Genomic DNA, 57,671 nt, shown 5'->3' on the forward strand with positions numbered 1-57,671 from the left:
CGAGGGTGACCATGCGGTACATCGCGCCGGTGTCGAGGTAACCGGCGCCGAGCTTCGTCGCGAGCTTCCGCGAAACCGTGGATTTCCCGGTTCCGGACGGGCCGTCCATCGCGACCACACCACGCAGGGCTCCCGCCACCGAAACACTCCTCAGCTCATCCGTCGCTCATCTGATCGACGTCCATTCTGCCTGGTGGCGCGCGGCACGCCTCAGCCGCCCACGGCGAACCGGTCGACGAGCATGCCGATGCGTTCCGCGCGCGCGTCCGCCGGGAGCCGGCGGCTGCGTTCGAGGGTGACCAGGCCGTGGAGGGCGGCCCAGAAGGTCTCGGTGTAGAGGGCGGGGTCGTATCGGCCGGCGACCGGGCCCACGACTTCGAGCAGGGCGCCGAACGCGTCCTTCAACGGTGCCGGGCTGTCCGGGCTGGCGAAGCTCAGTTCACTGGCGAGGGTGAAGATCGCGTCGTAGAGCGCGGGTTTGCGGTCGGCGAAGTCGAAGTAGTTCCCGGCGAGCCGCAGCAGGGCGTCCCGCGCGTCCTCCGCCGCCACGGCTCCTTTCCGCATATGGGCGGCCATTTCGGTGCACCCTTCGAGCGCCGCGGCCGCCATGATCGCCCCCTTGCCGGAGAAATGGCTGTAGAGCACGGGCTGGCTGTACTCGATCTTCGCCGCCAGCCGCCGGGTCGTGACCGCGTCCCAGCCTTCCTCTTCGGCGATCTCGCGAGCGGTGGTGACGATCAGCTGTTCGCGTTGCGAGCGGTCCCGCTCGCGCCGGGGGTTCGTGACCATACGAATATGCTAGCACCGCTAGACAAGCTAGCAGCGCTAGCGCTAGCCTCGGTCTCGTTCCTAGCACTGCTAGCTTTTGGAGTCGGAGACCATGACCCGCATCAAGATCGCTTATGTCCTGTCCGCCGCCCTCGTGCTCTTCGTCCTCTACTTCGGGAGCGGTTACGTGTTCTTCCCGGCGACCCAGACGGGCGGCTTCGGGCTGCCGGTGATGCCGTCCGATGGCGACCCGATCCTCGCGGTCAAGGGTGTCCGGGACATCGGCACGGCGCTCGTGGTGCTCGCGCTGATCCTGTTCCGGAACGCCCGCGCGCTGGGCTGGGCGATGCTCGCGCTGGCGTTCATCCCGTTCGGCGACATGCTGATCGTGTTGACCCACAACGGATCCGTGGGCGCCGCGCTCGGCATTCACGGCGCGACGTGCGTCCTCATGGTCGTGATCTCGGCGTTGTTCCTGATCCGACCGGCGCGAAACGGACAGTGAGTTACTGTTGTTCACGTGAACGTCGAAGTGACCCCGCTCCCCGGAATAGGCGTCCGTAAGGACTTCGCCACCCGCAACGGCCGTCGTGTCGGTGTGGTGACCCATCGCGATGGACACGTCGAGCTGATCGTGTCCAAAACGGACGATCCCGACGCCTGCCTGGCGTCACTTCCGCTCACCACCGACGAGGCGGGCGCGCTGGCGAACCTGCTCGGCGCGCCCCAGCTGGTCGCCCAGCTCACCGAAGAGCACCGCGACCTGCCCGGCATCAACACCAAGCAGCTGCCGATCAAGGCGTCGTCGCCGTTCGACGGGCGGACGCTGGGCGACACCGCCATGCGCACGCGGACGAGCGTCTCGGTGGTCGCGGTGATGCGGGCCGGTCAGGTCCACCCCTCCCCCAACCCGGATTTCAACCTCACCGCGGGCGACGTGCTCGTCGCGGTCGGCACCTCCGAAGGTCTCGAGGCCGCCGTCAAGATCTTGAAGTACGGCTGATCGCGGATGGATCACACCGCACTGTCCTTGATCGAACTCGGGGCGGTCTTCTTCGGGCTGGGCGCGTTGGGACGCCTCGCCGGGAAGATCGGGATGTCCCCGATCCCGCTGTACCTGATCGGTGGCCTGTGCTTCGGGCAGGGCGGGTTCATCCCGCTCGGCGACATCGGCGACTTCACCCATCTCGCCAGCGAGATCGGTGTCGTCCTGCTGCTGCTCCTGCTGGGCCTGGAGTACTCCGCGGCCGAGCTGTTCACCGGACTGAAACGCTCGTGGGTGGCGGGTCTCGTGGACATCGTGCTCAACGCCGCGCCCGGCGCGATCGTCGCGCTCATCCTCGGCTGGGGACCGATCGGCGCGATCGTGATGGCGGGCGTCACCTACATCTCGTCGTCCGGGATCATCGCGAAGGTGCTCGGCGACCTCGGCCGGCTCGGTAACCGGGAAACCCCGGTGGTGCTGTCGATCCTGGTGTTCGAGGACCTGGTGATGGCGCTGTACCTGCCGATCCTCACCGCGGTGCTCGGCGGGGTGAGCTTCCTCGGCGGACTGAAGGCCGTCGGGATCTCGCTGATGGTCATCACCGTGGTCCTCGTGATCGCGCTGAAGTTCGGCCGGTACGTCTCCGCGGCGGTGGACAGCCCGGACCGCGAGGTGTTCCTCCTCAAGGTCCTCGGCGCGGCCCTGCTGGTCGCCGGCCTGGCTTCGGCGATGCAGGTTTCGGCCGCGGTCGGCGCGTTCCTGCTCGGCATCGCGATCTCGGGTTCGACGGCGGAGAACGCGACGCACATGCTCGAACCGCTGCGGGATCTCTTCGCGGCCGTGTTCTTCGTCGTGTTCGGGCTCAACACCAACCCCGCCTCGATCCCGCCCGTGCTCGGCTGGGCGGTCGTGCTGGCGGTCGCGACCACGCTCACGAAGGTCGGCACCGGATGGTGGGCCGCGCGGAGACAGGGCATCGGGAAGATGGGCCGGGCCCGTGCCGGGGCCGCCTTGGTCGCACGAGGCGAGTTCTCGATCGTCATCGCCGGGCTGGCGGTGGCGGCGGGCGCGGTGACCGGCGAACTCGCGGCACTCGCGACGGCGTACGTGCTCCTGATGGCGATCCTCGGCCCGACGGCCGCGCGGATCGTGGAACCGGTCGCCCGCGCTCTGCAGCGGAGGCCCTTCGGTTCCAAAAGCCCGGCCTCGCAGACCGGCTGACCCGCCCACCCGCGAGTTACGCCTCCAAGCACGCGAGTTACGCGTCTGATCACGCGAGTTCGCCGTTCCCGCACGCCGAGCTCGCGTGCTCGAAGGCGTAACTCGCGTGATTGGGGGCGTAACTCGCGTGATCAGACGGACGACACGAGGTTCAGCGCCAAGTCCTAGCCGCGCTCAAGCCCCGAAACGGTGGCGGGAGCGATCTGCGCCGGCGCCGCCGGAAGCGGAGCCGGAACCGCCGCCGGACCCGAGCCCGCGACGGGCAGCGCCAGCGAGGTCTTGCCCAGATCCACCGTGATCTTCGGGTACTGCGCCGGCCCCGAGATGAACGAGCCGTCCGTCCCGCCGATGATCAGCGCGAGCTGATGCCCCTGCGGGACGACGTGGTCCGTGCTCGCCAGCCGGAACGTCATCGTGTACGGCTGCCCCGGTGTCAGCGGCGATTCCTGGCTCAGCGAACCGTGGTTGGCCAGATCCGCCCAGCCGCGGCTGATGATGTTCAGCCCCACCGAGACCGCGTCGGTGCTCGTGTCCAGGTAGCAGGCGTCGTTGCCGGAAGCGCTCGAACCCCAGCAAGACTGGGTCAGCTCGTTCTTGATGCCTTCCTTCGGTCCCGTGTAGTTCCGGATGGTCGCCGGGCCGTAGTCCACCAGGATCGCCGAAAGACGGGCCGTGGACGTCGACGGCGTCGCGGTCACAGTCACCTTCGCCGTTCCGGACACGTGAAGGTCCTTCGCCAGCGCGCCGGTGCTGAACAGCACGCGCCCGCTCGAAGTCTCGGTCGGCTTCGCGGCCCAGCCGTTCGAGGACTGACCCGACGAGTCCGTGAACGACACGGTGCCCGTCCCCGCGGTCGTGCCGAGCGTGCCGACCCCCGGAGTGCTGCCGGCCGCGGGGCGCAGGGTGACGGCGCTGCCCGCGGGCCACGCCGGCTGGTCCACCCAGACGTCGGGCTCGCGTTCCACACTCGCGCCGGGGGTCTTCTCGATGCCGTTGTCGACGCCGAGCAGGTAGTGGTCGAACCACTTGTGCAGGGTGTCGACCCAAGCCGAGCGCCGGTAGTCGAACGGGTCGACGTGACCGGCCTGCGTCAGCCAGATCTTGCGCTCGACGTTCAGCGCTTCCCACCACTGCCCGAAGTTGATGGTCTTGACGTTGAGGTCGCCGAGGCCGTGCGAAGCGAGCACGCTGGCCTTCACCTTCGAAGCGCTCTGCACGTAGTCCCGGTCGAGCCAGAACGCGTTGTAGTCGCCGTTCGAGGTCGCACCAGCGGTGAGCTTCTGGTTCGCCGCACCGCAGTCCTGCCCGCCGTTGCGCCGCGAGACGGTCTGCGCGAGCCCCGCCGGGCTGCCCTGGCGCAGGTTCGCGCCGTCGGAGCGGTAGTAGTCGTACCAGGAGCTGATGGCGCCGATCGGCACGATGGTCTTGAGCCCGTCGACACCGGTCGCGGCGACGCCGTTGGCCACCGTGCCGTCGTAGGACTTCCCGATCATGCCGACCGCGCCCGTCGACCAGGTCGCGTTCGTCCTGGCCGGACCGGTCGCCGTCGTGTAGCCGTTGGCCCGGCCGTTCAGCCAGTCGACGACCTTGCGCGCCGAATTGACGTCCGAGGGGCCGCCGATGTCGGTGCAGCCGCGGGATTTGTTGGTACCGGCCAGATCCACCAGGACCACGGCGTATCCACGGGGCACGAAGAAGTTGTCGTAGTAGAGCGGGAACCCGACCGGCCTGCCCGCCGAATCGTAGGTCTTGAGCTCGCTCTCGTTGCCGCGACCGCAGCACGAGTAGTACGGGCTCGCGTCCATGATGACCGGGACCTTCTTGCCCCGCGCCGCCGGTTCCTTCGGCCGGATGATGTCGGCGGCGACCCGGTCCGAACGGCCGTCGCCGTCGCCGTCGAGCCCGATGTCCACCCAAGCCGTCTCGCGGACGGCCTGGGCGAAGTCGTAGACCGGTTCGCTGCCCCGCGGTTTCGCCGCGGACTGCGGTGCCGCGACCACGGCCGCGGCGACCGCCAAGATCCCTGCCAGCACGACTGTTTTCACGGTTGAGCCCTTCCCCGTCGGCTGAAAGCCCGTCAGGGAGAGCTAAACGCGGAGATCACCCGTGCAGTAGAGCGGAAAGTCTTGGTTACAGATCGACGGCGCGGTACAGCGAGCCGACCTCGCCGCGGTTCAGCCGCCGGATCGAACCCGACCGCTGGGCGCCGAGCTGGACGTCGCCCAGCGCGGTCCGGACCAGTTTGCGCACCGGGTGCCCGGTGGCCGCCATCAGCCGCCGCACGATGTGCTTGCGACCCTCGTGGATGACCAGCTCGATCTGGGTGCGCCCGGCCAGCATGTCCTTGACGCGGAACTGGTCGACCTTGACGATGCCGTCCGGCAGTTCGAAACCCGCCCGCAGTTCCTTGCCGAGCCCGCGCGGGACGATGCCCTCGACCTCGGCGAAGTAGGTCTTCAGCACGCGGAACGACGGGTGCATCAGCCGGTGGCCGAGGTCGCCGTCGTTGGTGAGGAGCAGGAGGCCTTCGGTGTTCTCGTCGAGCCTGCCGACGTGCACGATGCCGGGCGTCTCCTCGTACCGGCCGCGCAGGTAGTCGCCGACGCACGGACGGCCACGGTCGTCGTTCATCGTGCTGTGCACGCCCTTGGGCTTGTTCAGCAGGAGGTAGACGAGGTCCTCGCGGACCTGGACGCGGGTGCCGTCGACGTGGATAACGGAGTTGTCCGGATCGACCCGGCGGCCGAGTTCGGTGACCACCTTGCCGTCCACGCTCACGCGACCGCGCACGATCAGGTCCTCGGCCGCGCGCCGCGAGGCGACGCCCGCCTGGGAAAGGACCTTCTGCAGCCGAATGCCGTCGGGATGCGGGTCAGATGTCATCGATGGTGTCCACTTCGGGTAGCAACGGAGCGATGGGCGGAAGGTCGGCCAGGGACGACAGGCCCAGTCGCTCCAGGAACAGCTCGGTCGTCACGTACAGCGTGCCAGTGGTTTCGGGGTCGGTCCCCATCTCCTCGATCAGGCCGCGCGCCAGCAGCGTCCTGATCACCCCGTCCACGTTCACCCCTCGGACGGCGGCGACCCTGGCCCTGGTCACCGGCTGCCGATAGGCGATCACGGCGAGGCTCTCCAGTGCGGCTCGCGTCAGCTTGGAACGCTGGCCGTCGAGCAGAAGCTTCTCCACGAACGGGGCATAGACGTCCCTAGTGTAGAACCGCCACCCTTCGCCGACTCGGCGCAGGTCGATTCCGCTGGTCCGCTCGGTGAACTTCTGCGCCATCGTGCGCAGCGCCACGGTCACCCGCGACACCGGCTGCCCGACCGTCTCGGCGAGCGATTCCTCGCTGATCGGCGAGTCGACGACCAGGAGCAACGCCTCAAGCGCCGCTTCGAGCGCCTCGTCGGAGGTGACGTCGGGATAGTCGCCGTCGCCCGCCGCCACGAGCCCCTCGTCGGCGGGCGGCTCCGCTTCGGCCTCCGGCTCACCCGGCTCGTCGGCAGGCGGCTCCGAGGCCTCCGGCGGGCTGAAAGCGTCCTTCACCTCATCCGACGCGACGAAAGCGTCCTTCGCCTCATCGGACTCGGCGATGGGAGCCTTCGGCCCATCCCCGGTCCCGGGCGATTCGGTCTCTTCGGTGTTCTCCGGGGTCACCCGTACTCCTCGTCCTCGGCGGCGGCGCGATCGTGCTCGGCCGCCACCGACGCCTCCTCCACGGACCCGCCGGTCCAGCGCACGTGCAGTTCGGCGAGCGCCTCCAGCTGCTCGAACTGGACCGAGGACTCCCGGTACAGCTCCAGCAGCGCGAGGAACCTCGCCACGATCTCGACGGTGTGCTCGCAGTCCTCGACCAGTTCGCCGAAGGTCGCCTCGCCTCGTTCCGCGAGCTTGAGCCGCAGCAGCGCGGCGTGTTCGCGCACCGAGACCCGGCCCATGTGGATATGCGCGATCGACACCTGCGGTGGCGGCTTCGGTTTGAAGACCGCGACCGCGATCTCGGAGAACTTCCCCACGTCGACGCCGAGCATCACCTCGGGAAGCAGACCCATGAACCGGTCTTCGAGCGCGACCGAGCGCGGATAGCGCCGCAGCGCGCCGGCCTCCAGCTCCCCGAACAGCGCCGCGACCTGCTTGTACGCCCGGTACTGCAGCACGCGCGCGAACAGCAGGTCCCGTGCTTCGAGCAGGGCGAGGTCGTCTTCGCTCTCCACCTCGGCGGCGGGCAGCAGGCGCGCCGCCTTGAGGTCGAGCAGGGTCGCCGCGATGACCAGGAACTCGGTCGTCTCGTCGAGGTTCCACTCCGTGCCGAGCGCACGGGTGTAGGCGATGAAATCGTCCGTGACCCGGTGCAACGCGACTTCGGTGACGTCGAGCTGGTGCTGCGAGATCAGCTGGAGCAGCAGATCGAAGGGGCCCTCGAAGTTCTCCAGGTGCACCTTGAACTTGGACGTGCTCAGCTCTTCACTGGCCAGTCCTTCGGGGACCATCCCGCCGTGCACGGTCTCGTGCACGGCGGGGGTCTCGTCTGCCTCTGTCCGCTCGACCGGCTCTGAGCCGCTGGGAGCAGCCGCGGCCGGGTCGTCCATCAGTTCTCGGTCTCTTTCCCGTCCTCGCTGCCCGCCCGCAGGCGCTGGACGAGGACCGAGTCCTCGCCCGCCGCGTCGAAGTCGGCCAGCAGCACGGCCACCGCCTCGCGGACCAGCCTGCCGCGATCGAGTACGAGGCCGTGCTTCGCCCGGAGGTTCAGCCTGGCCTGCTCCATCGCCAGCAGTTCGTCGCCGGAGACGTAGACGGTGATCTTCGCGTCGTGCTTGGTCCGCCCGGACCCGCTGCGCGCGGCACGGGTCAGCTGTTCCTTGTGCGCGGGCCCCGTCTCGTTCCCGGAACCGTTCCCGTTGCCGTTCCCCTTCGCGGGGCGGGCTGTTCGGGCGCGGGCGGCAGATCGAGGGCGGGGCTGGAGGTGATCCTGAAAAGTTCGGACGCTCCGGGCAGGGAAGCTCGCCTGCTCACCGAGCGATCACCTCGCGTGCCAGCGCGCGATAAGCCGCCGCGCCCGCCGATTTGGGAGCCCAGGTCGTGATCGGCTCGCCCGCGACCGTCGTCTCGGGGAACCGCACGGTGCGGTTGATCACCGTGTCGAACACGGTGTCGCCGAATGCCTCCACCACTCTCGCCATGACCTCCTTCGAGTGCAGGGTTCTCGGGTCGTACATGGTGGCGAGAATCCCGGTGATGTCCAGTTTGGGGTTGAGGCGTTCCTGCACCTTCTCGATGGTGTCGATCAGGAGCGCTACGCCTCGCAGACTGAAGAACTCGCACTCCAGCGGGATGATCACACCGTCCGCGGCGGTCAGTGCGTTCACCGTCAGCAGGCCTAGCGAGGGCTGGCAGTCGACAAGAACATAGTCGTAGTCGTTCATGACCGGACGAAGGACCCGTAACAAAGTGTGTTCGCGTCCTACCTCTGCGACCAACTGGACCTCGGCCGCGGACAGGTCGATGTTGCTCGGCAGCAGGTCGACGCCGTCCACCCGGGTCTTCCGGATGACGTCGGTGATGCTGACCGAGCGCTCCATGATGACGTTGTAGACCGTCTGGTCCAGCTCGTGCGGCTGAATGCCGAGGCCGACCGAAAGCGCGCCCTGCGGATCGAAGTCGACCAGCAGCACCCGGCGGCCGCATTCGGCCAGCGCCGCGCCGAGGTTGATGGTCGAGGTGGTCTTGCCGACGCCGCCCTTCTGGTTGCACATGGCCATCACCAGTGCGGGGCCGTGCCGGTCCAGCGGCGGCGGGTCGGGGATCTCGCGATACGGACGGCCGGTGGGCCCGATGCCGTCGTTGTCGCGTTCTTGCTGCTTGGCGTCCTTGGCTTCTTTGGCGCGCTTGGCCTTGCGGCCGCGGGAAGAGATCGTGTCCTCCGACGGTTCGTCGCCGTCGTGTTCGGCGGGGGTTGCGATGGTCACCTGGCTGAGGCTCGCCGCGGCCGAACCGGCGGACGCGGACGGCTTCGCCGGCTCGTTCGGTGTCGACATGGCGCGAAAGCTCCTCTTCGGCAGGATCCTCGGCAGCCTATGCGCGATCCGGGAGCCGAGCCAACGAGGCACGCCGGGACCGACCGGGGTGATTAGCCGAGCGCGCGCGGATGTGCTGTCGCGTAAACCTCGCGGAGCGTGTTGACCGTGACCAGCGTGTACACCTGGGTGGTGGTCACCGAAGCGTGGCCGAGCAGTTCCTGCACGACGCGGACGTCGGCGCCGCCTTCGAGCAGATGCGTGGCGAAGGAGTGGCGCAACGTGTGCGGGGAAACGCCCGCCGTGATCCCGGCGGATTCCGCGGTGTCCTTGAGGACCTGCCACGCGCTCTGCCGGGAAAGCCTGGAGCCGCGGGCGTTCAGGAACATCGCGGGTGTCCCCCGGCCGTGGGTGGCGAGGGTGGGCCGCGCGCGGACGAGGTACGCGTGCACCGCTTCCAGCGCGGGACGGCCGATGGGCACGATGCGCTGTTTGCCGCCCTTGCCGTCGAGCAGCACGGTCCGTTCGGCGTCGTCGATGTCGTCGACGTCGAGCCCGACCGCCTCGGAGATCCGCGCGCCGGTGGAGTAGAGCAGTTCCAGCAGCGCCCTGTCCCGCAGCGGCCGTTCGCCCTCGGGTGGCGGGGTTTCGAGCAGTTTCAGCACGTCGCCCACCGGAAGCGCCTTGGGCAGCCGTTTGGCCGCGGCGGGCGGGCGGACCTCGCGGGCCGGATCGTGCTCGGTGATGCCGTCGGCGTGCGCGAACTTGTGCAACCCCCGCACCGCGACCAGTGCGCGGGCCGCCGAGGACGCGGCCAGCGGACGATGTTCTTCGTCGCCCTCGCGCAGGGCCGCGCCGAACGAGGTGATGTGCGCCGAGGTGACGTCGGCGAAGCGCTCGACGTCGACGTCGCCGAGGTACGCGGTGTACCGGCGCAGGTCACGCGAGTAGCTGTCGAGGGTGTTCCTCGCGGTTCCGCGCTCGACCACCAGATGGTCGAGGTAAGCGGCGACCACCTGGGCGACTCCGGTACCGCCGGCCCGTGACACACGGACACTCTAGGACCACCGCGACCCGATCGGGGGTTCGCCGCGCGTACCGCGCCGCGGGTGTGAAACGGGCTACCTTGGGAGCATGTCCCAGCAACCGGACCCGGAGGAGATGCGCGTCGGCACCGCCGAACGCGAAGAGGCCGCGCGGCTGCTCGGCGACCACTACAGCCAGGGCAGGCTCACCCCGGACGAGTACGAAGGCCGTGTTCTCGCCGCGTACGAGGCCGTGACGCTCGGCGAGCTCCGGCCGCTGTTCCAGGACCTCCCCGCGCCGCACCCGAAGTACCTGGCGCCGCGGTTCGACCCGCCGCCCTTCGTGCCTGTGTATCAGCAGCCGGCCCCGGTGCTGCCCTACTCGCCGAAGTCGAAGATCGCCGCCGGGGTGCTGCAGATCGTGCTGCCGTTCGGGATCGGGCGGTTCTACACCGGGCACGTCGGCCTCGCCCTCGGCCAGCTGGCGGTCGTGCTGGTCACCTGCGGCGTCGGGGTGGTCTGGCCGATGGTCGACGGGATCGTGCTGCTGGCGAACGGCGGCACCGACGCTCAGGGCCGCCGTCTCCGCGACTGAAGCCTCGTGAGTGGCAAGGACGGTTAGAACCGTCCTTACCACTCACGAGCGTCAGAGACCGCGCGAAGCGAACTTCGTCGGCCTGTCCTCCCAAGGCGCGTCCGAAGGCCGCGACGAAGCCGCGCCCGAAAGCACCGCGTGCGCGGCGAGCACGCCACCGACGGTCGCCCCGTTCACCAGCTCACCCGCCAGCGCCATCCGGACCGCCTCGGCGAGCGGGAACTTCCGCATGACGAGGTCGGCCTCCTCCTCGCCGAGCATCTCCCTGTCCACTTCGGACAGTTCGCGGGCGAGGTAGACGCGGACGACCTCGTCGGTGAAGCCGGGCGACGCCGCGACGTCGACCAGGGTCTCCCAGCGCTCGGCGCTGAGCCCGACCTCCTCGACCAGCTCGCGTTTGGCCGCGCCGACGGGGTCCTCCCCCGCCTTGTCGATCAGGCCGGCGGGCAGTTCCCACAGCCGCCGCCCGATCGGGTGGCGGTACTGGTGGATCAGCGTCACCGCCCCGTCGGCGTCCAGCGCGACGACGGCGACCGCGCCCAGGTGCTCGACGACCTCACGGCGGGCGGTGCCGCCGCCGGGCATCACGACCTCGTCGACCCGCAACCCCACGACGCGTCCGATGTGGACGTCCCTTGTGGACGCGACGGTGAACTCGTGCTTGCCGGGTTCGGTCACCGGGCCACCGTCTGCGGGGCCTCGGGCAGCTCGACCGGCAGCCGCTCGGCGACCTTGCGGTCCACGACGGCCTTCACGAACGCGCTGAACAGCGGGTGCGGCCGCGTCGGGCGGCTCTTGAGCTCCGGGTGCGCTTGGGTGCCGACGAAGAACGGGTGCTTGTCGGCGGGCAGCTCCACGAACTCGACCAGGTGGTCGTCGGGCGAGGTGCCCGAGAACACCAGACCGGCGTCGGAAAGGCGCTTGCGGTAGGCGTTGTTGACCTCGTAGCGGTGGCGGTGCCGCTCGGAGACCTCGGTGCTGCCGTACGCCTTCGCGACCTGCGAGCCCGGCTTCAGCTTCGCGACGTACGCGCCGAGCCGCATCGTGCCGCCCATGTCGCGCTCGCCCGCGACGACGTCACGCTGGTCGGCCATCGTGGAGATGACCGGGTTCGGGCCGTCCTCGAACTCGGCCGAGTTCGCGTCCTTGATCCCGGCCAGGTTCCGCGCCGCGTCGATCACCATGCACTGCAGGCCGAGGCACAGGCCCAGCAGCGGCAGCCCGTGGGTGCGGGCGTAGGCGATGGCGCCGACCTTGCCCTCGATACCGCGGATGCCGAAGCCGCCGGGGATCAGCACACCGTCCACATCGGACAGCGCGGCCGCGGCACCCGCCGGGGTCTCGCAGGAGTCCGAGGGAACCCAGGCGATCTGCACCTTGGCGCGGTGGGCGAACCCGCCCGCGCGCAGCGCCTCGGTCACCGACAGGTACGCGTCCGGCAGGTCGATGTACTTGCCGACGACCGCGACCCGCACCGTCTCCGACGGGTTGTGCACGCGGTCGAGCAGGTCGCCCCACACGGTCCAGTCGACGTCGCGGAACGGCAGCCCCAGGCGGCGCACCACGTAGGCGTCGAGCGCCTCACGGTGCAGCACCTTCGGGATGTCGTAGATCGACGGCGCGTCGGGGCAGGCGATGACGGCCTCGGTGTCGACGTCGCACATCAGGCCGATCTTGCGTTTGAGATCCTCCGGCAGCTCGCGGTCGGCGCGGCAGACGAGCGCGTCGGGCTGGATACCGATGTTGCGCAGCGCGGCGACCGAGTGCTGGGTCGGCTTGGTCTTGAGCTCGCCCGACGGGGCGAGGTACGGGACCAGCGAGACGTGGAGGAAGAAGCACTGGTCGCGGCCGACGTCGTGGCGGACCTGACGGCAGGCCTCCAGGAACGGCAGCGACTCGATGTCGCCGACGGTGCCGCCGACCTCGGTGATCACGACGTCCGGGCTGTTCCCGTCCTCGTCGGCGCCCGCCGCTGCGGTGATCCTCGCCTTGATCTCGTCGGTGATGTGCGGGATGACCTGCACGGTGTCGCCGAGGTACTCACCACGGCGCTCCTTGGCGATGACCTCGGAGTACACCTGCCCGGTGGTGACGTTCGCCTTGCCGTCGAGAGCCCGGTCGAGAAAACGCTCGTAGTGCCCGATGTCCAGATCGGTTTCGGCGCCGTCGTCGGTGACGAACACCTCACCGTGCTGGAACGGGTTCATCGTGCCCGGATCGACGTTGAGGTACGGATCCAGCTTCTGCATCGTGACCCGGAGCCCACGTGCGGTAAGGAGCTGACCCAGGCTGGAAGCCGTGAGTCCCTTACCCAGAGAGGAGGCAACGCCTCCGGTGACAAAGACATACTTGGTAGCCCGCGACTGAAGTCCCACGGGCTTCCACCTTATCGCACGCCCGCCGTAGCGCTCATCGGCCACGCCGCAAGCGTCCGATGGAGTGGAAAACCGCTACCCTCGCGGCGTGACAGACGCGCACGACACCTGGACCGCACCGGTCGCGGAAGGCCCGCTCGACGCGGACATCCGCGTCCCCGGTTCGAAGTCGATCACCAACCGGGCCTACGTCCTCGCCGCGCTCGCCAGCGCGCCGACGCGGGTGCGGACCCCGCTCGACTCCCGGGACGCGCGCCTGATGCTCGGCGCCATCTACGCCCTCGGCGCCCACTCGCAGGGCAGCATCGGCGGCTACCTCGTGCACCCGCTCGGCCCCGGCCGCGTCCATCCCGACGAAACCGTCCGAGTGGAACTCGGCAACGCGGGCACGGTCGCCCGGTTCACCCCCGCGCTCGCCGCGCTGGGTACCGGCCCGGCGCTGTTCGACGGCGACGAGGCCATCCGCCGCCGCCCCATCGGGCCGCTGCTGAAGGCGCTGCGCGACCTCGGCGCCCGCATCGACGACGACCGCCGCGAGGCGCCGCCCTTCACCGTCCACGGCGAAGGCGGATTGCGGGGCGGCAGAGTCGATCTGGACTCCTCGGCGTCGAGCCAGTTCCTGTCGGCGCTGCTGCTCGCCGGGCCGTCGTTCCAGCAGGGTGTCACCGTGCGCCTCGTAGGCGGCCAGGTGCCGAGCGAACCGCATATCGCGATGACGGTCGAGATGCTCCGCCGCTTCGGGGCCACTGTGGACCGTGAGGGCACCGAATTCCACGTCGCCCCCACGCGGCTTTCCTGCCCCGAGTACATCGTCGAGCCGGATCTTTCGACGGCTGCGCCGTTCGTCGCCGCGGCGATCGCGACCGGCGGCACGGTGCGGATCGCGGGCTGGCCGCAGCGGACGACCCAGCCCGGGGACTGGCTGCGCAGCCTGGCGCCCGTTCTGGGTGCCACCGCCGAACTCGACGCGGCGGGCCTGACGGTCACCGGCGGCGGCACGATCCCCGGCGTCGAACTGGATCTGCACGACGTCGGCGAGCTGACGCCGGTGATCGCGGCGCTGCTGTGTCTCGCCGAGGGGCCGTCGGTCATCTCCGGGGTGGCGCATCTGCGCGGCCACGAGACCGACCGGCTGACCGCGCTCGCCACCGAACTGTCGTCGCTCGGCGCCGACGTCCGCGAGACCGAGGACGGTCTGCGGATCACGCCGGCACCGTTGCACGGCGGGAAGTTCCACACCTACGACGATCACCGGCTGGTGATGGCGGCGGCCGTGCTCGGCCTGAAGGTCGAGGGCGTGGAGGTGGAGAACCCGGGGACGGTCGGGAAGACCTTCCCCGGATTCGCCGAGGCCTGGACCTCGATGCTCGGCTAAGCGAGCCCGCCCGCGAACGGGGTCGCCCGCCACTGGTCGATCATCGGTTTCATGCCGTCCACCAGCATCGGCAGGTCGGGCGCCATCGACAGGCACGCGACCACCTGGAGCAGGCCCAGCGCCTCGAAGGTGCGCAGCACGCCTTCGTCGACCTCGCGCAGGCCGAGTTCGACGGCTGCGGCGTTGTAGGCCTTGATGCCATCGGGTCCGTTGAAGGCGAGGTCGCGTTCGATCGGGCCGCGGTTGACCAGTTCGAAGTCGGAGTACAGCTCGCCTCCGGTGGTGACGATCAGGTTGTAGCCCGGAGCGTCGCCGTGGACCGGCTGGACGGTGGCGTCCGGGAACGCCTCGGCGAAGGCCTCCTCCGATGCCAGCAGCGGCCGGAAGACCTCCCATTCGCGGCGGGCGCGGTCGAGGTCGGCGGGGTCGAGCAGGTCGGGCCTGCCTTCGAGCTGAGCGAGGCCGTCCGGGATGAACGGGGCGAGCCCGTTCAGGAACGCCAGCTCGCCGGGATAGTCGCGGAGCGCGGCGTGCAGCTTCGCGACGAGCTTCGCCGAGTGCTCCACGGCGAGGTTCGCGTCTTCGACGAACTCGATCAGCTCCCAGAACGTCATCGAGAAACCGTCGCGCCGCACCGGTTCCGCCGGCACCAGCGGGCTCGGCTTGACGACCGGAAGCCCCTTCTCGCCGAGCCAGGTGGCGACGGCGAGTTCGCGCCGCTGATCGGCCAGCTGTGTCTCCGGTGTCGTCGTGCGCGGCAGCACGGTCGGCACGCGCACGACGACCGGCGAAGGCGCCAGCCGCACGATGACGGAGAAAACGTCGTACAGGACCTCGGGTTCGGTGACGGTGATACCCAGGTCGCGTCCCGCGGAGACCGCGGCGGCCACCGCCCGCGCGGTGCGGGCGGCCCGTTGTTCGTCGGTGATCATGCCGCGAGTCTGACATGTCCGGTTCACCCGGCGGAGCGTTCTCCGTCATCCTCGGGGAACAGCGTCTTCAAGGTCACTTCCCGGTTCACCCGCACATGCTCGACGGCATGGGCCCGCGCCTGGTCGGCGTCGCCCGAAGCGATCGCGTCGTAGAGGCGGCGGTGCTCGTCGAGCAGTTCGCCCCAGTGTTCGTTCTGGCTGGTCAGCCAGCGCAGCCTGCCCTCGAGCGGGCGGAGGATCTCGTGCAGCAGCCCGTTGCCCGCGAGCGCGACGATCTGGTCGTGGAAGCGGGTGTTGAGCAGGGTGATGCGGGCCGGGTCGCCGCTCTCGGTCGCGCGGGCGGCGTCGGTGAGCAGACGTTCGAGCGCGCGGAGTTCCGCTTTGCCCGCCCGCTCGGCGGCCAGCCCGGCGGCGAGTCCTTCGAGCGCCTCGCGGACGTCGAACAGCTCCTCGACGTCGGCCTTGGCCAGCTGGCGCACGACGATCCGGCGGGGCGACTGGACGGCGAGGAATCCTTCGGCCTCCAGGCTGCGGATGGCCTCGCGCACCGGCACGCGCGAGACACCGAGATCCTCGGCGAGTTCGCGTTCGACCAGCCTGTCCCCCGGCTTCAGCCGTCCGGCGAGGATACGTTCACGCAGCTCGTCGCGGACCCGCTGCCGGGTCGCGGCCAGCGGCTGACGCTGTCCTTCCTCCGCCACCTGACCCCCTCTTCAACACCGCCGTAACAGCTCGTAACCCGAGTTTATCGGCAGAAACCTTGACGACGGGCCACCGCGGGGTGATATTTGGGATGCCAAATTTTGGGATACCAAATCGACCGGACTCCCCGTCGATCGGAGGCCCGCATGACCGCCGCCCCAGCAACCCGGTCCGAAGCGCCTACCACCGAGAACGCCGATCCCCGGCTCTGGAACGAAGACCTCGCCCCGGCGAAAGAACGCCGATGGAAGGTCTACGACATCTTCGCGCTGTGGATGTCGGACGTGCACAACCTCGGCAACTACACCTTCGCGGCGGGCCTGTTCGTCCTCGGGCTCTCGGCGTGGCAGGTGTTCACCGCCCTGCTGACCGGGTTCGTGCTCATCTACTTCGGCATGAACCTGATGGGCCGGATCGGCCAGAAGACCGGCGTCCCCTTCCCCGTCGTCGCCCGCATCAGCTTCGGCACCTTCGGCGCGAACCTGCCGGCGCTGATCCGCGCCATCATCGCGATCTTCTGGTACGGCATCCAGACCTATCTCGCCTCGGTGGCCATCACGCTGCTCGTGCTCGCGATCGATCCAGGGCTGAAACCGTTGACGGAGGTGGGTTTCCTCGGCCTGCACGCCCTCGGCTGGATCTGTTTCATCGCGTTGTGGCTGGCACAGGCGCTCGTGCTCACCCGCGGCATGGAGGCCGTGCGCAAGTTCCAGGATTGGTGCGGTCCCGGCATCTGGGTCGTGATGATCGCGCTCGCCGTGTGGATCCTGGCCGCCGCCGACTGGAACATTTCCTTGACCAGCAACCCGAAGGCACTGTCCACAGGGGAGCAAGTACGGCAATGGTTCGGCGCCGTCGGGCTGATCCTGTCCATCTACGGCACCCTGATGCTCAACTTCTGCGACTTCTCCCGGTTCGCCCCGAACCAGAAAACGGTGCGGCGCGGGAACTTCTGGGGTCTGCCGATCAACTCGACGGCCTTCGCGCTGCTGTCGGTGCTGGTCACGGCGGGCAGCCTCCAGGTGTTCGGCGAGGCCATCACCGACCCCGCCGAACTGCTCGCCCGCATCGACAACACACCCGTGCTGATCATCGGCGCGCTGACCTTCGCGATCGCCACCATGGGCGTGAACATCGTCGCGAACTTCGTCTCCCCCGCCTACGACCTGGCCAACATCTGGCCGAAACGGATCACCTTCACCATCGGCGGGATGATCAGCGCGGTCGCGGCGTTGTGCGTGCTGCCGTGGAAGCTGTACTCCTCCCCCACGGTGGTCAACTACTTCCTCGGCGGTCTCGGGGCCTTCCTCGGCCCGCTGTTCGGCATCATGATCGTCGACTACTACCTGGTGAAACGCGGCCGGATCGATGTGGACAAGCTGTTCGTGGCCGGACCCGATTCGCCGTACCATTACAAACGCGGGTTCAACCCGCGGGCGATGGTCACCTTCCTGCCCACGGCGGCGTTGTCCGCGATCATCGCGCTGGTGCCGTTCTTCGCCCCCGCCGCGCCGTACTCGTGGTTCATCGGCACCGCTTCCGCCGCGGCCCTCTATTTCGTGGTGTCGCGCAAGCAGCGGGTCGCGTGATGCGGATCCTGGTCACCAACTGCAACACCACCGAGGCGATGACCAAGGAGATCGAGGCGGGAGCCCGCGCCGCAGCGAGCCCCGGCACCGAAATCCTGGCCAGGACACCGTTGTGGGGCCCGGAATCCGCGGAGGGCTGGCTGGACAGCTTCCTGAGCGCCGCGGCCGTCCTCGACCTTCTCGACGGGCTGGACGAACCCTTCGACGCGCTCGTGATGGCCGGTTTCGGCGAGCACGGCCGGGAAGGCGCCCGGGAACTGCTCGATGTCCCGGTCGTCGACATCACCGAGGCCGCCGCGCATCTGGCCTGTCTGCTGGGAAGACGCTACGGCGTCGTGACCACATTGGACCGGACGTGCGGGCTCATCGAGGACAGCCTGCACGCCGCGGGTGTCGCGCAGAACTGTGTCGGCGTCCTCGGCGCGGGGCTCGGCGTCCTCGAACTGACCGACGAACGCCGGACGGAATCGGCCTTGCTGACCGCCGGACGCCGGGCCAGGGACGCGGGTGCGGAAGTCCTCGTGCTCGGCTGCGCGGGGATGACCGGCCTCGATCACCGCATCTCGGCGATGCTGGACATCCCGGTGATCGACGGCGTCGCCGCCGCCGTCCGCCTGGCCGAATCCCTCGTCGCTCTCGATCTCAAGACCAGCCGAGCCGGCTCCTACGCCCGCCCGCTCCCGAAAACCCGCCTCTGGCCCCGCGTTGCCGAGGAGTAACGCGAGGTTGGCGTGCCACGCGGTCGCCGGACAACTCACGCCCGGCGGCAGCCAGGCCGACAGCGCCCGGGGTGAAGGGGCCTTTCCCCGCATCCAACGCGGCGAAAGGCCCCTTCACCACAGCGGACACTTCGCCTTACAGACCGACAAGACCTCTGACGGACCGCGTTTAGTCCTCTGGATGCGGTCCTTGCACACGCAAGTACCGCATCCAGAGGACTAAACGCGAAAGGGGCTAGTTGCCGGCGGCGGCGATCCCGGGGGCGGGAGCCTGGGCGTTACCCGCGATGCCGTACCGGCCGGCGCCGCCTTCGAGCTGCTCCCGCAGCGCCATGATCGTGGTGACCCGGCCCGCCGCGGTCTCCGCGTTGTCCACAGTGGACAGGATGGACGTCGACGAGGTGTCGGCCCGGACGACGCCGATCGCGCCGGTGCCGTCGGCGGATCCCGTGTCGCCGGCCAGGACGGTGCCCGCACCGGAGCGGTCGAGCTGCGCGGCGAACCGCGCGATGGTCGAGGCGCGGTCACCGGCGCCGTCACCGGTGTACTTGGAGCCGGTGAGCACGATCGCGAGCTGCGCGGGCTTCACATCCCCGCCGGTCTTGAGGAATCCACCGTCGGTGAGGCCGCCGAGCGCCGCCGCCAGCTCCACCGGCGTGGACTGCGGCTGCGCGTTGTCCTTGTTCAGCAACGCCACGGACCCGATCAGCGCGCCCGCGAGGGTGCCGGGGTCGCCCGCGGTCGGGAACTGGACACCGGCCGGCTGAAGGCGCGACACGACGTCACGCAGCTGATCCGACCGCATGGGGTCGGAGAACGCCTCGGTCAGCTGGATCTCACCGGTGACCGAGGCACCGGCCTGTCCGACGAGCTGCTTGAGCGCGTCGCGGTCCGCGGGCTTCGCGTCCTCGGTGGTCACCAGCACCACCGAACGCTTGTCGAGCTGCCCCGCGACGACTTTCGGCCCCATCGCGCCGGCGAACGCGTCCGCGTCGCCGAGCCTGGCGTTGAGCGAATTGCGCTGCGCCTCCAGATCCGCGACCTGGGAACCCAGATCCTCCTTCTGGCTGGCGAGACCCGAAAGCAGGGAACCGTTCAGCGCCGTCGACCCGAGCACCACCCCGATGGCGAGCGCCAGGAAGCAGGCGGCGATGGAAACGATGTGGTACCGCAGTGAAATCACGTGAAGAGTCCCTTGCCCCAGGCGATGAACGAGTTCCAGGTGTCGCGGATCCAGTCGAGGTACACCGAACCCACGTCGGACACCAGCAGCGCGGCGGCGACGGCCACCAAGGTCGCGACGACCAGCAGGACGATGGCGCCGATGGACACCCGGCTGCGGTGCAGGGTCGCGACCGCCTTGCCGTCGACCAGTTTCGTGCCGAGCTTGAGCCTGGTGAGGAATGTCGACGGATTCGATCCGGACCGGCCGTGGTCGAGGAATTCCCGCAGGGTCGCCTGGAAACCGACGGTGACCACCAGGCTCGCCTCGTGCGCGTCGGCCAGCAGCAGCGCCAGGTCCTCGGCGTTGCCCGTCGCGGGGAAGGTGACCGCGCCGATCCCGAGGTCCTGGATGCGCTCGACCCCGGGGGCGTGCCCGTCCGGCTGCGCCGGGACCACGACCTCGCCACCGCTGCGCAGGGTTTCGGCGCCGATCCCGTGCGGGTCGCCGACGATGACGTCCGGCTGATACCCCTGCGCGCGCAGGGTGTCGGCCCCGGCGTCGACCCCGATCAGCACCGGCCGGTGCTCGGAGATGTACTTCTTCAGCTTCTTGAGGTCTTCGGCGTGCCCGTTGCCGCCCGCGACCACCAGTGCGTGCCGATCCCGCAGCGGGACACGGATCTCCGGGACGCCGACGCCGTCGAGGATGAGGCTGCGTTCCCGGCGGAGGAATTCGATGGTGTTCGCGGAGAACGCCTCCAGCTGGGTGGACATCCCGGCCTTGGCCTCGATCATCTGGTCCGCGACGCTTTCCCGCGTCTGCTGGACACCCGAGCCGAGCTGGCGCTCTCCGATGTAGACGACGCCCTCGTGCAGGCGGAGTTTCGTGCCGTCCTTGACCTTGCGCAGCAGTTCGCCGCCGACCGAATCGACCAGCGGGATCCCGGCCTCGAGCAGGATCTCCGGGCCCAGGTTGGGGAAACGGCCGGAGATCGACGGCGAGGCGTTCACCACCGCCGCGACTTCGGCCTCCACCAAGGCATCGGCGGTCGAGCGGTCGAGGTCGAGCTGGTCGAGGACGACGATGTCGCCAGGGCTCAGCCGGCGAAGCAGCTCACGCGTACGCCTGTCGACCCTGGCGACGCCGGTGATCCCGGGGAGGGTCTCTTGGTTACGCGAGAGCAAGCCGGTGAGCTTCATGCGACCGATAGTGACAAATCCGCGCGGCCTTCTGCGTCCGCCACGCCGATGGAAACACGCCGATTAACCCACACCGGATCGGGCTACTCGGTCGTGACAGGCACTACTTCGCCTTCTTTCGCTTTCCGCCGCGGCGGGCTTTGGGCTTGTCCGGCGCGCTCTTGTCGGCCTCGGCGACGGCGAGCAATTCCTCCGCGTGCGCCCGGCCGGTCTCGGTGCTTTCCATTCCGGCGAGCATGCGGGCGAGCTCGACGACGCGCTCCGACTGTTCGAGCACGCGCACGCCACTGCGGGTCACCCCGCCGCTGGTGCCCTTGTCCACCACCAGATGCTGATCGGCGAACGCGGCTACCTGCGGCAGGTGGGTGACCACCAGGACCTGGTGGCTGCGCGCCAGCCGCGCGAGCCGCCTGCCGATCTCGACCGCCGCGCGGCCGCCGACCCCGGCGTCGACCTCGTCGAACACCAGCGTCTGCACCGTGTCGGCGTGGGCGAGGACGACCTCGATCGCCAGCATCACGCGGGAAAGCTCACCACCGGAAGCGGCCTTGTGCACCGGAAGCGGCGGGGCTCCGTTGTGCGCCCGCAGCAGGAGCTCGACGTCGTCGACGCCGTCGGGCCCCGCGTGCACGAGCCTGCCACCGACCTTCACCGCGTGCGCGTCGCTCTCGTCCACGGTGCGCCGCTCGACGGTGATCTCGATCTCGGCCTGCCCCATGGCGAGCCCGGACATCTCGGCGGTGATCGCCTCGGCGAGTTCGGCGGCGGCCTCGACACGCGCCTCCGACAGCGTGAGCGCGTGCTCGGCCAAGGTGACGGCGAGTTCGTCGCGGCGCTTGGCCAGCTCGGCCAGCGCCTCCTCGGAGGTGTCCATCGTGGACATCCGGCGACGGGCGTCGTCGGCCCAGGCGAGTACGCCGTCCACGTCCGCCGCGTATTTGCGGGTGAGCCGCTTCAGATCGGCCTGGCGCGCGAGCACCTTCTCCAGCAACGCGGGATCGGCGTCGAGCGTTTCGAGGTAGCTGCCCAGCTCAGTGCCCACTTCGGACAACAGCACCGAAGCCTCGTCCAGCCGGGGACCGAGCTCACGCAGCACGGCGTCCTCGGAACCGTTCAGGTGACGGGTCGCCTCCCCGATCAGCCCCAGCGCGCCGGGCACGTCCGGGTCGCCATCGGGTGAACCCGAGACGGCGGCCTGCGCGGCACTCGCGGCGGACCGCAGCTCGTCGACCGCGGCGAGCCGCTTGATCTGCTCGGTGAGCTCGGTGTCCTCGCCGGGTTCCGGCGCGACGGCGTCGATCTCGGTGAGACCGTGGCGCAGCAGGTCGGCCTGCTGGGCCATCTCGCGGGAGCGGGTGGAACGCTCGGTCAGTTCGGCGACGACGGCGAGCCATTCGTCCCGCACCGCGCGGTACTGCTCGAGCGGCTCGGTGACGGCCTCGCCGGCGAACCGGTCGATCACCGCGCGCTGCTCGGCGGGCCGCAGCAGGCGCAGCTGATCGTTCTGCCCGTGGACCGCGATCAGCTGCTCGGACAGATCGGCCAGCACCCCGACCGGCACCGAACGGCCGCCGAGGTGGGCACGGGACCGGCCGTCGACCGAGACCGCGCGCAGCGCGATGACGCTGCCGTCCTCGTCGACCTCCGCCCCGGCGTCGGTGACGATCCGGGTGGCGCCCTCGGCACCGCCCAGCTCGAAGCGGCCTTCCACGAAGGCCTTCAGCATTCCGGTCCGCACCTTGGACACTTCGGCTCGGCCGCCGGAGAGCAGGTGCAACCCGCTGACGACCATGGTCTTGCCCGCACCCGTCTCACCGGTGACGACGGTGAAGCCCGCGTGCAGTTCCAGCAGGGCGTCCTCGATGACTCCGAGGCCCTGGATGCGCATCTCGGCCAGCACGACGCCCACCGTAGCGGCCCACCCCGACCATTCCCGCACCCGGCACGTCATGAAAGGGGCCTTGACGACGAAAGTTGTCTTCAAAGGCCCTTTCACGACATCCGTCAGCGGGCGTGTCGCTCCCGCCAGCCCTTGATCGGCAGCGAGAACTTGTGCACCAGCCGGTCGGTGAACGGGCCTTCCCACAACCGGACCAGGCGCACCGGCACCCGGCCGCAGGTGACCCGCACGGCCGCGCCGGCGGGAAGATCGAAGGTCCGCGATCCGTCGCAGGTCAGGACGGCGGGCGAACCGTCCGGATCGATGGCGACGGTGATCTCCGAGTCCCGCGAGACGACCAGCGGCCGGGAGAACATCGCGTGCGCGTTGCTCGGGACCACGAGCAGGGCCTGGACATCGGGCCAGATGATCGGACCGCCCGCGGAGAACGCGTACGCCGTCGAGCCGGTCGGGGTGGCACACAGGACACCGTCGCAGCCGAAGGACGACACGGGCCTTCCGTCGACCTCGATGAGCGCGTCCAACACCCGCTCACGCGAGCTCTTCTCGACACTGGCCTCGTTGAGCGCCCAGGTGTTGACGGTCTCTTCGCCGTCGACGGTGACGACGACGTCGACGGTCATCCGCTCTTCGACCTGGTAGTCACCGTCCACGGCGCGCTGGACGGTGTCGGCGAGCTTGTCCGAATCGGCCTCCGCCAGGAAGCCGACGCGGCCGAGGTTCACGCCGAGGACCGGGACACCGTTCGGCCTGGCCAGTTCCGCGGCCCGCAGCAACGTGCCGTCGCCGCCGAGCACGAACACCAGCTCGGTGCCGGCGGCCGGATCCTGCTCCGGCGCCATGACCGTGCAGGGCGCGCCGATCCCGCCGTCCGCCTCCAGCATCTCCCGGACGTCCTCGTCGAGCACCCGCAGCCGCACCCCGGCCTTGGCGAACCGGGCGGACACCTCGCGTGCCGCGTCCCGGGTCGCGTCCCGGTCCGGGTGCACGACGAGCAGCACCTCGCGATCGCTCATTGGGGTCCCTCCAGGACTGCGGTCCGGACGAGCCGCTCGGCGTCGGTGCCGGCGGTCTCCCCCGCCCCGCGGGTAAGCCAGACGAAGTATTCGACGTTCCCGGACGGCCCGGGGAGCGGGCTGGCCACGACGCCGCGCAAGCTCAGATCCAGCTTCTCGGCCTCGGCGAGCACGCCGAGCACCGACTCGGCTCGCAACTCCGGGTCACGGACGACGCCGCCGCTGCCGAGCCGGTCCTTGCCGACCTCGAACTGCGGTTTCACCATCGGCACCAGATCCGCGCCGTCCCGCGCGCAGGCGGCCAGCGCGGGCAGCACGAGCTTGAGCGAGATGAACGAGAGGTCCCCGACCACGAGGTCGACCTGCCCGCCGAGGTCTTCCGGGGTCAGGTTTCGGACGTTCGTCTTGTCGAGGACGACTACGCGGTCGTCGGTGCGCAGGCGCCAGTCCAGCAGACCGCGGCCGACGTCGGCGGCGATCACGGTGGCGGCGCCGTTGCGCAGCAGGACGTCGGTGAAGCCACCGGTCGAGGCGCCCGCGTCGAGGCAGCGCTTTCCTTCGGTGGAAAGGCCTTGCGGGGTGAAGGCTTCGAGCGCGCCGAGGAGTTTGTGCGCGCCGCGGGAGGCCCAGCCGGGGTCGTCGTTGTCGCGCACCACGATCGGCGCGCCGGACTCGACGCCTGTCGCGGGTTTGGTGGCCACCATCCCGCGCACGGTGACCTTGCCCTCGGCGATCAGCGCCGAGGCCTGTTCCCGGGACCGGGCGAGACCCCGCCGGACGAGCTCCGCGTCCAGGCGGGCGCGTTTGGGCACGCGGTCAGACCTTGTCGATGGTGGAGAGCGCCACCGTCAGCTCGGTGTGCACGGCCTCGAACCGGTCGACGTGCTCCGAGAGCGGAAGCGCCGCGAGGTCGTCGAGACCCGCCACGGCTTCGTCGATCCCGGCTCGGGGATCCGTGTCCTGCTGCGCGAACTGGTCCGGCGGCGGTCCCGGCACCGGCGGCGGGCCGGGGACCGGGGGTCGCGGAACGGGATGGAAGTGGTCTTGCACCCCACCAAGTTAGCAGCGCTGGTCAGCCGAGGCGCAGCTCGCCGAGCGCGGCGCGGGCGGTGTCGCCCACACCACGGACCTCGGTGATCCCGGACTCCCACGCCACCGCGCACAACGCGCGCAGCAGGTCGAGAGGGTCGCCTTCACCGTCGGCTTCGAGCACGTCACCCTGTGCGGTGACGCGCCAGCCGTCCTTGGGCCCGATCTCGAGCAGCTCCGCCCGGCTGCTCAGCCCGGACAGGTCCGCCGCGAGGTAGCGCGGACGCTCCTCGGGCCTCGCCGCGATCAGGGACGCCGCGTCGGCGACACCGGTCAGGACGCAGAGCGCGTCGATCCCGGCCGCGACCGCGCCCTCGATGTCCGTGTCCAGCCGGTCGCCCACGACGAGGGCACGCTCCGCGCCCGCGTCCCGCGCCGCCGTCGTGAACAGGCCCGGCGCCGGCTTGCCCGCCACCAGCGGCTCGACGCCGGTGGCATGGCGCAACGCGGCCACCATCGACCCGTTGCCCGGCAGCAGGCCGCGTTCGCTCGGCAGGGTCGCGTCGACGTTGGTCGCCACCCAGAGCGCGCCCGCGCGGATGGCGAGGCACGCCTCCGCGAGAGCGGCCCAGGTGTTCTCCGGCGAATGCCCCTGGACCACCGCCGCCACGTCCGGTCCGGCTTCCCGGACCGTCTTGAGACCGACGGACTCGACCTCGACGGCCAGCGAGTCCGTGCCCACGACGAGGACCACCGCGCCCTGAGGCAGCCGCTCACCCAGCAGGGCGGCGGCGGCCTGAGAGCTCGTGTGGACCTCTTCGGGGGTGGCGGGCAGTCCGAGTGCCTCCAGGTGCGCGGAGACCTCCGCAGGCGCCTTGGAGGCGTTGTTGGTCACCCAACGGACCGCCGTGCCGTGGTCCCGAAGCGCCCGAAGCGCTTCCGGTGCGCCCGGGACCACCTTGCTGCCGTGATAGACCGTGCCGTCGAGGTCGAAAAGGACCGCGTCGTACCCGGCCGACAGGGCGTCAGCCATTCGTGAGCTCCGCGGCGCGCTCGGCGGCGTCGGTCTCGTCCTCCTCGTCGGCCTCTGCCGCGTTCAGGAACCAGCGGATCGCCTCGTCCTTGCGGTCGGCCGCGGCGAGGTTGTCGGCGTAGGCGTAGAACAGCCGGGCGCTCCACGGGTCGCGCTTCTCCGCCTTGAGGTCGTCGCCCTGCAGGGAGACGACGGCGGCGTCCAGCTGGCCGAGGTCGCGCCGGGCACCGGCGGCGACGATCGCGAGCTCGATCTGGGTCGCCTTGGCCAGGCGCTCCTTGTCGACCTCCTTCGCGAGGTCGAGCGCCCGCTCGGGACGACCGATGGCACGCTCCGCGTCGGCGATGATCGCGATGTGGTCGTCGGTGCGCGTCATCCGGCGGACGGCCCGCAGCTCGGACAGCGCCTCGGACCAGTTGCCCGCGTGGTAGGCGACCAGACCGAGCGCCTCACGGACGATCGGGACCCGCGACGCCTTGGCCTTCGCGTACTTGGCGTGCTCCATGGCGGCTTCGGGGTCTTCGTCGACAAGGCCGCCGGCCGCGACAAGGTGCTTGCCGACGGTTTCGGCGAGTGCCTTGGGCAGGGTGCGCAGCTCCCGGCGGACCTCCTCGTCGAGATCGGAGAACTCGATGCCTTCGGGCAGCTCCGGGGCCTCGAGCAGCTCACGCGCCAAGGTCTCGTCGTCGACCGGCCTGTCCTCGGTGCGCGGCGAGGAACGGAAGTCCTTCCGGCCCTCGGAACGGTCACGCTGGGGACGGTCGTCGCGCTTGCGCTCGAACCCGCCACGCTTTTCGGGGCGGTCTCCGCGGTTGTCACGGTCACCGTAGGACTTGCGCTCGTGGCCACCACCGCTGGGACGACGGTCGCCCGAGGACGAACCGCGCCGGTCGCCGTTGTACCCGCCGGAACGGGAGCCGCCGCGATCGTCACGGTCGCGATAGGACTTGTCGCCGCCACGGTTGTCGCGGTCGCCATAGGACGGACGCCGGTCGTCGCGGTCGCCGTAGGACTTGCCCTGAGGACGTCCTTCGTAGCGGTTGCCGGACGGACGGTCGTCGGACCGGCCGCGGTTGTCCGAGCCGTAGCCGGAACGGGCGGGGCGGCTGTCGGAGCGCTTCTCGTAGCGGCCCTCGGAACGGTTCTCCGAGCGGTTGTCGGAGCGACGCTCGGGACGGCTGTCGGACGAGCGGTACCCGCCGCGATCGCCACCCCGGTTGTCGGACCGGTAGCCGCCACGGTCGTCACTGCCCCGGCTGTCGGAGCGGTAACCGCCACGGTCACTTCCACCGCGGCTGTCCGAGCGGTAACCGCCGCGGTCGCTGCCGCCACGGTAGCCACCGCGATCGCCGCCGCGGTTGTCCCGGCTGTCCCGGTTGTCGGAGCGGTAACCACCCCGGCTGTCACCACCACGGCTGTCCGAGCGGTATCCGCCACGGTTGTCGCCACCACGGCTGTCCGAACGGCTGTCCGAGCGGTACCCGCCCCGGTTGTCGCCGCCGCGGTAACCACCCCGGCGGTCGTTGTCGCGGCCGCCGGACCGGTCGTCGTTGTTGTAGCGCGGGCGGTTCTCGTCGCGTCCCTGGCCGCCGAAACGACCGCCGGACCGCTGGTCGCGAGAGCCGTCGCCGCCACGGGCGGGATAGCTGCCGGAACCGCGGGCACCGCGGTCGTCACGACGAGGGCGGCCCTGGTAGCCACCGTCGCGGCCGCCCCGGTCCTGCCTGCCGCCGGCGGAACCGCGCCGGTCACCTCGCTGCGCGTCAGACCGGCCTCCGCGGGGACTGTCGTCCCGGCGACCCGACCGGCCGGACGCGCCATCATCTGAGTCACGTCGACCGAACTCGGACACCTGGCCTCCTGCCACTATGGAAAAGTTTCGATATCGGCCCGCCACGAGGCGAGCCAACGGACCATTCTAGTCCGTGCCTGGACATGAAAAGAGACAGGGCCCTGACCGGGGAGAACCTGTTGGGGTTCTCGACCCTGGTCAGGACCCTGTCCTGAAGTTAGTCCGGCGGTGTCCTACTCTCCCACAACCCTTCGGTTGCAGTACCATCGGCGCTGTCAGGCTTAGCTTCCGGGTTCGGAATGGGACCGGGCGTTTCCCTGACGCTATAACCACCGAAACACTATGAAACAACACTCCCACCGATCTTGCTGGTGGTTGTGTGGTGTTTCAGAGCTGTAGAGTGGATGCGTAACATCTTTGTGGGCAAGTCCTCGGCCTATTAGTACCAGTCAACTCGACAACACATTACTGTGCTTCCATTTCTGGCCTATCAACCCAATGGTCTGTTGGGGGCCTTAACCCACAAAGGGGTGGGATACCTCATCTTGGAACAGGCTTCCCGCTTAGATGCCTTCAGCGGTTATCCCTTCCGAACGTGGCCAACCAGCCATGCCACTGGCGTGACAACTGGCATACCAGAGGTTCGTCCGTCCCGGTCCTCTCGTACTAGGGACAGCCTTCCTCAAGTATCCTACGCGCGCGGCGGATAGGGACCGAACTGTCTCACGACGTTCTAAACCCAGCTCGCGTGCCGCTTTAATGGGCGAACAGCCCAACCCTTGGGACCTACTCCGGCCCCAGGATGCGACGAGCCGACATCGAGGTGCCAAACCATGCCGTCGATATGGACTCTTGGGCAAGATCAGCCTGTTATCCCCGGGGTACCTTTTATCCGTTGAGCGACACCCCTTCCACCAGGTGGTGCCGGATCACTAGTCCCGACTTTCGTCCCTGCTCGACATGTCTGTCTCACAGTCAAGCTCCCTTGTGCACTTGCACTCAACACCTGATTGCCAACCAGGCTGAGGGAACCTTTGGGCGCCTCCGTTACTCTTTAGGAGGCAACCGCCCCAGTTAAACTACCCATCAGGCACTGTCCCTGAACCAGATCATGGTCCGAGGTTCAGATTCCCAATCCGACCAGAGTGGTATTTCAACAACGACTCCACCAACACTAGCGTGCCAGCTTCACAGTCTCCCACCTATCCTACACAAGCCGAACCGAAAACCAATACCAAACTATAGTAAAGGTCCCGGGGTCTTTCCGTCCTGCCGCGCGTAACGAGCATCTTTACTCGTAGTGCAATTTCGCCGGGCCTGTGGTTGAGACAGCCGGAAAGTCGTTACGCCATTCGTGCAGGTCGGAACTTACCCGACAAGGAATTTCGCTACCTTAGGATGGTTATAGTTACCACCGCCGTTTACTGGCGCTTAAATTCTCAGCTTCACCCCGAAGGGTTAACCGGTCCTCTTAACGTTCCAGCACCGGGCAGGCGTCAGTCCATATACATCGTCTTGCGACTTCGCATGGACCTGTGTTTTTAGTAAACAGTCGCTTTCCGCTGGTCTCTGCGGCCACCCACCCCTAGTCCGCAAGGGACTTCAGAGTGTTTGGCCCCCCTTCTCCCGAAGTTACGGGGGCATTTTGCCGAGTTCCTTAACCACAGTTCACCCGATCGCCTTAGTATTCTCTACCTGACCACCTGTGTTGGTTTGGGGTACGGGCCGTGCACGCACTCGCTAGAGGCTTTTCTCGGCAGCATAGGATCACTCTACTTCACCTCAATCGGCTACGCATCACGTCTCAACCTATATGAATGGCGGATTTGCCTACCATTCGGTCTACACGCTTACACCAGTACTACCACTCACTGGCGGAGCTACCTTCCTGCGTCACCCCATCACTCGACTACTACGGAATCAGATCCCACGCTCCACACAGAAACCTCCATCCGAAGACTTCGGTAACTGGCTTTGGGTGGTTAGTATCAACCGCCTCATCCTGGGCGCACGTGCTCGGGTACGGGAATATCAACCCGTTATCCATCGACTACGCCTGTCGGCCTCGCCTTAGGTCCCGACTTACCCTGGGCGGATTAGCCTGGCCCAGGAACCCTTGGTCATCCGGCGGCAGAGTTTCTCACTCTGCATTCGCTACTCATGCCTGCATTCTCACTCCCACACCCTCCACGACTGGCTTCCGCCGCCGCTTCCCTGGATGCAGGACGCTCCCCTACCCATCAACACGACTAGACGTCCCCTCAAGGAGAACGCCGATCTATATGTGTCAATGACACAGCTTCGGCGGTGTGCTTAAGCCCCGCTACATTGTCGGCGCAGGACCACTTGACCAGTGAGCTATTACGCACTCTTTCAAGGGTGGCTGCTTCTAAGCCAACCTCCTGGTTGTCTGGGCAATCCCACATCCTTTCCCACTGAGCACACACTTAGGGGCCTTAGCTGGTGTTCTGGGCTGTTTCCCTCTCGACGACGAAGCTTATCCCCCGCCGTCTCACTGCCACACTCTCACACCACGGTATTCGGAGTTTGGTTGATTTCGGTAACCCGGTAAGGCCCCTAGACCATCCAGTAGCTCTACCCCCGTGGAGAAACATGTGACGCTGCACCTAAATGCATTTCGGGGAGAACCAGCTATCACGGAGTTTGATTGGCCTTTCACCCCTACCCACAGCTCATCCCCTCAGTTTTCAACCTAAGTGGGTTCGGCCCTCCACGTCGTCTTACCGACGCTTCAGCCTGGCCATGGGTAGATCACTCCGCTTCGGGTCTAGACCACGCGACTCAATCGCCCTATTCAGACTCGCTTTCGCTACGGCTACCCCACACGGGTTAACCTCGCCACGCAGCACTAACTCGCAGGCTCATTCTTCAAAAGGCACGCCATCACCTCAACATCACAAGGATGTGCTCGGGCTCTGACGGCTTGTAGGCACACGGTTTCAGGTACTCTTTCACTCCCCTCCCGGGGTACTTTTCATCTTTCCCTCACGGTACTAGTCCGCTATCGGTCTTCAGGAAGTATTTAGGCTTACCGGGTGGTCCCGGCAGATTCACAGCAAATTCCACGAGCTCGCTGCTACTCGGGAACACCACCAAGGTCTCAGAAACTGGTTTTCGCGTACGGGACTCTCACCCACTCCGGTCGCCCATCCCAAGGCGTTCCACTAACCAGCACATCAACCCGAAGAAATGTCAGTCTCTTCAAGGCGGGTCCCACAACACCACACACACAACGCCTGACAGCTTGACATGTGCATGGTTTAGCCTCTTCCGCTTTCGCTCGCCACTACTCACGGAATCACGGTTGTTTTCTCTTCCTACGGGTACTGAGATGTTTCACTTCCCCGCGTTCCCTCCACACACCCTATATATTCAGATGCGGGTAACACCACATAACTGGTGCTGGGTTTCCCCATTCGGAAATCCTCGGATCACAGCTCGGTTGACAGCTCCCCGAGGCATATCGCAGCCTCCCACGTCCTTCATCGGCTCCTGAAGCCAAGACATCCACCATGTGCCCTTAACAACTTGACCACAAAGATGCTCGCATCCACTCTACAGTTCTCAAACACCACACCAGAAACAAACAACCTGGAGCTCGTGTAAGCCCCTTGGCGTGTTGCCTCAGGACCCAACAGCATGCCAGCGAACAATCCCTCCGACTTCCCAGGAGCACCCGTTCCACGCTTCCCGAAGGAAGCAGTACTAGAGCGTCCCGGCAAAAACCGGCGACACCATAACCAGTAGTTCCACAATTCCTTGAGCAAGCCCGGCAACACCACATTCGGATGTTGAGCCGTGCCCACTCCACCAACCGTTGGTCCGGGTATCCCGGCGGGGTGGATGTGTTGCTCCTTAGAAAGGAGGTGATCCAGCCGCACCTTCCGGTACGGCTACCTTGTTACGACTTCGTCCCAATCGCCAGTCCCACCTTCGACCACTCCCCCCCTTACGGGTTGGGCCATGGGCTTCGGGTGTTACCGACTTTCATGACGTGACGGGCGGTGTGTACAAGGCCCGGGAACGTATTCACCGCAGCGTTGCTGATCTGCGATTACTAGCGACTCCGACTTCACGCAGTCGAGTTGCAGACTGCGATCCGAACTGAGACCGGCTTTAAGGGATTCGCTCCACCTCGCGGTATCGCAGCCCTCTGTACCAGCCATTGTAGCATGTGTGAAGCCCTGGACATAAGGGGCATGATGACTTGACGTCATCCCCACCTTCCTCCGAGTTGACCCCGGCAGTCTCCCACGAGTCCCCGCCATAACGCGCTGGCAACGTAGGATAAGGGTTGCGCTCGTTGCGGGACTTAACCCAACATCTCACGACACGAGCTGACGACAGCCATGCACCACCTGTACACCAACCACAAGGGAAGCCCTATCTCTAGGGATGTCTGGCGCATGTCAAGCCCAGGTAAGGTTCTTCGCGTTGCATCGAATTAATCCACATGCTCCGCCGCTTGTGCGGGCCCCCGTCAATTCCTTTGAGTTTTAGCCTTGCGGCCGTACTCCCCAGGCGGGGCGCTTAATGCGTTAGCTACGGCACGGACAACGTGGATGTCGCCCACACCTAGCGCCCAACGTTTACAGCGTGGACTACCAGGGTATCTAATCCTGTTCGCTCCCCACGCTTTCGCTCCTCAGCGTCAGTATCGGCCCAGAGACCCGCCTTCGCCACCGGTGTTCCTCCTGATATCTGCGCATTTCACCGCTACACCAGGAATTCCAGTCTCCCCTACCGAACTCAAGTCTGCCCGTATCGCCCGCACGCTCCACGTTAAGCGTGGAGTTTTCACGAACGACGCGACAAACCGCCTACGAGCTCTTTACGCCCAATAATTCCGGACAACGCTCGCACCCTACGTATTACCGCGGCTGCTGGCACGTAGTTAGCCGGTGCTTCTTATCCAGGTACCGTCACTTGCGCTTCGTCCCTGGCGAAAGAGGTTTACAACCCGAAGGCCGTCATCCCTCACGCGGCGTCGCTGCATCAGGCTTGCGCCCATTGTGCAATATTCCCCACTGCTGCCTCCCGTAGGAGTCTGGGCCGTGTCTCAGTCCCAGTGTGGCCGGTCACCCTCTCAGGCCGGCTACCCGTCGTCGCCTTGGTAGGCCATTACCCCACCAACAAGCTGATAGGCCGCGGGCTCATCCCGTACCGCCGGAGCTTTCCACCACCAACCATGCGATCAGTAGTCATATCCGGTATTAGACCCAGTTTCCCAGGCTTATCCCAAAGTACAGGGCAGATTGCCCACGTGTTACTCACCCGTTCGCCACTAATCCACCCCGAAAGGCTTCATCGTTCGACTTGCATGTGTTAAGCACGCCGCCAGCGTTCGTCCTGAGCCAGGATCAAACTCTCCAACAATGTCAAATTTGATCGAGGCAATTTAATGCTCTCAAAGGAACCTCACACGAGGTTCAAATACATAAGCTCTACTGGCTTAGTTCACTAGCACACTGTTGAGTTCTCAAGCAACACACCCCGAATCGCACCGTAGCTACACGGCCTTATCCGAAGCAGTCATTCCTAGCAGTTTTTGGTGAGACACCCACTCAATCGCCTGAGGCGAGAGCTTGGTTCGTGTCCCGGTCGGCCGCCCGGTTTCCCTGGCGACTTGGAGAACTTTACACGCCCCGGAAGGGCCCGAAACAGGGGGGTACCTTAACTGCGTTTCCGCAGGTCAGGGCCCCTGTTTCGGGCCCGGGCGGCGATCAGCCCCCGACGCGGACGCCGGCGACGTTGCGCTTGCCCTTGCGGACCACGAGCCAGCGGCCGTGCAGAGCGTCGTCCGCGGACGGCTTCCACTCCTCGTCGGCGATCTTCGTGTTGTTGACGTACGCGCCGCCTTCCTTGACGGTGCGGCGCGCGGCGCCCTTGCTGTCGACGAGCCCGGCGGCGATCAGCAGGTCGACGATCGTCGACTCGCCGTTCGGGTCGACCTTGCCGTTCGGCACTTCGGCCATCGCGGCGTCGAGGGTCGACGAGTCGAGCTCGCGCAGCTCTCCCCTGCCGAACAGCGCCTGGCTCGCGGCGATGACCTGACGGGTCGCCTCTTCACCATGCACCAGGGTCGTGAAGTCCTCGGCCAGCTTCCGCTGCGCGGATCGCAGGTGCGGGCGCTGTTCGGTGTCCTCCGCCAGCGCCGCGATCTCCTCCTGCCCGAGGAAGGAGAACATCCGCAGGTAGCGGATGACATCGGAGTCTGCGACGTTCACGAAGTACTGGAACCACGCGTACGGGGATGTCATCTCCGGGTCGAGCCAGACGCTGCCGCCACCGGTGGACTTCCCGAACTTGCGTCCCTCGGTGTCGGTGACCAGCGGCGCGGTCAGCGCGTGCGTGTGGCCACCGTCGGTCCGGCGGATCAGGTCGACGCCGCCGACCAGGTTGCCCCACTGGTCGGAGCCGCCGATCTGCAGCTTGCAGCCGTACTCGCGGTGCAGGTGCAGGTAGTCCTGTGACTGCAGCAGCAGGTAGCTGAACTCGGTGTACGACATGCCGTCGGCCTCGAGGCGGCGCTTCACCGTCTCCCGGTTCAGCATCATGTTGACCGGGAAGTGCTTGCCGACGTCGCGCAGGAACTCGACGACGGTCTGCTTGCCGGTCCAGTTCAGGTTGTTCTCGATGACCGCGCCGGTCGGCGAGTCGTCGAAGTCGACGAACCGCTCCAGCTGCCCACGGATCCGGTCCGCCCATTCGGCGACGGTGTCCAGCGTGTTGAGGGTGCGCTCACCGGTGTCGCGCGGGTCGCCGATCATCCCGGTGGCGACGCCCGCCAGCACGATCGGCCGGTGACCGGCGCGCTGGAAGCGGGAGAGCATCAGCAGCGGTACCAGGTTGCCGGCGTGCAGGCTGGGCGCGGTCGGGTCGAATCCGCAATAGAGCGTGAGAGGTCCTTGGTCGAGGTCTCGCCGCAGTGCTTCGAGGTCGGTGGATTGCGCGATCAGGCCGCGCCAGGTCAGCTCGTCAAGGATGTGCTCGCTCACGCCTGTAGATCCTCCCGCACCAGGTCAACCGACTATCGGCCGGGGGCGGCCGCCCGTCGCTTGCCGCCCCGTCGGTAGGTGGAGACCGCGGGCGATCCGTCGATCCAGAACCGCCACGGCGTGTCCATCGCCATCGCGACCCCGACGCGCGGCCCGGTGCGGATGTCCGCTTCGGAGACGCGTTCTCCGGTGAACAACCGGACGGGTGACGCGGGGTCGGTCAGGTCGACGCCGTTCTCGGTCCGGTCGATCCCGAGCACCGAGGTGAGGATGGCCGGGCCCTTGGCGAGCTCGCCGTTGCCGCGTGCCGACGGCCTGCGTGCCCTGGCGACATCCGCACCGGACACCACCTCCCCGGCACGCAGCAGCACGGCGCCCGGCTGCCCGTCTTCCGTGCCGACCACGTTCGCGCAGAAGTGCATGCCGTAGACGAAGTACACGTACAGATGCCCCGCGGGTCCCCACATGACCGCGTTGCGCGGGGTCTTGCCGCGATAGCAGTGCGACGCGGGGTCGTCGAGCCCCCGATACGCCTCGACCTCCACCAGGCGGACCGCGACCGTGCCGTCGGGGCCGCTCGCTTCGATCACCGCGCCGAGCAGGAGCGTGGACAGCTCCACCGGATCCACCGCCAGCTCGCGCCGGGTGAACTGCCTGCCGGTCACCAAGTTCCGCACTCCCCTTACGTCGCGTTCTCCCAGGTCGACCTTAACCGGACCAGGTATTGAGCGATCGCTCAAACATGGTCTACAGTCGTTTTGAGCGGTCGCTCAAAACTGGGAGGGGCTCCATGAGCCGAAGAGCGCTTTACGTCGAAACGGTGATCCGCACCGACCTCGACACGGTGTGGCGGTACACGCAGGACCCACGCCTGCACGAGCGCTGGGATCTCCGCTTCTCGCGGATCGAACCGGTCGCGGGTTCGCCAGGACGGTTCCGGTACACGACCGAATTCCTCGGGTTCGTCGTCAGCGGGACCGGAACCCACGCCGGGGAGAGCACGCGGCCGGACGGCGGGCGGACGTCCGCGCTGCGATTCGCCTCGGCGGATCCGCTGTCGCTCATCAAGTCCGGTTCGGGTTACTGGCGCTACACCCCCGTCGACGACGGCGTCCGGTTCGTCACCGGCTTCGACTACACCACTCGATGGGGTGTGGCCGGCAGAGTCGCCGATCTGCTGTTCCGGCCGCTCTTCGGCTGGATGACGGCCTGGTCGTTCGACAGGCTCCGCCTGTGGCTCGAAACCGGCGGGCCGCCGGAAGAACTCCCGTTGCTTTCGCCCTCGGCGGGGCGCTGCCGCCGAAGCCCGCGGCCGGGCAAGGACGGCGTCGCACCTCGCCTCCTCGACACCTTGGAGCAGGCATGATCTTCCGAGAAGCGCTAGGCGCCGACTTCGCGTCCTTGCACCCGCGGATGCAAGAACGACTGTCGCTGAGCACGGAGAACGGCGTCGGGATGATCGGCGTCGGTGTGATGGACGAGATCTGGCGAGGCGCCGCGTTCGCGACGCCGTTCCTGCGGCTCGGCGCGTCGAGGCACATCCTGTTCCCGGAGCGTGGCCGGAACGTCCCTTTCACCATCGAGAACTACCCGTACGTCGACTCGCTCGGCAGGGAGACGGTGTCGTTCGTCCGTACCTTCGAACTGCCGGAACGGCGACGCCGGTTCGACGCGCAGATGATCTACAGCGCCGAGCGCGGGAAGATCGTCGACTACCTGGGGACCCATCAGCACCTCGCCGTGGATCTCGGCATGACGGTGCGACCGGACGGCGGCTTCCGCATCCGCTCGGAAGAGTTCCGGATCCGCGAAGGCCCGCTTCGATGTGTGGTGCCGAAGTCCCTCGTCGGTGTGGCCGAGGTCGACGAGTGGTTCGACGACGAGAGCGGGCTCTTCCGCATCGAGATCCGGGTGACGAACCGGCGGTTCGGGCCGCTGTTCGGCTATCGGGGCGCTTTCGAGGCGCGGTTCGTCGATCTGCGGCCGGGGTGAGCGGCGCGGTGAAGCCCCTGCGTGAGAAGGTCCTGGACTGATGAACACGCCCAGCACGAAACAGCGGTTGATCGACGGAGCGCTGGAGACGATCCGCACCAGCGGGATCACCGCCGTTTCGGCCAGGACCGTCGCCGCCGCGGCGGGTACCAATCAGGCGCTGATCTTCTACCACTTCGGCAGTGTCGAGGAGCTGATCGCGCAGGCCTGCGTGACGGCGACCGAAGGCCGCGTCGCCCACTTCCGTGCGCGGTTCGCCGAAGTGACCACGCTCAGCGAGCTGCTGGACCTGGGCCGGGTCATCCACGCGGAGGAGCGCGCCGAGGGGAACATGACGGTCCTCGCCCAGGCGCTCGCCGGCGCGCAGGGCGGCGGACGGCTGGCCGAGGCGACGCGGCAGGCGCTGGACAACTGGGTTCGCGAAGTCCAGGTCGCCCTCGACCGCGTGCTGGCCGGTTCGCCGGTGCTCGAGTTCACGGAGACCGAGGGGCTCGCCCACGCGGTCTCCGCCGGCTTCCTCGGCTTGACGTTGTTCGAATCGGTCAATCCCGAGGGCAGCGAGCAGGCATTGGCGGCGTTGGAGCAGCTTGCCGTCCTGGTCGACGTCTTCGAAGGGCTCGGCCCGGTCGCCACCCGTGCCGTGCGCGCGAAGCTCCGGAAGACCGCGAAGCGATCTTGAAGTACATGAAGGCCCCCTTCCTTGCGCCAGGCGCGAGGAAGGGGGCCTTCATGTACTGCTCAGCCGAGCCAGGCGCGGTGTTCGGCGATCCGCGCGACCAGCCGGTCCCGCTGCTCGGCGACCCGCTCCGGAGCGGTACCGCCGCGGGCGTTGCGCGAGCTCACCGAACCCTCGACGGTCAGCACCTCGCGCACGGCCGGCGTCAGCGCCGGATTGATCTTCTCGAACTCTTCGTCGGTCAGTTCGTCCAGGCCGACGCCGCGGGCTTCGGCGACGCGGACGCTCTCCCCCGCCGCTTCATGCGCGACACGGAACGGGACGCCCTGGCGGACCAGCCATTCGGCGATGTCCGTGGCGAGGGTGAACCCGGCGGGCGCCAGTTCGGCGAGCCGGTCGGTGTGGAAGGTCAGCGTCTCGAGCATGCCCGCGATCGCCGGGAACAGCAGTTCCAGCTGCTCGACGGAGTCGAAGACCGGCTCCTTGTCCTCCTGCAGGTCACGGTTGTACGCGAGCGGCTGCGCCTTGAGGGTCGCGAGCAGCCCGGTCAGGTTGCCGATGAGCCGCCCGGCTTTGCCGCGGGTCAGCTCGGCGACGTCGGGGTTCTTCTTCTGCGGCATGATCGAACTGCCGGTCGCCCAGGCGTCGTCGAGGGTGACGTAGCCGAACTCGGCGGTGTTCCAGATGATCACCTCTTCGGCGATCCTGGACAGGTTGACCGCGAGCATCGCGACGTCGAAGGCGAACTCGGCGACGAAGTCCCGCGAGGCGGTGCCGTCGATCGAGTTCTCGACGCTGGTGTCGAAGCCCAGCTCCTCGGCGACGGCCTCTGGGTCGAGCCCGAGCGAAGACCCCGCCAGCGCACCGGAACCATAGGGCGACTCGGCGGTGCGAGCGTCCCAGTCACGCAGCCGGGTGACGTCGCGCAGCAGCGACTGGCCGTGTGCGAGCAGGTGGTGTGCCAGCAGGACGGGCTGGGCGTGCTGCAGGTGGGTGCGGCCCGGGAGGATCGCGTCCGGGTGCCGCTTCGCCTGCGAAACGAGTGCGTCGACGACGCCGAGGGTGCCCGCCACCACCCGGCGGGCGGCGTCGCGCAGCCACATCCGGAACAGCGTCGCGACCTGGTCGTTGCGTGACCGGCCCGCCCGGAGCTTGCCGCCGAGTTCGGTGCCCGCCCGCTCAAGCAGACCGCGTTCGAGCGCGGTGTGGACGTCCTCGTCGGCGACCGTCGGGGTGAACGCGCCCGACTCGACGTCCTGCGCGAGGGTGTCCAGCGCGGCGAGCATGCCGGTCAGCTCGTCTTCGGTGAGCAGCCCCGCCTTCCGCAGCACCCGCGCGTGGGCCCGCGACCCGGCGATGTCGTACGGCGCCAGCCGCCAGTCGAAATGGGTCGACGCGCTCAGCGCCGCCATCGCCTCGGCCGGTCCGCTGGCGAACCGGCCGCCCCACAGCTGCACCGGCTGCTCATTCCCGCTCACAACACTCCTCGAATTCCTTGGTTCTCTTCAGGCGACTGACCGGTCGAAGGTAGCGCCTGTGGTGAAGTCGTACAGCGCGCGCTCGTCGCGAGCGGAGTTCACGACCGCGTTCCCGCGGTGCAGGACCAGCCGGACCTCTCCGGACACCCTCCCGGCGCTGACCTTTTGCAGTTCCTCGTGCGCGGTGACCAGCGCGAGCGCGCCGGGCCCCTCGTAGATCTCGCGTCCTTTGAGCCCGAAAGCGCCGACACGCAGGTTCAGCTGCTGGAAGGCTTCCAGCAGCGTCACGGTCTCCCCGTCGATGGCCACCGGCACACCTTCGTCGAAGGTGATGACCAGCTTCTCCGGGTCATCCGGGAAGGCGAACCCGTCAGGCGTCACCTTCGGTCTCCTCACCGCCGTCCACTGTGGACGACCGTCGGGCCAGCGCCATGAAGCGCTCGGCCAGGTCCTTGCCGGACAACGGTTCTCTCGCGATCACCGCGACCGTGTCGTCGCCGGCGATCGAGCCGACGACCTCCTCCAGCGCCGCCCTGTCGATGGCGCTGGCGAGGAACTGCGCCGCCCCCGGCGGGGTGCGCAGGACCGTCAGGTTGCCCGACGAGTCCGCCGAGACGAGCAGTTCGGCGAGCAACCGCGAAAGCCGGGACGTGCCGCCCTGTACTCCGCGTACCGGGCTGCCGTCCTCCGGGATGACATACACCGGTGCGCCGGAATCGGCACCTCGGAGCTTCACCGCGCCCAGTTCGTCGAGGTCGCGGGAAAGCGTCGCCTGTGTGACGTCGATCCCCTCCGCGGCCAGGAGTTTCGCGAGCTCCGTCTGGCTGCGGATCGCCATCGAGGACACGAGCTCGGTGATCCGGGCCTGCCGGGTGACCCTGCTGCCGGTCATCGTCGCTTCTCGTCGAGCAGCCACACCAGCAGCGCCTTCTGCGCGTGCAGCCGGTTCTCCGCCTCGTCCCAGACCGCGCTGGACGGCCCGTCGATGACCTCGTCGGTGATCTCCCAGCCGCGGTGCGCGGGCAGGCAGTGCAGCACGATCGCCTCGTCCGCGGCGCGGCGCATCAGCGCGGCGTTGACCTGCAGCTCGCGGAACGGGCCGACACGGTCGAGACCGTCGTTCTCCTGCCCCATGGAGGTCCAGGTGTCGGTGACGACGACGTCCGCGCCTTCGACGGCGGCGTACGGATCGGTGAAGACCGTGGTGCTGCCGCCGGTCTCCGTCGAACGGTGCTTGGCGTCGAGCATGACCTGCTGATCCGGCTGGAAACCCTCCGGCGACACGACGCGGACGTGCATCCCGGCCGTGGTCCCGCCCAGCAGCAGCGAATGCGCCATGTTGTTGGCGCCGTCGCCGAGGTACACCAGGGTGAGCCCGGCGAGCTTGCCCTTGCGCTCGCGGATGGTCATCAGGTCGGTGAGCACCTGGCACGGGTGGAACTCGTCGGTGAGCGCGTTGATCACCGGGATGCTCGCCGCCGAGGCCATCGCGTCGATGCGCTTCTGGGCGAAGGTCCGCCAGACGATCGCGTCCAGATACCGCGAAAGCACCCGTGAGGTGTCCTCGATGGTCTCTTCGCGGCCGAGCTGCATGGAGCGGCCGTCGACGATGACCGGGTTGCCGCCGAGCTGGGCGATGCCCACCTCGAAGGAGAACCGGGTCCGGGTGGAGTTCTTCTCGAAGATCGCCGCGACGGACTTGCCCTCCAGCGCGCGCGAGCTCAAGGGCTCGGCCTTCAGCTGATCGGCGAGGTCCAGGATCTCGGCCTGTTCGGCGGGGCTGAGATCGTCGTCACGGAGGAAGTTGCGGAGCATGCGTTTCGTCTCTGTCCTAGGTGGTGGTGGAATCGAGCGCCCCGGGAAGGGCTTCGAGGAATCCCGCGGCCTCGTCGGCGCTCAGGATCAGCGGCGGTGCCAGCCGGATGGTGTCGGGTGCGATCGGGTTGACCAGGTATCCCGCGTCCTGCGCGGCCTTGGCGACCTTCGCCGAGACCGGTTCGCGCAGGGCGATGCCGAGCAGCAGCCCCGCACCGCGGACACCGGACACCAGCGGGTGGCCGAGCTCCTCCACGCGGGAGGCGATGTCCTTGCCCAGCGCGGAAACGTGGTCGTTCAGGTTGTCCTTGGCGATGGTCTTGAGCACGGCGAGCCCGGCGGCGCAGCAGACCGGGTTGCCGCCGAAGGTGGTGCCGTGCTGCCCCGGCTTGACCAGCTCCCCCGCCTCGCCGACGCCGATGACCGCGCCGATCGGCAGCCCGCCGCCGAGTCCCTTGGCCAGTGTGATGACGTCCGGGACGATGCCGGTGTGCTGGAAGGCGAACCACGCGCCGGTGCGGCCGATCCCGGTCTGCACCTCGTCGAGGACCAGCAGGGTCCCGGTCGCCTTCGTGATCTCCCGCGCGGCTTGGAGGTAGCCGTCCGGCGCCGGGACGACGCCCGCCTCCCCGAGGATCGGCTCAAGGAACACCGCCGCCGTTTCGGTGTCCACCGCGGCGCGCAACGCGTCGACGTCGCCGTAGGGAACGTGGGTGACGCCAGGAACCAGCGGCGCGAACGCGTCCCGCTTCGACGGCTGCCCGGTCAGCGTCAGCGCGCCCATGGTGCGGCCGTGGAAGGCGCCCTCGCACGCGACGATCTTGGTCCGCCCGGTCAGCCTGCTGATCTTCAGCGCGGCTTCGTTTGCCTCCGCGCCTGAGTTGACGAACAGTACTTTCGCGTTGCCGGACAGGCCGGCGACGTCCAGGAGGGTTTCGGCCAGTTCGACGGCGACCGGGTTCACGTAGAGGTTCGAGGTATGCCCGAGTTTCGCGATCTGTTCGGTGACGGCGGCGACCACGGCGGGGTGGGCGTGACCGAGCGCGTTGACCGCGATGCCGCCCAGGAGATCGACGTACGGTTTGCCGTCGGCGTCCCAGACCTTCGCGCCCTCACCGCGGACCAGGGTCAGCGCCGGGGTGCCGTAGTTGTCCATGAGGGACGACTTCCAGTGCTCCTGGCCGTCTACATTGGACTTGTACGTGGTCACGGGAGCTCCGTTTCGGGGAAGACCATGGTACCGATGCCGCGGGAGGTGAAGACCTCCAGCAACACCGAATGGGCGATGCGGCCGTCGATCACGTGCGCGCGGCGGACGCCGCCGCGGATGGCGCGCACACAGGCCTCCATCTTCGGGATCATGCCGCTGGCGAGGCCGGGAAGCAGGGTTTCGAGGCGATCCACGCGGATCCTGTCGACCAGCGAACCACGGTCCGGCCAGTTGGCGTACAGGCCTTCGACATCGGTGAGCACGACCAGCTTTTCCGCGCCCAGCGCCGCGGCCAGCGCACCCGCCGCGGTATCGGCGTTGATGTTGTGCACGACGCCGTCGACGTCCGGGGCCACGGTGGACACCACCGGGATCCGGCCCGCGTTGACGATGTCGAGCACGGCGTCCGGGTTGACCTCGGAGACCTCGCCGACGAGCCCGATGTCGACCGGCACACCGTCCACAGTGGCCTGTTTGCGCTCGGCGGTGAACAGCCGCGCGTCCTCGCCGGAGATGCCGACCGCGTACGGTCCGTGCGCGTTGATCAGGCCGACCAGCTCGCGGCTGACCTGACCGGTCAGCACCATGCGGACGATGTCCATCGTCTCGGGCGTGGTGACGCGGAGGCCGCCCTTGAACTCGCCTTCGACACCGAGCCGGTTGAGCATCGCGGTGATCTGCGGGCCGCCGCCGTGCACCACCACCGGACGCAGCCCGGCCATGCGCAGGAAGACCATGTCCTCGGCGAAGGCCTGCTTGAGGCTCTCGTCGATCATCGCGTTGCCGCCGTACTTCACCACGACGGTGGCGCCGTGGAAACGTTGCAGCCAGGGCAAGGCCTCGATGAGGATCGAGGCCTTCTCGGCGGCCGTCGCGAGCCGCTCGTCCGCGGGGACGGTGGATTCGGAAGGGCTCATGACGAGTACGCGCTGTTCTCTTCGACGTACGCGTGCGAGAGGTCGGTCGTGTAGATCGTCGCCCCGCCTTCGCCGAGACCGAGGTCGACGACGATCTGGATGTCACGGCCCGAGAGATCCGCCTCGGAACGGTCCGCCGCGGTGGTGCCCTTGGCGAACAGGGTGACACCGTTGATCGCGATGGCGACCTTCTCCGGGTCGATCTCCGCCGGCACCCGGCCGAGCGCCATGGCGATGCGGCCCCAGTTCGGGTCGGAACCGAAGAGGGCGGTCTTGACCAGATTGTCCTCGGCGATCGTCCGGCCGACGGCGATGGCGTCCGCCTCGCTCGCCGCGCCGGTGACCGTGACGTCGACGTACTTGGTCGCGCCCTCGGAGTCCGCGCGCAACTGCAGCACGAGGTCGAGGCTGACGGCGGTGAGGAGCTCGGTCAGCTCGGCCTCGGTCGGCTCGACACCACTGGCGCCGGAGGCGAGGACGAGCACCGTGTCGTTGGTGGAGGTCCCGCCGTCGACGTCGAGCCTGTCGAAGGTCACGCCGGTGGCGGCGCGCAGGGCCTTGTCCAGGACTTCGGGCGTGACGACCGCGTCGGTGGTGAGGACGGAGAGCATCGTCGCGAGGTTCGGGGCGAGCATGCCCGCACCCTTGGCGAACCCGCCGACGCTCCAGCCGCTTTCGTGCTTCGCGGCCGCCTGCTTCGGCTTGGTGTCGGTGGTCATGACCGCGGTGGCGGCGGCGAGGTCGGCCTCGGCACCGGTGCCGAGGCTCCCGAAGGCGGTGTCCACGCCGGAGAGCAGCGCGTCCATCGGCAGCCGTTCACCGATCAGGCCCGTCGAGCAGACCGCGACCTCGATCGCGCCCGCCTGGAGGAGCCCGGCGACCTTCTCCGCGGTCTTGTGGGTGTCCTGGAAACCGCCGGGGCCGGTGGCGGCGTTCGCGCCGCCGGAGTTGAGGACGACGGCCTTGAGCCGCTGCTGCTTGAGCACTTCCTGCGACCATAGGACGGGCGCGGCCTTGATCACGTTGCGCGTGAAGACGCCGGCCGCGACCTGCAGCGGCCCGTCGTTGACGACGAGCGCGAGGTCGAGCTTGCCCTCGGCCTTGATCCCGGCGGCGACGCCCGCGGCACGGAATCCCTTCGGCTGGGTGACGGTCACGGAGCGACTCCTACGGTCGGTAGTCCGGTGGTTTCGGGGAGGCCGAGCGCGATGTTCATCGACTGGACGGCGCCGCCCGCGGTGCCCTTGGTCAGGTTGTCGATGGCCGCGACCACGATCAGGCGCCTGGTGTCGGCGTCGACGGTGACCTGCAGCTGGACGTTGTTCGAGCCGACGACCGAAGCCGAGGACGGCCACTGGCCCGCGGGCAACAGCTGGACGAACGGCTCGGTGGCGTACGCCTTTTCGTAGACCTCGCGGGCGCCTTCGGCATCGAGATCAGCCTTGAGCGCCGCGCTCGCGGTGGTGAGGATCCCGCGCGGCATCGGGGCCAGCACCGGGGTGAACGAGACCTTGACCCGCTCGCCCGAGACCGCCGAGAGGTTCTGCGCGAACTCGGGGGTGTGGCGGTGGGCACCACCGACGCCATACGCGGTGGCCGAACCCATCACCTCCGAACCGAGGAGGTTCGGCTTCAGGCTCTTGCCCGCGCCGGACGTCCCGGTGACGGCGACGACGTTGACCTCCGGCTCGACCAGGCCCGCGGCGAGCGCCGGGGCGAGGGCGATCGAACCGCCGGTCGGGAAGCAGCCGGGGACCGCGATGCGCTTGGTCCCGGCGAGCCGTTCGCGGGCGCCGGGGAGCTCGGGGAGCCCGTACGGCCATTGCCCGGCGTGGTCACCGCCGTACCAGCGCTGCCAGTCCGCCGCGTCCGAGAGGCGGTGGTCCGCACCGAGGTCGACCACCAGGACGTCCGGGCCCAGCTGCGCGGCGATGGCGCCGGAGTGGCCGTGCGGCAGGGCGAGGAAGACGACGTCGTGCCCGGCCAGGGTTTCCGGGGTCGTCTCCAGCAGGACCCTGTCCGCCAAGGGGGCGAGGTGCGGCTGGTGCTGGACGAGTGGCGTCCCCGCGGAGCTGGCCGCGGTGAGCGCGCCGATCTGGATTTCGGGATGGGTCAGCAGCAGGCGCAGGAGTTCGCCGCCCGCGTACCCGCTGGCTCCGGCCACCGCGATCTTCACCGTCATACGCATGATTATGCACTCCCATGCAAGTTCAATCAAACAAAGTCGTGTGGCTCACCCGATACGGGCTCTTGGTCCAGGCATCCTTGACCGCATGACCGACACACCCGCCCGGCTGCTCAGCCTGCTGTCGCTCCTGCAGACCCCGCGCGAGTGGCCGGGCAGCGAGCTCGCCGAGCGGCTGGAGGTCAGTCCGCGGACCATCCGGCGCGACATCGACCGCTTGCGTGAGCTCGGATACCCCGTGGAAGCGTCGCGAGGTTCCGAAGGCGGCTACCGGCTGGGCGCCGGCACGGCGATGCCGCCGCTGCTGCTCGACGACGAGGAGGCCGTCGCGATCGCGGTCGGTCTCCGGAGCGCCGCCGGCCAGGCGATCTCGGGAATCGAGGAGTCTTCGGTGCGGGCGCTGGCCAAACTCGAGCAGGTGCTGCCGTCGCGGCTGCGGTACCGCGTCGGCGCACTGAGCGCCGCGACCGTGCCCATCCCGGGCACCGGAGCCGCGGTGGACCCGGAACACCTCACGGTCTTCGCGGGCGCGATCGCCAACACCGAACGGACCCGGTTCGGCTATCGCACCGGTGACGGGACCGAATCCCGGCGACATGTGGAACCGCACCGGCTCGTCTCCGCCGGACGCCGGTGGTACCTGCTCGGCTACGACCTCGACCGGGACGACTGGCGGATCTTCCGCGCGGACCGGATCTCGGAACCGCGGGCGACCGGTGGCCGGGCGACACCGAGGCAGCCACCCGCGAAGGACGTGGCGGCCTACGTCACCGACAAGATGTACAGCCTCCTTCCCACCTACAGTGCACGCGTGACCCTGTACGCGCCGATCGGCCAGGTCTCCCCCGCGATCGGCGAGGGATCCGGCGAGCTGGAACCGATCGACGACGAGAGCTGCGTTCTCCACGCGGGCACGGACACCCTCGACTGGCTCGCGTTCCGGATCCTCGGGCTCGGCTGTGAATTCACCGTGCACGAACCGCCGGAACTGATCGATCATCTCCGGGAGATGGCGGCCAGGGCTCAGCGCGGAACGCGGTCCACAGTGGACTGACGGCGGCCGCGAGGACTCATCCGCCCTCGCGACCGCCCTGGTTCAGCCGAGTTCACCCGCCTCTCGTCTGCTCGGCGGGATCGGGAGGTACGCGCCCCGGCGCTCCGGGTCGCAGCCGACCCTGGGCAACCGGGCACGGATCCCGCCTGGTGTCCGCTCGAATCGCCGCGCGATCTCCTCGACGCTTTCCCCGGCCAGCCAACGGCTTTCCAGTTCCGCGTCCAGCTCGTCGGACCACGGCAGGCCCTGCTGCGCGGGGCGGTCCGCCGATCTTCGGCGGCCGTTCCGGCCGTTGCCCCGCCCGGCGAACGCCAGCAGCGTGTCGGAAAGGACGGTCGCCAAGGCCGGTACGGCCTCGGCGTCGATATCGAGCCTGCCTTCGGCGACAGGCTCTTCCAGCGGCCCGGCTCCGCCGACCATGACGGTCACCCAGCGGTCTTCCCCGGCCGCGCCGCCACCCTCACGGGCGGCGACCTCGATGCGATAAACGGTGTCCTGCACGCGGATCTCGGTCCGGTGCTCTTCGACGATGGTCATGCCGGGGACGCTAACGGGCGGCGCCGACAGTTTCCCGGCGCGGCGAGGGGATTCGGTGCGTGAGCGGAACTTTCATCGCGTTCGGGGGCCAGAGGGTGCCGGTCACGCACCATCGGCCACCCCTGTTGCCGCACCTAAGTGATCGTGACCGCGGGCAGCCGCCGGTTAGCTTTGCTCACAGACCGGTACGGATCGACGATTTTCGGGGAGGAAACATGAAAACCACAGGGCGTCGGATGGCGCTTTTCGTGACGATGCTGGTGCTCGCGATCGGGACCGTCTTCGCCGCACCCGCCTCGGCAGGGACGACGGGTTCCACCACCGCACAGGCCACCTGCACCGGAGCGGATTCCTGCTGGTTCACCTGGGGTCGTATCCAGGCGGGCGACTGCACGATGGACAACGCGAAGTGGACGCTCAGACGCAACGGCAGCGCTTCGTTCGAAGCGACGATCGTCAGCAGCGACAGCAACGACGCGTGGCTGATGTGGGTGAACACCTTGGACAGCAACGGTATCGTCCTCGGGCCCATCCATCACGGCGGTGACACCAAGTTCGTCAAGGGCACCGTCAAGAACGTGTGGCACTGGTGGTTCGCCGAGGGATCGTTCGACGCCGGGTTCTTCGACCGCATCCACAGCATGCGGATCACGAGCCACTGCTGAAGGGCGAGTGAGCCTCGACGGCCATGTCGCGAAAGCCACTTTCGGGACACTGGACGTCCCAGGAGTGGCTTTCGCGATTCCTTGCCTGGCAAGGAGATAAAGGCTCCCTTCGCCGCATCGGACGCGGTGAAGGGAGCCTTCATCCCACCACCGGTTCGCGAACGCGACACAAGCGTCCGACACCCAGAGCGAAGAAATGCCCCGGTCCGGAAAACCCGGACCGGGGCATCGAAACATCCCGTTCAACTCAGAAAGGCAGCGCCTGAGCCAGCGCCTCCTTCTTCACCTCGGCGACCGAAGACGGCGCGTCGGACTTGGCGGAAGCAGAAGCACCGGCCGGAACCGGCGGCGGAACCGAGCCGCACTGCACGTCCGAACCGTTGCCCGGCTTGCGCACGGGCAGCTTTCCGGTCAGCAGGTAGTCCGCGATCTTGTCGTCCACACAGGACACACCGGACAGCGAGCCCGAGTGCGTCGTGCCGCCCGGAGCGCTGATCAGGCTGGAGTTCGGGTAGCGCTTGCGGACCTCGAGGCTGCCGGGATACGGCGTCGCGGCGTCGTTCTCCTCGTTGACCAGCAGGATGCCGGGGACCTTGCTCCCGTCGATCTCCACCGGCTTGCCCGGCTTCGCGGGCCAGTCGAGGCACGGCGCGTTGAACCAGGCGTTGCCCCAGGTCTCGAACGGCGCCCGGAAATGCGTGACCCAGTTGTCGAACTTCCAGCGGGGCCAGCTCTGCGGCCACGCCACGTCGGTGCACTGCACGGCCGCGTAGACCGCGTAACCGTTGTCCTGGCCCGGCGGGTTGGAGTCGTCGTACAGGCCCTTCAAGGTCTGCCAGTCACCCTTGTGCACCCAGCCGGCGAACGCGTTCGCGATGTCTTCCCAGCCGAAGACGTAGTAGCCGGCCTGCAGGAAGATGTCCGTCCACTCGGATCCGCCGATGACGCCGCCCGCGGGCTTGTCGTACAGCTTCTTCTGCTCGGCGTACCACAGCTTTTCGACCGCGGCCGCGGTCTTGCCGAGGTGGTAGAGGTCGTCGTACTTCGCGAGCCAGCCGAAGTAGATCTTGATGTTCTTGTCGAAGGCGATGTCCTGGTTCAGGTTCGCCTTGTACCAGACGTCGCGGGGGTCGACGGTGCCGTCGAACACCATCCGCCGCACGTTCTGCGGGAACAGCGTGCTGTAGACCTGCCCGAGGTAGGTGCCGTACGAGAAGCCGTAGTAGTTGATCTGCTTCTCGCCCAGCGCCTTGCGCAGGCTGTCGACGTCCTTCGCCACATCGACGGTCTTGATGTGGTCGAGGATCGCGCCGTTCTTGGCGCACGCCTTCGCGTAGCCCTTCGCCTTCTCACGCCACGCCGTCTCGATGGCGCGCGTGGTCGGCACGTACTGCGGGCGGTTGTAGGAGGCGTAGTTTCCGTCGCAGGTCAGCGACGGCTTGCTCTCCCCCACGCCGCGCGGGTCGAAGCCGATCCAGTCGTACTCCTCACCCGCCTTCTTAGGGACGGCCCGGCCGAGCGTCGACAGGCCGAGGCCCGAACCGCCGGGGCCACCCGGGTTGACCAGCATGACGCCCTGCGACTGGGCGGACTTGTGCTTCACCCGCGAGACGGCGATCGAGATCTTCTCCCCGCCCGGCTTCGCGTAATCCAGCGGGACCTCGAGGAAACCGCATTCCGCGCCGGCCTTGACCAGGCTCGGGCGGGTACAGGCTCCCCAGGAGATGGGCTTCGGATCGAAGTCCGACGCCGAGGCGGCCGTGGCGGAGGGAGCGAACGCCATGGTGCCGACGCCGATCCCCGCGACCGCCAGGGCGGCAACGAATTTCTTCACTGTGTTCCTTTTCGTCCGCGTTCGACCCGGTCGGGCCGAAGCTACCGAGAACCGGCTTCAATCTCGCTGACCGACACGTTGACCGCCATCCCTCTTTAGTCGGTATCCGATCCTCGATCCGGGCATATCAGTCTTGTCGGTCCCCTGTCGTACGCTCGCGGCGCCCACTGGGGAAAGGAGAACGCATGGATGAGGTGAAAAGCCTGGTTTCGGCGGTTCGCAACGGTTTGGCCGCGCTGGCCGATCCGGGGAAAGCACCGTCGATGCGGGCGTACATGAAGTCGGAAATGCCGTTCCTCGGTGTGGCGTCCCCGCCTCGGACGGCCTTGCTGAAGCAGGTCTACGCCGAAAATCCGCTACCCGATCGTGTGAGCTTTTCGACGGCAGTTCTCACGTTGTGGCGGGAGGCCGAGTTCCGGGAAGAGCGCTATGCGGCGATCGCCCTTTCCGGGCATCGCGCGTACGCCCGTTGGCAGGACGGCGAGCTGCTCGGCCTGTACGAGGAGATGATCGTGACGGGCGCGTGGTGGGACTACGTGGACGAAGTCGCCATCCGCCGGGTCGGGCCGATCCTCCGCGCGGAGCCGGAGGCGGTGACCACGCTGATGCTCACTTGGGCCTACGACGAGGACAGGTGGCGTCGCCGCACCGCGGTCATCTGCCAGATCGGCGCCAAGGGCGGAACGGACACCGACCTGCTCACCCGTGCCGTCGAGGCGAATATCGACGACAAGGACTTCTTCCTGCGCAAGGGAATCGGCTGGGCCCTGCGCGAGTACGCGAAGACCGAGCCGGACTGGGTGCGCGCGTTCGTCACCGCGCATCCGGCACTGTCCACACTGTCCAGGAGGGAGGCGCTCAAGCACCTGGGAGAGTGAGCACCGGCCTGGGGACGAGGGCGATGAGTTCCTCGATCACTCCGCCGAGTTCGGGCAAGAGCACTCGTAGCTCCTTGAGATCGCGAAGCAGCTCCAAGCGCGTCTCCTGTGGCGGGCCCTTCTCGAGCAGGGCCTTGAGATCACGGGTCATCTCGTCCGCACGTCCGAGGACGAGAAGATAGAAGAGCGGCTGGAGCTGGACGTCCCAGTCGAAGGCGCCGGTCGAGATCCGGTCGGTGGCCTTGTCGAGGCCTTCGTTCAGCGCCTGGTGGGCTTCTTCCGTCTTCCCGGCCTTCAGCCAGACGAGGGTGAGGAGGTTGTGCGCCCAGCCGAATTCCGGCGCGAGCGGGGCCAGGAGCGTCTCCGCCTCGTCGATCTCCCCCGCGAACAGCAGGGCCTCCCCGAGGCTCTCGCGATACTCGGAGTCCCCGGGATCCGAGGCGACCAGTTCGCGCAGCTCGCGGATGGCCTCCTCGTATTCGCCTGCCCGGCAGCGGATGTCCGCACGCAGGGCGCGAGCCCTCTCGTCGTGCCCTGCTTCCAGCGCGCTTTCCGTGTCGGACAAGGCGCCTTCCAGGTCACCGAAGAGGAAGCGATGGCGGGCGCGCCGGTACAAGGCGTACCCACCGTCCTGGCCAAGGCGAACCCCTTCGTCGAGTGCCGCCCTGGCGTCGTCGTGCCGGTCGAGGTCTCTGAGGATGTCGCCGCGGGTGATGTGGAAGAAGGCCATCTCCGGAGTCGCCGAGAGGGCGACGTCGATGTCGGCGAGGGCCGCCTGGAAATCGCCGGAGCGCTGGTGGGCCAGAGCACGCCAGCTGTGTGCCCACTCGTTGCCGGGGTCGAGTTCGATCGCGCGGCTCAACGAGCTCATCGCGGCGCTGTTCTCGTTGAGCCTGCTGAGCACCGCCCCTCGCTGCAGATGGTTCTCGGCGTCGTCGGGAGCCAGCTCGATGGCTCGGTCGAAGTCGGCGAGTGCCGTTCGGTACTCGTCCAGATTGTGGTGCGCCTGGCCGCGCATGTAGTAAGCCCATTCGTAGTCCGGGTCGATCCGCAGCGCGGCGGTGAAACCGTCGACGGCGAGCCGGTTCCGTTCACCGCGGTGGTGGAAAGCGGCCCGGATCGCGTGCGCCCTGGCGCTGCCGGGGTCCGCCGCGACGACCGCGTCGAAGGCCGCCGACGCGGCGTCCCCGTCTTCTGCCCGCTCCAGGAACAACGCCAGCTCGGTCAGGTAGTAGACGTCCTTGGGGCGCAGGTCGACGGCAGCGCGGTGACCGGCGAGCGCTTCGTCGTCGTCTCCCAGCTCGGCGAACAGCGTGGCCCGGTAGTGGACAGCCCAGGCGTAGTCGGGGTCGAGCCGGATCGCGATGTCGATCTCGTCGATCGCCTTCCGGATATCGCCGCGTTTGAAGTGCACCTCGCTCCGGATGGCGTACGCCCACGTGTGGTCGGGCTGCAGCCGGACGGCCTCGTCGAGGTCCGCCATCGCTCCGTCGAGATCGCCGAGCTCGGCGCGGGCGGAACCGCGTCCACGCCACGAATAGGCGTACCCGGGGTCGAGTTCGATCGCCCGGTTCAGATCCGGCAACGCCCGTTCCCAGTCACCCTCGTTGCGGAACAGGTTGCCCCGATCGCTCCACGTGTAGGGGTCAGCGGGGTTCAGATCGAGCGCCCGGTCGAAGTCCCGTGTCGCCGCCTCGATGTCCTCTTGGCCTTCGTAGGCCCAGGCACGCCGCCGGATCACCGTCGAAAGCCGTGGGGCGTCGAGCTCACCGGCGCCGGCGAGCAGGTCGAGCACCGGGATCTCCCGCGGGCCGTCGCCGCCGCCGATCGCGGCGGTCAGCCGTTGGCCCCAGCCCAGCACCGAGGGCGCGTCCGCGTCGATTCCCGCCTGCTCCATCATGCGCGCCCAAGCCCGGGCGGGAGCGGTGCCGGTGGTGATCATCTCGGCCGCGCCGAGCAGCGCGTCCGGCAGCGCGTCGGCCGGGGCACCACAGAGCCGGTGATAGGTCTGTTCGAGCTTCCTCTTCTGCCAGCGCTCGTCGCTCCAGGCGTCGCGATGGCGGCTCAGGCCGAGTTCGGCGCAGCGGCCTTCGTAGTACTCGCTGAGCCGAAGGTGACGTTCGGCGAACTCGGCGGGCGAGCGACCGCGTTCCAGCCGTACCATCGGGCCGCGCACCACCGGGTGGTAGCGCACCGGAAGCTCGCGGCGCCCGACGAACGGCAGTTCCCGCAGCCAGCGGAAGGTCTCCCCCGCGGTCTCCTTCCCGGTCAGCACGCCGATGACGTCCTCATCGAGGAAACGGGGCAGCGACGCCGTGGCGGCGATGTCCTTCCTGGCCTTTTCGGGGACCCAGTGCAGGAACCGTTTGACCGCGTCGTCGCTGGGATCGCCGACGGCGTCGGCACCGACGGGGTTCCCGCGGGCCAGCATCGCGACCAGGACGGGCAGGCCGTCGGTCAGCCGCAGCACGATCTCGATGACCTGTTCGTCGGTGATCCCGTGTTCGGCGAGCAGGCGCCGTGCCTCCGGCTCGGTGAAGGGCCGGAGTTCGATCTCACGCACGAGCGGGGCGTGCCGGTTCCAGTTCGCCTCGTCCAGCGGGAACTGGCCCGCGACGGTGAACACCAGGTTCTGCGGCAGATCGCCGTACAGTCCGGCGAGCAGGTCGAGCAGCCACGTCTCCAGCACCGGCGCGGTGCGCTCGAAGGTGTCGAAGAACAGTGCGATCTGCCTGTTCTCCGGAATACGCCAGAGATCTTCGACGAACGGTTTGGTGAGCTCCTCGGCCGGTTCGAGGAGCAGCTGGACATCGGCCTTCCGCTTGAACTTCGCCGCGAGGTAGATCTGAAGCTGCTCCAGCTGTTTCGCCGTCGCGTCCGCGTCGATCGCGTCGGCGGCGATGCTTCCGCCGGGGAGTGTCTTCGCGACGCCGAGCCCGGCCTTGACCACGGTCTTCGTCACCAGTTCGCGCCCGGCGGCCGGAGCCTGCGGGTCGCTGTGCAGCCGTTCCCTCGCCTTGAGATACGACTCGTAGCGCTTCTCGAAGCGGCGCATCTCGTACCCGCCGCGGGCGAGGTCCTTCGCCAGTTTGACCAGTGTCGCGGGCAGATCCTGCTGCCGGTCGTCCGCGAACCCGACGGCGGCGCGGGCTTCCTCTGCGATACCGCGAAGCTGCTCGAGGAGGAAGGACTTGCCGACCCCGGCGAGACCGTGGACCGAGTACAGGTACCGGCGGCGCCGGTCAGCTCCGGACAACCCCAGGTTGTCCCGGAAGTCCTCGCGTTCCCCGACCCTGCCGACGAAACCGTCGCTCAGCCGCGCACGGGCGATGTCTTGGATACTGGACCGACCGTCTGGACGTGACACAAGTCCTCACTTTGCCACACCTGAAGCGCGTGAAGGCCCCCTTCCCTCGGCTGAGCCGAGGGAAGGGGGCCTTCACGGGGCTACAGGTCAGGCGCGCAGGCTCGCGCCGAAACGTTCGCCGGCGACCGCGACGGCGGCGTCGCGCGCCTTGGTGGCCTCGTCGACGGTCAGCGTGCGGTCCTCGGCACGGAACCGCAGCTTGTACGCCATCGAACGCTTGCCCTCGCCCACCTGCTCGCCCTGGTAGGAGTCGAACAGCGTGATGTCCTCGAGCAGTTCGCCCGCGCCTTCGCGCAGCGCCTCCGCCAGGTCGGCCGACGGGACGCTCGCCTCGGCGACGAGGGCGACGTCGAGCAGCACCGGCGGGTACGCCGAGATCCGCGGAGCCGGACGGCCGTCCGGGATCGGGATCGCGTCCAGGTCGAGTTCCATCGCGACGGTGCGCGGCGGCAGCCCGAGCGCCTCGACGACCTTCGGGTGCAGCTCACCGGCGTAACCGACGGGCCACTGCCCCACCCGCAGCTGCGCGCAGCGGCCGGGGTGCCACGGCGGCTGGTCGGCGGCGGCCGTGGTCAGCTCGACACCGGAGGCCTGCGCCACCAGCCGGGCGGCCTGCACCGCGTCGGCCCAGTTCGCCTGCTCACCCTCGCCCCACCAGCCGGCGCGAGCGCGCTGGCCCGCGAGCACGACGGCGACGTGCAGCGGCTGCGGCGGCACGGCCGCCTCCAGCACCGCGAGCTCCTCGTCGGTCGGGCGCCGGTCGACGCCGAGCGAAGGCATCGGGATCGGGTTCGGCCCGGGCAGCACGACCTGTCCGATGTGGAACAGCGAGACATCCTTGAAACCACGGGAAATGTTGCGCTGCAGCGTCTCCAGCAGCCCCGGCAGCAAGGTGCTCGCCATCCGGTCCTTGTCCGCTTCGAGCGGGTTGCGGACCTGGACGGTGCTGCGGCGGACGTCGTCCTCGGGCAGCCCGAACGAGTCCCAGACCGTGTCCGAGATGAACGGGAAGGGCAGCACCTCGACGTAGCCGTTCTCCGCCAGCGCACGCGCGACCGAACGTCGGCGGCGCTGCGTGTCGGTGAGACCTCGGCCGGCCGGGGCGTCGGGCAGCACCGACGGGATGCTGTCGTAGCCCTCCAGCCGGAGCACCTCCTCGACCAGGTCGGCGGGCTGCACGAGGTCGCCACGCCAGCTCGGCGGGACCGCGGTCACCAGTGCGGTGCCGTCCTCCGACGTGCCCACGTTGACCTTGCACCCGATCTGCGAGAGCCGTTTGACCGTGACACCGCGCTCGTAGCGCACTCCGGCGACCTGGTCGGGGAGGCTGATCGGCATGGTGACCGGCGGGTTCGGCTCGACGCCGCCCTCGTCGGTGCGGCCGGGCAGGATCGAGCCCTCGCCGTACTGACGCAGCAGGCGCGCGGCGAATTCGACGGCCACCGCGCACAGCTGCGGATCGGTGTAGCGCTCGAACCGTTTGGCCGCCTCGGAGAACAGCTTGTGACGGCGGGCCGTCCGGCTGATCGACGACGGATCCCAGTGCGCCGCTTCGAGCAGCACGTCGGTGCTCTCCGGCGTGATCTCGGTCGACGCGCCGCCCATCGTGCCCGCCAGCGAGATGACCCCGCTGTCGTCGGCTATCACCACGTCGTCCGTGTCGAGGGTGCGCTCGACATCGTCCAAAGTGGTCAGTTTCTCGCCCGGCTTCGCCTTGCGCACCACCAGATCGCCCTTGACCGAACCGGTCGCGAACGCGTGCAGCGGATGCCCGAGTTCGAGCATGACGTAGTTGGTCACGTCGACGGCGAGGGAGATCGACCGGATCCCGGCGAGCATCAGGCGGCGGCGCATCCACCACGGCGTCGGCGCGGTGGCGTCGAGGTTCTTGACCCGGCGCAGCACGAACCGCTTGCAGCCCTCGGTGTCTTCGAGGTGCACCGGCCAGACGTCGCTCTCGGCCTCCGGGACCTCGATGGACGCCGGATCGCCGAACGGGACGTCGAGCGCGTTGGACAGCTCGCGGGCCAGGCCGCGGACCGACAGCGTGTACCCGCGGTCCGGGGTCGGCGTCACCTCGAGGACGGTGTCTTCGAGGCTGAGCAGCTTGTTCGCGTCTTCGCCCGGGCTGGCCGTGCTCGGCGGCAGCACGAGGATGCCGGAGTGGTCGTCGCCGATGCCGAGTTCGCTCGCGGAGCAGATCATGCCGTCGCTGAGGCGGCCGTAGGTCTTGCGCGAGCCGATCTCGAAACCGCCGGGCAGCACGGTGCCGGGCAGCGCGACGACGACCAGGTCGCCCTCGGCGAAGTTCGTGGCACCGCAGATGATCCCGCGGGTCTTGATCCCCGTGGGGCCTTCGTCCTCGAAGGGGCCCTCGTCGTCGTCCTCGTCTTCGTCGAGGTTCTCGTCGGGCTTGTCGGTGTCGTCATCGGATTCGCCGACGTCGACCCGGCAGAACCGGACCGGCTTCTTGAACTCGGTGAGCTCCTCGATCTCGGCGACGCGGCCGACCACGAGCGGGCCGGTGACCGGTTCGAGTTCCCGGACGTCGTCGACCTCGATGCCGATGCGCACGAAGGCATCGGCCAGATCCTGGGCCGTGACCTCCTCGTCGACGTCGAGGTGTTCGATCAGCCAGCTGGCTGGGACCTTCACTCAGGCCTCCGTTCCGAAGGGCAGGGTGAACCTGATGTCGCCCTCCACCATGTCGCGCATGTCCGGAATCCCATTGCGGAACTGCAGGGTGCGCTCGATACCCATACCGAAGGCGAAGCCCGAGTAGACCTCGGGGTCGACGCCGCAGGCACGCAAGACGTTGGGGTTGACCATGCCGCAGCCGCCCCATTCGACCCAGCCGGGGCCGCCCTTCTTCTCCTCGAACCAGACGTCGACCTCGGCCGACGGCTCGGTGAACGGGAAGAAGTGCGGGCGCAGCCGGGTCTTCGAGGTCCCGCCGAACATCGCGCGGGCGAAGGCATCGAGGGTGCCCTTGAGGTGCGCCATCGTCAGGCCCTTGTCCACCGCGAGCCCTTCGACCTGCGAGAACACCGGGGTGTGCGTGGCGTCGAGCTCGTCGGTCCGGTAGGTGCGGCCGGGGCAGACGACGTAGACGGGCAGGTCACGGTGCAGCAGCGTGCGGGCCTGCACCGGCGAGGTGTGCGTCCGCAGCACCAGGCCGGAGTCCTCCTCGCCGAGGTAGAACGTGTCCTGCAGCTGGCGCGCGGGGTGGTCCTTGCCGAAGTTCAGCGCGTCGAAGTTGAACCACTCGGCTTCGAGCTCCGGGCCTTCGGCGATTTCGTAGCCCATCGCGATGAACGCGTCGGCGATCCGATCCGACAGGGTCGCGATCGGGTGCCGGGCGCCGCGAGGCACGCGGTCCCACGGCAGCGTGACGTCGACGGCCTCCTCGCGGAGCACCCTCTCGTCACGTTCCGCCTGCAGCACCGCGCGGCGGGCGTCGAACGCGGACTGGATGCCCTGGCGCGCTTCGTTGACCCGCTTGCCGGCCTCGGCCTTCTCCTGCTTCGGCAGGGCGCCGATCTCGCGGCGGGCGAGCAGCAGCGGAGACTGGTCCCCGAGGTGGGCGGGCTTGACCGCGGCCAGCGCGTCGAGATCCGCCGCGGCCGCGAAATCCGTCTCGGCCTGTTTGACGGCGGCCGTCAACGTTTCCGGCGCGAGCGCCCCGCCTGGGGGTCCTGCTTGTCGTTGGCTTCGGACATAACTCCTCGGCGTCCGCTGGGACTGGTCCGGTGCACGCGAGCGCACACATGGGTTTAGCAGCTGCTGAATTCTATGGGACAGCGAACGGCGGCCCCCGATCACCCTCGGGCTGGGCACACCGTCACTCGGGAGTGCGAAAAACGCGCTCTACGCCGTAAACAAGGTGCTGGAACGAACACTGCGTTCCATGAGAGCTCCCTTGGTGTCGTGCTGCGACGGCGTGATGACCGAGACTCTACGTGGTCGCGGCGCGCGAAGCCATCGCATTCGTGTACACGCAGATCGCCGCGGCGGTCGCGAGGTTCAGGCTCTCCGCCCGGCCGTACATCGGGATCTTGACCGCGAGGTCGACCGTCTCCAGGACCGTCCGCGCCAAGCCGTGCGCCTCGTTGCCGAAGACCCACGCGGTCGGCTCGTCGAAGGTCACCTGATCGAGTTCGGTGTCGGCGTAACCGTGCGCGCCGAGTGTGCGGAGTCCGGCGGCGGAGCAGGCCTTCAGTGCCGCGTCGACGTCCCGGATCCGGGTGATGGCGGGGTGGAACAGGCTGCCCGCGGCCGCGCGGACGCATTTGCCGTTGTGCGGGTCGACGCTGTCCCCGGCGAGGACGACCGCGTCGGCGCCGGCGGCGTCCGCGACCCGGATCACGGTTCCCGCGTTGCCGGGGTCGGCGACGTCGACGAGGACGACGACCAGCTTCGCGCCCGGTTTCAGGACGGTCTCTTGTGGACGGTCGACGAGCGCGCAGACCGCGACGATGCCTTGCGGCGTCACGGTCTCGGACAGCCCGTCGGCGGCGCGGTCGGTGATCGGCGAGACGGGGACGCCCGAGTCACGCGCGACGGTGAGCAGCCGCTCGTGCTGCGCGGCGGCGCGCTCGGTCACGAACAGCTC

Annotated in this window: 48 protein-coding genes, 3 rRNA genes and 2 pseudogenes (2 of these 53 cut by a window edge); 13 read left to right on the plus strand and 40 right to left on the minus strand. The window is 68.3% G+C overall.

Annotated features, from left to right (window positions below; all coding sequences use genetic code 11):
• Nucleotides 1-118, minus strand: the 5' portion of a protein-coding gene (cmk, locus tag MJQ72_RS23510; protein ID WP_240601400.1) for a (d)CMP kinase. 587 nt of this gene lie to the left of the window's left edge; 118 of the gene's 705 nt are visible here — the first part of the coding sequence; its start codon is at nt 116-118; its stop codon lies beyond the left edge, outside the window.
• A gap of 92 nt (nt 119-210) precedes the next feature.
• On the minus strand, nt 211-789 hold the full coding sequence (locus MJQ72_RS23515; protein WP_240593122.1) for a TetR/AcrR family transcriptional regulator: 579 nt from the start codon (nt 787-789) through the stop codon (nt 211-213).
• A gap of 91 nt (nt 790-880) precedes the next feature.
• Between MJQ72_RS23515 and MJQ72_RS23520 the strand changes: the two genes are divergently transcribed.
• The 3 genes from MJQ72_RS23520 to MJQ72_RS23530 are packed head-to-tail and all read left to right on the plus strand — an operon-like array spanning nt 881 to nt 2,974.
• The gene (locus MJQ72_RS23520; protein ID WP_240593123.1) at nt 881-1,273 is read left to right on the plus strand and encodes a DUF4267 domain-containing protein; all 393 of its coding nucleotides are present in this window, start codon (nt 881-883) and stop codon (nt 1,271-1,273) included.
• A 15-nt stretch (nt 1,274-1,288) separates the two neighbouring features.
• Nucleotides 1,289-1,771 (plus strand): cation:proton antiporter regulatory subunit, encoded by a 483-nt coding sequence (locus MJQ72_RS23525; protein ID WP_063272281.1) that lies wholly within the window; start codon nt 1,289-1,291, stop codon nt 1,769-1,771.
• 6 nt (nt 1,772-1,777) lie between these two features.
• Entirely contained in the window at nt 1,778-2,974 is a 1,197-nt protein-coding gene (locus MJQ72_RS23530; protein WP_240593124.1) for a cation:proton antiporter, read from the plus strand.
• Between the two features lie 164 nt (nt 2,975-3,138).
• On the opposite strand, the gene MJQ72_RS23535 is transcribed toward MJQ72_RS23530, so the two are convergent.
• The 7 genes and pseudogenes from MJQ72_RS23535 to xerD all read right to left on the minus strand — a co-directional run bounded on the left by MJQ72_RS23535 (nt 3,139) and on the right by xerD (nt 10,002).
• Nucleotides 3,139-5,007, minus strand: coding sequence for a Xaa-Pro dipeptidyl-peptidase (locus MJQ72_RS23535; protein ID WP_240601401.1), 1,869 nt, complete (start codon nt 5,005-5,007; stop codon nt 3,139-3,141).
• Between the two features lie 97 nt (nt 5,008-5,104).
• Nucleotides 5,105-5,857, minus strand: coding sequence for a pseudouridine synthase (locus tag MJQ72_RS23540; RefSeq protein WP_007035528.1), 753 nt, complete (start codon nt 5,855-5,857; stop codon nt 5,105-5,107).
• Entirely contained in the window at nt 5,847-6,629 is a 783-nt protein-coding gene (gene scpB, locus MJQ72_RS23545) for an SMC-Scp complex subunit ScpB (RefSeq protein WP_240593125.1), read from the minus strand. The genes MJQ72_RS23540 and scpB overlap by 11 nt, the downstream gene beginning before the upstream one ends.
• Nucleotides 6,626-7,561, minus strand: a complete 936-nt coding sequence (locus tag MJQ72_RS23550; protein WP_240593126.1) for a ScpA family protein — start codon at nt 7,559-7,561, stop codon at nt 6,626-6,628. The genes scpB and MJQ72_RS23550 overlap by 4 nt, the downstream gene beginning before the upstream one ends.
• Nucleotides 7,561-7,985: pseudogene (locus MJQ72_RS23555) on the minus strand (cobyrinic acid a,c-diamide synthase). The gene MJQ72_RS23550 and the pseudogene MJQ72_RS23555 overlap by 1 nt, the downstream one beginning before the upstream one ends.
• Nucleotides 7,982-9,007, minus strand: coding sequence for a ParA family protein (locus MJQ72_RS23560; RefSeq protein ID WP_016335360.1), 1,026 nt, complete (start codon nt 9,005-9,007; stop codon nt 7,982-7,984). The pseudogene MJQ72_RS23555 and the gene MJQ72_RS23560 overlap by 4 nt, the downstream one beginning before the upstream one ends.
• A 92-nt stretch (nt 9,008-9,099) precedes the next feature.
• A complete protein-coding gene (gene xerD / locus MJQ72_RS23565) occupies nt 9,100-10,002 on the minus strand; it encodes a site-specific tyrosine recombinase XerD (RefSeq protein WP_240601402.1) in 903 nt (300 codons plus the stop codon).
• 118 nt (nt 10,003-10,120) lie between these two features.
• On the opposite strand from xerD, the gene MJQ72_RS23570 reads away from it, so the two are divergent.
• The gene (locus tag MJQ72_RS23570) at nt 10,121-10,606 is read left to right on the plus strand and encodes a DUF1707 domain-containing protein (RefSeq protein WP_240593127.1); all 486 of its coding nucleotides are present in this window, start codon (nt 10,121-10,123) and stop codon (nt 10,604-10,606) included.
• 51 nt (nt 10,607-10,657) lie between these two features.
• Here the strand turns inward: MJQ72_RS23570 and MJQ72_RS23575 are convergent, their stop codons facing one another.
• Together MJQ72_RS23575 and MJQ72_RS23580 are read right to left on the minus strand one after the other, a co-directional pair.
• Nucleotides 10,658-11,284: an NUDIX hydrolase gene (locus tag MJQ72_RS23575; protein WP_240593128.1), complete on the minus strand. Its 627-nt coding sequence runs from the start codon at nt 11,282-11,284 to the stop codon at nt 10,658-10,660.
• Nucleotides 11,281-12,981 (minus strand): CTP synthase, encoded by a 1,701-nt coding sequence (locus tag MJQ72_RS23580; protein ID WP_081976085.1) that lies wholly within the window; start codon nt 12,979-12,981, stop codon nt 11,281-11,283. Before MJQ72_RS23580 ends, MJQ72_RS23575 begins: the two co-directional genes overlap by 4 nt.
• An 88-nt stretch (nt 12,982-13,069) precedes the next feature.
• Here MJQ72_RS23580 and aroA point away from each other — a divergent pair, with 88 nt between their 5' ends.
• On the plus strand, nt 13,070-14,356 hold the full coding sequence (gene aroA / locus MJQ72_RS23585) for a 3-phosphoshikimate 1-carboxyvinyltransferase (RefSeq protein WP_016335365.1): 1,287 nt from the start codon (nt 13,070-13,072) through the stop codon (nt 14,354-14,356).
• Here the strand turns inward: aroA and MJQ72_RS23590 are convergent.
• Both MJQ72_RS23590 and MJQ72_RS23595 read right to left on the minus strand, forming a co-directional pair.
• Nucleotides 14,353-15,288, minus strand: coding sequence for a phosphotransferase (locus tag MJQ72_RS23590; RefSeq protein ID WP_240593129.1), 936 nt, complete (start codon nt 15,286-15,288; stop codon nt 14,353-14,355). The genes aroA and MJQ72_RS23590 overlap by 4 nt on opposite strands.
• 23 nt (nt 15,289-15,311) lie before the next feature.
• Nucleotides 15,312-15,989, minus strand: a complete 678-nt coding sequence (locus MJQ72_RS23595) for a GntR family transcriptional regulator (protein ID WP_240593130.1) — start codon at nt 15,987-15,989, stop codon at nt 15,312-15,314.
• A 147-nt stretch (nt 15,990-16,136) separates the two neighbouring features.
• Here MJQ72_RS23595 and MJQ72_RS23600 point away from each other — a divergent pair, with 147 nt between their 5' ends.
• Together MJQ72_RS23600 and MJQ72_RS23605 are read left to right on the plus strand one after the other, a co-directional pair.
• Nucleotides 16,137-17,579: an NCS1 family nucleobase:cation symporter-1 gene (locus MJQ72_RS23600; protein ID WP_240593131.1), complete on the plus strand. Its 1,443-nt coding sequence runs from the start codon at nt 16,137-16,139 to the stop codon at nt 17,577-17,579.
• Nucleotides 17,579-18,298 (plus strand): aspartate/glutamate racemase family protein, encoded by a 720-nt coding sequence (locus MJQ72_RS23605; RefSeq protein WP_240593132.1) that lies wholly within the window; start codon nt 17,579-17,581, stop codon nt 18,296-18,298. The genes MJQ72_RS23600 and MJQ72_RS23605 overlap by 1 nt, the downstream gene beginning before the upstream one ends.
• Before the next feature lie 235 nt (nt 18,299-18,533).
• On the opposite strand, the gene MJQ72_RS23610 is transcribed toward MJQ72_RS23605, so the two are convergent.
• The 13 genes from MJQ72_RS23610 to MJQ72_RS23670 all read right to left on the minus strand — a co-directional run bounded on the left by MJQ72_RS23610 (nt 18,534) and on the right by MJQ72_RS23670 (nt 35,119).
• Entirely contained in the window at nt 18,534-19,481 is a 948-nt protein-coding gene (locus tag MJQ72_RS23610) for a copper transporter (RefSeq protein ID WP_240593133.1), read from the minus strand.
• Nucleotides 19,478-20,662, minus strand: a complete 1,185-nt coding sequence (gene steA / locus MJQ72_RS23615) for a putative cytokinetic ring protein SteA (RefSeq protein ID WP_037348117.1) — start codon at nt 20,660-20,662, stop codon at nt 19,478-19,480. Before steA ends, MJQ72_RS23610 begins: the two co-directional genes overlap by 4 nt.
• 103 nt (nt 20,663-20,765) lie before the next feature.
• Nucleotides 20,766-22,562: a DNA repair protein RecN gene (gene recN / locus MJQ72_RS23620; RefSeq protein ID WP_240593134.1), complete on the minus strand. Its 1,797-nt coding sequence runs from the start codon at nt 22,560-22,562 to the stop codon at nt 20,766-20,768.
• Nucleotides 22,563-22,666: 104 nt separating this feature from the next.
• Nucleotides 22,667-23,578: an NAD kinase gene (locus tag MJQ72_RS23625; protein WP_072026471.1), complete on the minus strand. Its 912-nt coding sequence runs from the start codon at nt 23,576-23,578 to the stop codon at nt 22,667-22,669.
• Nucleotides 23,575-24,390: a TlyA family RNA methyltransferase gene (locus MJQ72_RS23630; RefSeq protein WP_037348115.1), complete on the minus strand. Its 816-nt coding sequence runs from the start codon at nt 24,388-24,390 to the stop codon at nt 23,575-23,577. The genes MJQ72_RS23625 and MJQ72_RS23630 overlap by 4 nt, the downstream gene beginning before the upstream one ends.
• 4 nt (nt 24,391-24,394) lie before the next feature.
• Entirely contained in the window at nt 24,395-24,574 is a 180-nt protein-coding gene (locus MJQ72_RS23635) for a hypothetical protein (protein ID WP_038511536.1), read from the minus strand.
• A gap of 76 nt (nt 24,575-24,650) precedes the next feature.
• Complete coding sequence (locus MJQ72_RS23640) at nt 24,651-25,640, minus strand: HAD-IIA family hydrolase (RefSeq protein WP_240593135.1); 990 nt, start codon at nt 25,638-25,640, stop codon at nt 24,651-24,653.
• A complete protein-coding gene (locus MJQ72_RS23645; protein ID WP_240593136.1) occupies nt 25,633-27,492 on the minus strand; it encodes a hypothetical protein in 1,860 nt (619 codons plus the stop codon). Before MJQ72_RS23645 ends, MJQ72_RS23640 begins: the two co-directional genes overlap by 8 nt.
• A gap of 160 nt (nt 27,493-27,652) precedes the next feature.
• A 5S ribosomal RNA gene (gene rrf, locus MJQ72_RS23650) occupies nt 27,653-27,769 on the minus strand.
• 82 nt (nt 27,770-27,851) lie between these two features.
• A 23S ribosomal RNA gene (locus MJQ72_RS23655) occupies nt 27,852-30,987 on the minus strand.
• Between the two features lie 325 nt (nt 30,988-31,312).
• Nucleotides 31,313-32,829: ribosomal RNA gene (locus MJQ72_RS23660) — 16S ribosomal RNA — on the minus strand.
• Together the 16S, 23S and 5S rRNA genes form the textbook arrangement of a ribosomal RNA operon.
• Before the next feature lie 347 nt (nt 32,830-33,176).
• Nucleotides 33,177-34,451: a tyrosine--tRNA ligase gene (tyrS, locus tag MJQ72_RS23665; protein ID WP_240593137.1), complete on the minus strand. Its 1,275-nt coding sequence runs from the start codon at nt 34,449-34,451 to the stop codon at nt 33,177-33,179.
• Nucleotides 34,452-34,483: 32 nt separating this feature from the next.
• Nucleotides 34,484-35,119 carry a DNA-3-methyladenine glycosylase gene (locus MJQ72_RS23670; protein ID WP_240601403.1) on the minus strand — a complete coding sequence of 212 codons (636 nt, stop codon included), beginning with the start codon at nt 35,117-35,119 and terminating at the stop codon, nt 34,484-34,486.
• A gap of 122 nt (nt 35,120-35,241) precedes the next feature.
• Between MJQ72_RS23670 and MJQ72_RS23675 the strand changes: the two genes are divergently transcribed.
• The 3 genes from MJQ72_RS23675 to MJQ72_RS23685 are packed head-to-tail and all read left to right on the plus strand — an operon-like array spanning nt 35,242 to nt 37,122.
• Nucleotides 35,242-35,817, plus strand: a complete 576-nt coding sequence (locus tag MJQ72_RS23675; RefSeq protein WP_240593138.1) for an SRPBCC family protein — start codon at nt 35,242-35,244, stop codon at nt 35,815-35,817.
• Nucleotides 35,814-36,443 (plus strand): DUF4166 domain-containing protein, encoded by a 630-nt coding sequence (locus MJQ72_RS23680; protein ID WP_240593139.1) that lies wholly within the window; start codon nt 35,814-35,816, stop codon nt 36,441-36,443. The genes MJQ72_RS23675 and MJQ72_RS23680 overlap by 4 nt, the downstream gene beginning before the upstream one ends.
• Before the next feature lie 40 nt (nt 36,444-36,483).
• Nucleotides 36,484-37,122, plus strand: a complete 639-nt coding sequence (locus MJQ72_RS23685; RefSeq protein ID WP_240593140.1) for a TetR/AcrR family transcriptional regulator — start codon at nt 36,484-36,486, stop codon at nt 37,120-37,122.
• A 59-nt stretch (nt 37,123-37,181) separates the two neighbouring features.
• Here the strand turns inward: MJQ72_RS23685 and argH are convergent, their stop codons facing one another.
• From argH to argC, 8 genes are read right to left on the minus strand one after another with little or no spacing between them, the layout of a single operon-like run.
• Nucleotides 37,182-38,597 carry an argininosuccinate lyase gene (gene argH, locus MJQ72_RS23690; RefSeq protein WP_240593141.1) on the minus strand — a complete coding sequence of 472 codons (1,416 nt, stop codon included), beginning with the start codon at nt 38,595-38,597 and terminating at the stop codon, nt 37,182-37,184.
• 27 nt (nt 38,598-38,624) lie between these two features.
• Nucleotides 38,625-38,978, minus strand: coding sequence for an argininosuccinate synthase domain-containing protein (locus tag MJQ72_RS23695; protein ID WP_240593142.1), 354 nt, complete (start codon nt 38,976-38,978; stop codon nt 38,625-38,627).
• Nucleotides 38,968-39,489, minus strand: coding sequence for an arginine repressor (locus MJQ72_RS23700; RefSeq protein ID WP_016335384.1), 522 nt, complete (start codon nt 39,487-39,489; stop codon nt 38,968-38,970). Before MJQ72_RS23700 ends, MJQ72_RS23695 begins: the two co-directional genes overlap by 11 nt.
• Nucleotides 39,486-40,412, minus strand: coding sequence for an ornithine carbamoyltransferase (gene argF, locus MJQ72_RS23705; RefSeq protein ID WP_037313095.1), 927 nt, complete (start codon nt 40,410-40,412; stop codon nt 39,486-39,488). The genes MJQ72_RS23700 and argF overlap by 4 nt, the downstream gene beginning before the upstream one ends.
• Nucleotides 40,413-40,428: 16 nt before the next feature.
• On the minus strand, nt 40,429-41,622 hold the full coding sequence (locus MJQ72_RS23710) for an acetylornithine transaminase (protein ID WP_396426867.1): 1,194 nt from the start codon (nt 41,620-41,622) through the stop codon (nt 40,429-40,431).
• Entirely contained in the window at nt 41,619-42,539 is a 921-nt protein-coding gene (gene argB / locus MJQ72_RS23715; protein WP_034321637.1) for an acetylglutamate kinase, read from the minus strand. Before argB ends, MJQ72_RS23710 begins: the two co-directional genes overlap by 4 nt.
• Nucleotides 42,536-43,696: a bifunctional glutamate N-acetyltransferase/amino-acid acetyltransferase ArgJ gene (gene argJ, locus MJQ72_RS23720; protein WP_240593143.1), complete on the minus strand. Its 1,161-nt coding sequence runs from the start codon at nt 43,694-43,696 to the stop codon at nt 42,536-42,538. Before argJ ends, argB begins: the two co-directional genes overlap by 4 nt.
• Nucleotides 43,693-44,721 carry an N-acetyl-gamma-glutamyl-phosphate reductase gene (argC, locus tag MJQ72_RS23725; RefSeq protein WP_240593144.1) on the minus strand — a complete coding sequence of 343 codons (1,029 nt, stop codon included), beginning with the start codon at nt 44,719-44,721 and terminating at the stop codon, nt 43,693-43,695. Before argC ends, argJ begins: the two co-directional genes overlap by 4 nt.
• 91 nt (nt 44,722-44,812) lie before the next feature.
• Between argC and MJQ72_RS23730 the strand changes: the two genes are divergently transcribed.
• Nucleotides 44,813-45,778, plus strand: a complete 966-nt coding sequence (locus MJQ72_RS23730; RefSeq protein WP_240593145.1) for a YafY family protein — start codon at nt 44,813-44,815, stop codon at nt 45,776-45,778.
• A 42-nt stretch (nt 45,779-45,820) separates the two neighbouring features.
• Here the strand turns inward: MJQ72_RS23730 and MJQ72_RS23735 are convergent, their stop codons facing one another.
• Nucleotides 45,821-46,315, minus strand: coding sequence for a helix-turn-helix domain containing protein (locus tag MJQ72_RS23735; protein WP_240593146.1), 495 nt, complete (start codon nt 46,313-46,315; stop codon nt 45,821-45,823).
• A 215-nt stretch (nt 46,316-46,530) separates the two neighbouring features.
• On the opposite strand from MJQ72_RS23735, the gene MJQ72_RS23740 reads away from it, so the two are divergent.
• The gene (locus MJQ72_RS23740; protein ID WP_240593147.1) at nt 46,531-46,980 is read left to right on the plus strand and encodes a DUF6294 family protein; all 450 of its coding nucleotides are present in this window, start codon (nt 46,531-46,533) and stop codon (nt 46,978-46,980) included.
• 247 nt (nt 46,981-47,227) lie between these two features.
• Here the strand turns inward: MJQ72_RS23740 and MJQ72_RS23745 are convergent, their stop codons facing one another.
• Complete coding sequence (locus tag MJQ72_RS23745; RefSeq protein ID WP_240593148.1) at nt 47,228-48,814, minus strand: alpha/beta hydrolase; 1,587 nt, start codon at nt 48,812-48,814, stop codon at nt 47,228-47,230.
• A 185-nt stretch (nt 48,815-48,999) separates the two neighbouring features.
• Between MJQ72_RS23745 and MJQ72_RS23750 the strand changes: the two genes are divergently transcribed.
• Complete coding sequence (locus MJQ72_RS23750) at nt 49,000-49,692, plus strand: DNA alkylation repair protein (RefSeq protein WP_240593149.1); 693 nt, start codon at nt 49,000-49,002, stop codon at nt 49,690-49,692.
• Here MJQ72_RS23750 and MJQ72_RS23755 read toward each other — a convergent pair.
• From MJQ72_RS23755 to MJQ72_RS23770, 4 genes and pseudogenes are all read right to left on the minus strand, one after another.
• The gene (locus MJQ72_RS23755; RefSeq protein WP_240593150.1) at nt 49,673-53,059 is read right to left on the minus strand and encodes a tetratricopeptide repeat protein; all 3,387 of its coding nucleotides are present in this window, start codon (nt 53,057-53,059) and stop codon (nt 49,673-49,675) included. The two genes, MJQ72_RS23750 and MJQ72_RS23755, sit on opposite strands and share 20 nt — an antisense overlap.
• Before the next feature lie 87 nt (nt 53,060-53,146).
• Nucleotides 53,147-55,714: a phenylalanine--tRNA ligase subunit beta gene (gene pheT, locus MJQ72_RS23760; protein WP_240593151.1), complete on the minus strand. Its 2,568-nt coding sequence runs from the start codon at nt 55,712-55,714 to the stop codon at nt 53,147-53,149.
• Nucleotides 55,715-56,778 (minus strand): annotated as a pseudogene (pheS, locus tag MJQ72_RS23765) (phenylalanine--tRNA ligase subunit alpha). It abuts the gene before it with no gap.
• Between the two features lie 236 nt (nt 56,779-57,014).
• Nucleotides 57,015-57,671, minus strand: the 3' portion of a protein-coding gene (locus tag MJQ72_RS23770; RefSeq protein ID WP_396427001.1) for a TrmH family RNA methyltransferase. Its footprint extends 177 nt past the window's final position; 657 of the gene's 834 nt are visible here — the last part of the coding sequence; its start codon lies beyond the right edge, outside the window; the stop codon is at nt 57,015-57,017.

It is taken from the genome of Amycolatopsis sp. EV170708-02-1 (assembly GCF_022479115.1).
GTDB lineage: Bacteria > Actinomycetota > Actinomycetes > Mycobacteriales > Pseudonocardiaceae > Amycolatopsis.

Coding starts and splice junctions, on each gene's coding strand:
- MJQ72_RS23515 (WP_240593122.1), bottom strand. CDS start 789: ATGGTCACGAACCCCCGGCGCGAGCGGGACCGCTCGCAACGCGAACAG.
- MJQ72_RS23520 (WP_240593123.1), top strand. CDS start 881: ATGACCCGCATCAAGATCGCTTATGTCCTGTCCGCCGCCCTCGTGCTC.
- MJQ72_RS23530 (WP_240593124.1), top strand. CDS start 1,778: ATGGATCACACCGCACTGTCCTTGATCGAACTCGGGGCGGTCTTCTTC.
- MJQ72_RS23540 (WP_007035528.1), bottom strand. CDS start 5,857: ATGACATCTGACCCGCATCCCGACGGCATTCGGCTGCAGAAGGTCCTT.
- MJQ72_RS23550 (WP_240593126.1), bottom strand. CDS start 7,561: ATGGACGACCCGGCCGCGGCTGCTCCCAGCGGCTCAGAGCCGGTCGAG.
- MJQ72_RS23560 (WP_016335360.1), bottom strand. CDS start 9,007: ATGTCGACACCGAACGAGCCGGCGAAGCCGTCCGCGTCCGCCGGTTCG.
- MJQ72_RS23570 (WP_240593127.1), top strand. CDS start 10,121: ATGTCCCAGCAACCGGACCCGGAGGAGATGCGCGTCGGCACCGCCGAA.
- MJQ72_RS23590 (WP_240593129.1), bottom strand. CDS start 15,288: ATGATCACCGACGAACAACGGGCCGCCCGCACCGCGCGGGCGGTGGCC.
- MJQ72_RS23600 (WP_240593131.1), top strand. CDS start 16,137: ATGACCGCCGCCCCAGCAACCCGGTCCGAAGCGCCTACCACCGAGAAC.
- MJQ72_RS23605 (WP_240593132.1), top strand. CDS start 17,579: ATGCGGATCCTGGTCACCAACTGCAACACCACCGAGGCGATGACCAAG.
- steA (WP_037348117.1), bottom strand. CDS start 20,662: ATGAAGCTCACCGGCTTGCTCTCGCGTAACCAAGAGACCCTCCCCGGG.
- MJQ72_RS23625 (WP_072026471.1), bottom strand. CDS start 23,578: ATGAGCGATCGCGAGGTGCTGCTCGTCGTGCACCCGGACCGGGACGCG.
- MJQ72_RS23640 (WP_240593135.1), bottom strand. CDS start 25,640: ATGGCTGACGCCCTGTCGGCCGGGTACGACGCGGTCCTTTTCGACCTC.
- MJQ72_RS23675 (WP_240593138.1), top strand. CDS start 35,242: ATGAGCCGAAGAGCGCTTTACGTCGAAACGGTGATCCGCACCGACCTC.
- MJQ72_RS23680 (WP_240593139.1), top strand. CDS start 35,814: ATGATCTTCCGAGAAGCGCTAGGCGCCGACTTCGCGTCCTTGCACCCG.
- MJQ72_RS23685 (WP_240593140.1), top strand. CDS start 36,484: ATGAACACGCCCAGCACGAAACAGCGGTTGATCGACGGAGCGCTGGAG.
- MJQ72_RS23700 (WP_016335384.1), bottom strand. CDS start 39,489: ATGACCGGCAGCAGGGTCACCCGGCAGGCCCGGATCACCGAGCTCGTG.
- argF (WP_037313095.1), bottom strand. CDS start 40,412: ATGCTCCGCAACTTCCTCCGTGACGACGATCTCAGCCCCGCCGAACAG.
- argB (WP_034321637.1), bottom strand. CDS start 42,539: ATGAGCCCTTCCGAATCCACCGTCCCCGCGGACGAGCGGCTCGCGACG.
- argC (WP_240593144.1), bottom strand. CDS start 44,721: ATGACGGTGAAGATCGCGGTGGCCGGAGCCAGCGGGTACGCGGGCGGC.
- MJQ72_RS23730 (WP_240593145.1), top strand. CDS start 44,813: ATGACCGACACACCCGCCCGGCTGCTCAGCCTGCTGTCGCTCCTGCAG.
- MJQ72_RS23735 (WP_240593146.1), bottom strand. CDS start 46,315: ATGACCATCGTCGAAGAGCACCGGACCGAGATCCGCGTGCAGGACACC.
- MJQ72_RS23740 (WP_240593147.1), top strand. CDS start 46,531: ATGAAAACCACAGGGCGTCGGATGGCGCTTTTCGTGACGATGCTGGTG.
- MJQ72_RS23750 (WP_240593149.1), top strand. CDS start 49,000: ATGGATGAGGTGAAAAGCCTGGTTTCGGCGGTTCGCAACGGTTTGGCC.